At 63.2% G+C, this 53,245-nt stretch carries 64 protein-coding genes, 1 tRNA gene and 2 riboswitches (2 of these 67 only partly in view); of the genes, 40 read left to right on the top strand and 25 right to left on the bottom strand.

Translation table 11 applies throughout. The features are described from left to right. The 26 genes from rplC to rplQ form a co-directional block, all read left to right on the top strand. On the top strand, positions 1 to 517 hold the 3' portion of the coding sequence (gene rplC, locus GB927_RS08140) for a 50S ribosomal protein L3 (protein ID WP_256116162.1). 167 nt of this gene lie to the left of the window's left edge; only the last 517 of its 684 coding nucleotides appear in the window; the start codon falls outside the window, past its left edge; its stop codon occupies positions 515 to 517. Positions 518 to 529: 12 nt separating this feature from the next. Next, complete coding sequence (gene rplD, locus GB927_RS08135) at positions 530 to 1,150, top strand: 50S ribosomal protein L4 (protein WP_256116161.1); 621 nt, start codon at positions 530 to 532, stop codon at positions 1,148 to 1,150. Further along, positions 1,147 to 1,440 carry a 50S ribosomal protein L23 gene (locus GB927_RS08130; protein ID WP_256116160.1) on the top strand — a complete coding sequence of 98 codons (294 nt, stop codon included), beginning with the start codon at positions 1,147 to 1,149 and terminating at the stop codon, positions 1,438 to 1,440. The genes rplD and GB927_RS08130 overlap by 4 nt, the downstream gene beginning before the upstream one ends. A 31-nt stretch (positions 1,441 to 1,471) precedes the next feature. Then, the gene (gene rplB / locus GB927_RS08125; RefSeq protein ID WP_256116159.1) at positions 1,472 to 2,308 is read left to right on the top strand and encodes a 50S ribosomal protein L2; all 837 of its coding nucleotides are present in this window, start codon (positions 1,472 to 1,474) and stop codon (positions 2,306 to 2,308) included. Between the two features lie 15 nt (positions 2,309 to 2,323). After that, positions 2,324 to 2,602: a 30S ribosomal protein S19 gene (rpsS, locus tag GB927_RS08120; protein ID WP_023517272.1), complete on the top strand. Its 279-nt coding sequence runs from the start codon at positions 2,324 to 2,326 to the stop codon at positions 2,600 to 2,602. A 2-nt stretch (positions 2,603 to 2,604) separates the two neighbouring features. Beyond that, a complete protein-coding gene (gene rplV / locus GB927_RS08115) occupies positions 2,605 to 2,994 on the top strand; it encodes a 50S ribosomal protein L22 (protein WP_117372288.1) in 390 nt (129 codons plus the stop codon). Further along, entirely contained in the window at positions 2,994 to 3,725 is a 732-nt protein-coding gene (gene rpsC / locus GB927_RS08110; protein WP_256116157.1) for a 30S ribosomal protein S3, read from the top strand. Before rplV ends, rpsC begins: the two co-directional genes overlap by 1 nt. A gap of 38 nt (positions 3,726 to 3,763) precedes the next feature. Beyond that, positions 3,764 to 4,177 (top strand): 50S ribosomal protein L16, encoded by a 414-nt coding sequence (rplP, locus tag GB927_RS08105; protein WP_117372290.1) that lies wholly within the window; start codon positions 3,764 to 3,766, stop codon positions 4,175 to 4,177. Positions 4,178 to 4,189: 12 nt separating this feature from the next. Beyond that, the gene (gene rpmC, locus GB927_RS08100) at positions 4,190 to 4,390 is read left to right on the top strand and encodes a 50S ribosomal protein L29 (RefSeq protein ID WP_069059028.1); all 201 of its coding nucleotides are present in this window, start codon (positions 4,190 to 4,192) and stop codon (positions 4,388 to 4,390) included. Between the two features lie 12 nt (positions 4,391 to 4,402). Then, positions 4,403 to 4,639: a 30S ribosomal protein S17 gene (rpsQ, locus tag GB927_RS08095; protein ID WP_256116156.1), complete on the top strand. Its 237-nt coding sequence runs from the start codon at positions 4,403 to 4,405 to the stop codon at positions 4,637 to 4,639. Between the two features lie 238 nt (positions 4,640 to 4,877). Continuing rightward, positions 4,878 to 5,246, top strand: coding sequence for a 50S ribosomal protein L14 (rplN, locus tag GB927_RS08090; RefSeq protein WP_018328276.1), 369 nt, complete (start codon positions 4,878 to 4,880; stop codon positions 5,244 to 5,246). 12 nt (positions 5,247 to 5,258) lie between these two features. Next, on the top strand, positions 5,259 to 5,570 hold the full coding sequence (gene rplX, locus GB927_RS08085; RefSeq protein ID WP_069059026.1) for a 50S ribosomal protein L24: 312 nt from the start codon (positions 5,259 to 5,261) through the stop codon (positions 5,568 to 5,570). Beyond that, positions 5,563 to 6,120, top strand: a complete 558-nt coding sequence (gene rplE, locus GB927_RS08080) for a 50S ribosomal protein L5 (RefSeq protein ID WP_256116155.1) — start codon at positions 5,563 to 5,565, stop codon at positions 6,118 to 6,120. Before rplX ends, rplE begins: the two co-directional genes overlap by 8 nt. Positions 6,121 to 6,154: 34 nt before the next feature. Continuing rightward, a complete protein-coding gene (gene rpsN / locus GB927_RS08075) occupies positions 6,155 to 6,460 on the top strand; it encodes a 30S ribosomal protein S14 (protein WP_256116154.1) in 306 nt (101 codons plus the stop codon). A gap of 12 nt (positions 6,461 to 6,472) precedes the next feature. Further along, positions 6,473 to 6,871, top strand: a complete 399-nt coding sequence (gene rpsH / locus GB927_RS08070) for a 30S ribosomal protein S8 (protein ID WP_256116153.1) — start codon at positions 6,473 to 6,475, stop codon at positions 6,869 to 6,871. A gap of 42 nt (positions 6,872 to 6,913) precedes the next feature. Further along, positions 6,914 to 7,447 (top strand): 50S ribosomal protein L6, encoded by a 534-nt coding sequence (gene rplF / locus GB927_RS08065; protein ID WP_256116152.1) that lies wholly within the window; start codon positions 6,914 to 6,916, stop codon positions 7,445 to 7,447. Between the two features lie 12 nt (positions 7,448 to 7,459). Beyond that, positions 7,460 to 7,822 carry a 50S ribosomal protein L18 gene (gene rplR, locus GB927_RS08060; RefSeq protein ID WP_256116151.1) on the top strand — a complete coding sequence of 121 codons (363 nt, stop codon included), beginning with the start codon at positions 7,460 to 7,462 and terminating at the stop codon, positions 7,820 to 7,822. Positions 7,823 to 7,950: 128 nt separating this feature from the next. After that, on the top strand, positions 7,951 to 8,517 hold the full coding sequence (rpsE, locus tag GB927_RS08055) for a 30S ribosomal protein S5 (protein WP_023515494.1): 567 nt from the start codon (positions 7,951 to 7,953) through the stop codon (positions 8,515 to 8,517). Positions 8,518 to 8,530: 13 nt separating this feature from the next. Continuing rightward, complete coding sequence (gene rpmD / locus GB927_RS08050; RefSeq protein ID WP_256116149.1) at positions 8,531 to 8,734, top strand: 50S ribosomal protein L30; 204 nt, start codon at positions 8,531 to 8,533, stop codon at positions 8,732 to 8,734. An 11-nt stretch (positions 8,735 to 8,745) separates the two neighbouring features. Then, positions 8,746 to 9,225, top strand: coding sequence for a 50S ribosomal protein L15 (gene rplO / locus GB927_RS08045; protein WP_256116148.1), 480 nt, complete (start codon positions 8,746 to 8,748; stop codon positions 9,223 to 9,225). 315 nt (positions 9,226 to 9,540) lie between these two features. Continuing rightward, on the top strand, positions 9,541 to 10,881 hold the full coding sequence (secY, locus tag GB927_RS08040; RefSeq protein WP_256116147.1) for a preprotein translocase subunit SecY: 1,341 nt from the start codon (positions 9,541 to 9,543) through the stop codon (positions 10,879 to 10,881). Further along, positions 10,878 to 11,462 carry an adenylate kinase gene (locus GB927_RS08035; protein ID WP_256116146.1) on the top strand — a complete coding sequence of 195 codons (585 nt, stop codon included), beginning with the start codon at positions 10,878 to 10,880 and terminating at the stop codon, positions 11,460 to 11,462. Before secY ends, GB927_RS08035 begins: the two co-directional genes overlap by 4 nt. A gap of 273 nt (positions 11,463 to 11,735) precedes the next feature. Continuing rightward, positions 11,736 to 12,104 (top strand): 30S ribosomal protein S13, encoded by a 369-nt coding sequence (gene rpsM, locus GB927_RS08030; protein WP_064329867.1) that lies wholly within the window; start codon positions 11,736 to 11,738, stop codon positions 12,102 to 12,104. Positions 12,105 to 12,346: 242 nt separating this feature from the next. Next, complete coding sequence (gene rpsK, locus GB927_RS08025) at positions 12,347 to 12,736, top strand: 30S ribosomal protein S11 (protein ID WP_023513823.1); 390 nt, start codon at positions 12,347 to 12,349, stop codon at positions 12,734 to 12,736. Positions 12,737 to 12,839: 103 nt separating this feature from the next. Then, positions 12,840 to 13,850 carry a DNA-directed RNA polymerase subunit alpha gene (locus GB927_RS08020; RefSeq protein WP_256116145.1) on the top strand — a complete coding sequence of 337 codons (1,011 nt, stop codon included), beginning with the start codon at positions 12,840 to 12,842 and terminating at the stop codon, positions 13,848 to 13,850. Between the two features lie 45 nt (positions 13,851 to 13,895). Then, positions 13,896 to 14,318, top strand: coding sequence for a 50S ribosomal protein L17 (rplQ, locus tag GB927_RS08015; RefSeq protein WP_256116144.1), 423 nt, complete (start codon positions 13,896 to 13,898; stop codon positions 14,316 to 14,318). Between the two features lie 62 nt (positions 14,319 to 14,380). Here rplQ and GB927_RS08010 read toward each other — a convergent pair whose 3' ends face one another. Next, positions 14,381 to 15,091 (bottom strand): class I SAM-dependent methyltransferase, encoded by a 711-nt coding sequence (locus GB927_RS08010; RefSeq protein WP_256116143.1) that lies wholly within the window; start codon positions 15,089 to 15,091, stop codon positions 14,381 to 14,383. 206 nt (positions 15,092 to 15,297) lie between these two features. On the opposite strand from GB927_RS08010, the gene GB927_RS08005 reads away from it, so the two are divergent. Further along, on the top strand, positions 15,298 to 16,467 hold the full coding sequence (locus GB927_RS08005; protein ID WP_256116142.1) for a GGDEF domain-containing protein: 1,170 nt from the start codon (positions 15,298 to 15,300) through the stop codon (positions 16,465 to 16,467). A 13-nt stretch (positions 16,468 to 16,480) separates the two neighbouring features. Here GB927_RS08005 and msrQ read toward each other — a convergent pair whose 3' ends face one another. Both msrQ and msrP read right to left on the bottom strand, forming a co-directional pair. Beyond that, positions 16,481 to 17,137 (bottom strand): protein-methionine-sulfoxide reductase heme-binding subunit MsrQ, encoded by a 657-nt coding sequence (msrQ, locus tag GB927_RS08000; protein ID WP_256116141.1) that lies wholly within the window; start codon positions 17,135 to 17,137, stop codon positions 16,481 to 16,483. After that, on the bottom strand, positions 17,137 to 18,078 hold the full coding sequence (gene msrP / locus GB927_RS07995) for a protein-methionine-sulfoxide reductase catalytic subunit MsrP (protein ID WP_256116140.1): 942 nt from the start codon (positions 18,076 to 18,078) through the stop codon (positions 17,137 to 17,139). Before msrP ends, msrQ begins: the two co-directional genes overlap by 1 nt. Before the next feature lie 204 nt (positions 18,079 to 18,282). Between msrP and GB927_RS07990 the strand changes: the two genes are divergently transcribed. After that, complete coding sequence (locus GB927_RS07990; protein ID WP_256116139.1) at positions 18,283 to 19,686, top strand: DegQ family serine endoprotease; 1,404 nt, start codon at positions 18,283 to 18,285, stop codon at positions 19,684 to 19,686. Next, positions 19,683 to 20,990, top strand: coding sequence for a replication-associated recombination protein A (locus tag GB927_RS07985; protein ID WP_256116138.1), 1,308 nt, complete (start codon positions 19,683 to 19,685; stop codon positions 20,988 to 20,990). Before GB927_RS07990 ends, GB927_RS07985 begins: the two co-directional genes overlap by 4 nt. Here GB927_RS07985 and GB927_RS07980 read toward each other — a convergent pair. Continuing rightward, positions 20,987 to 21,304, bottom strand: a complete 318-nt coding sequence (locus GB927_RS07980; protein WP_256116137.1) for a DUF1883 domain-containing protein — start codon at positions 21,302 to 21,304, stop codon at positions 20,987 to 20,989. The genes GB927_RS07985 and GB927_RS07980 overlap by 4 nt on opposite strands. Positions 21,305 to 21,573: 269 nt before the next feature. On the opposite strand from GB927_RS07980, the gene GB927_RS07975 reads away from it, so the two are divergent. Then, complete coding sequence (locus tag GB927_RS07975; RefSeq protein ID WP_256116136.1) at positions 21,574 to 22,521, top strand: alpha/beta fold hydrolase; 948 nt, start codon at positions 21,574 to 21,576, stop codon at positions 22,519 to 22,521. 106 nt (positions 22,522 to 22,627) lie between these two features. On the opposite strand, the gene GB927_RS07970 is transcribed toward GB927_RS07975, so the two are convergent. The 4 genes from GB927_RS07970 to GB927_RS07955 form a co-directional block, all read right to left on the bottom strand. Further along, complete coding sequence (locus GB927_RS07970) at positions 22,628 to 22,804, bottom strand: hypothetical protein (RefSeq protein ID WP_256116135.1); 177 nt, start codon at positions 22,802 to 22,804, stop codon at positions 22,628 to 22,630. 99 nt (positions 22,805 to 22,903) lie between these two features. Continuing rightward, positions 22,904 to 23,542: an alpha/beta hydrolase family protein gene (locus GB927_RS07965; RefSeq protein WP_256116134.1), complete on the bottom strand. Its 639-nt coding sequence runs from the start codon at positions 23,540 to 23,542 to the stop codon at positions 22,904 to 22,906. A gap of 7 nt (positions 23,543 to 23,549) precedes the next feature. Next, positions 23,550 to 23,720 (bottom strand): hypothetical protein, encoded by a 171-nt coding sequence (locus tag GB927_RS07960; protein ID WP_256116133.1) that lies wholly within the window; start codon positions 23,718 to 23,720, stop codon positions 23,550 to 23,552. A gap of 61 nt (positions 23,721 to 23,781) precedes the next feature. Next, positions 23,782 to 24,774, bottom strand: coding sequence for an endonuclease/exonuclease/phosphatase family protein (locus GB927_RS07955; protein ID WP_256116132.1), 993 nt, complete (start codon positions 24,772 to 24,774; stop codon positions 23,782 to 23,784). A gap of 185 nt (positions 24,775 to 24,959) precedes the next feature. Then, a riboswitch (cobalamin riboswitch) is annotated at positions 24,960 to 25,173 on the top strand. Between the two features lie 100 nt (positions 25,174 to 25,273). Between GB927_RS07955 and metE the strand changes: the two genes are divergently transcribed. The 3 genes from metE to GB927_RS07940 all read left to right on the top strand — a co-directional run bounded on the left by metE (position 25,274) and on the right by GB927_RS07940 (position 30,425). Then, positions 25,274 to 27,607, top strand: coding sequence for a 5-methyltetrahydropteroyltriglutamate--homocysteine S-methyltransferase (gene metE, locus GB927_RS07950; RefSeq protein ID WP_256116131.1), 2,334 nt, complete (start codon positions 25,274 to 25,276; stop codon positions 27,605 to 27,607). A gap of 89 nt (positions 27,608 to 27,696) precedes the next feature. Beyond that, a riboswitch (cobalamin riboswitch) is annotated at positions 27,697 to 27,899 on the top strand. Between the two features lie 189 nt (positions 27,900 to 28,088). Continuing rightward, positions 28,089 to 29,279 (top strand): formaldehyde dehydrogenase, glutathione-independent, encoded by a 1,191-nt coding sequence (gene fdhA / locus GB927_RS07945; RefSeq protein WP_256116130.1) that lies wholly within the window; start codon positions 28,089 to 28,091, stop codon positions 29,277 to 29,279. A 66-nt stretch (positions 29,280 to 29,345) separates the two neighbouring features. After that, positions 29,346 to 30,425: a DUF6925 family protein gene (locus GB927_RS07940; RefSeq protein WP_256116129.1), complete on the top strand. Its 1,080-nt coding sequence runs from the start codon at positions 29,346 to 29,348 to the stop codon at positions 30,423 to 30,425. Positions 30,426 to 30,428: 3 nt separating this feature from the next. On the opposite strand, the gene GB927_RS07935 is transcribed toward GB927_RS07940, so the two are convergent. From GB927_RS07935 to GB927_RS07910, 6 genes are all read right to left on the bottom strand, one after another. Further along, positions 30,429 to 31,010 carry a histidine phosphatase family protein gene (locus GB927_RS07935; RefSeq protein WP_256116128.1) on the bottom strand — a complete coding sequence of 194 codons (582 nt, stop codon included), beginning with the start codon at positions 31,008 to 31,010 and terminating at the stop codon, positions 30,429 to 30,431. A gap of 100 nt (positions 31,011 to 31,110) precedes the next feature. Then, complete coding sequence (locus tag GB927_RS07930; protein ID WP_256116127.1) at positions 31,111 to 34,929, bottom strand: vitamin B12-dependent ribonucleotide reductase; 3,819 nt, start codon at positions 34,927 to 34,929, stop codon at positions 31,111 to 31,113. A gap of 626 nt (positions 34,930 to 35,555) precedes the next feature. Beyond that, on the bottom strand, positions 35,556 to 36,047 hold the full coding sequence (locus GB927_RS07925; protein ID WP_256116126.1) for a hypothetical protein: 492 nt from the start codon (positions 36,045 to 36,047) through the stop codon (positions 35,556 to 35,558). A 290-nt stretch (positions 36,048 to 36,337) separates the two neighbouring features. Next, complete coding sequence (gpt, locus tag GB927_RS07920) at positions 36,338 to 36,835, bottom strand: xanthine phosphoribosyltransferase (RefSeq protein WP_256116125.1); 498 nt, start codon at positions 36,833 to 36,835, stop codon at positions 36,338 to 36,340. A 112-nt stretch (positions 36,836 to 36,947) separates the two neighbouring features. Then, positions 36,948 to 37,790, bottom strand: a complete 843-nt coding sequence (locus GB927_RS07915; protein ID WP_256116124.1) for a universal stress protein — start codon at positions 37,788 to 37,790, stop codon at positions 36,948 to 36,950. A gap of 64 nt (positions 37,791 to 37,854) precedes the next feature. Continuing rightward, positions 37,855 to 38,610, bottom strand: coding sequence for a competence/damage-inducible protein A (locus GB927_RS07910; RefSeq protein ID WP_256116123.1), 756 nt, complete (start codon positions 38,608 to 38,610; stop codon positions 37,855 to 37,857). 169 nt (positions 38,611 to 38,779) lie between these two features. Here GB927_RS07910 and wrbA point away from each other — a divergent pair, with 169 nt between their 5' ends. The 3 genes from wrbA to GB927_RS07895 all read left to right on the top strand — a co-directional run bounded on the left by wrbA (position 38,780) and on the right by GB927_RS07895 (position 40,669). Continuing rightward, a complete protein-coding gene (gene wrbA / locus GB927_RS07905; RefSeq protein WP_256116122.1) occupies positions 38,780 to 39,379 on the top strand; it encodes an NAD(P)H:quinone oxidoreductase in 600 nt (199 codons plus the stop codon). A gap of 132 nt (positions 39,380 to 39,511) precedes the next feature. Continuing rightward, positions 39,512 to 39,596, top strand: a tRNA-Leu gene (locus GB927_RS07900). A gap of 272 nt (positions 39,597 to 39,868) precedes the next feature. Then, positions 39,869 to 40,669, top strand: coding sequence for a hypothetical protein (locus GB927_RS07895; RefSeq protein ID WP_256116121.1), 801 nt, complete (start codon positions 39,869 to 39,871; stop codon positions 40,667 to 40,669). Between the two features lie 51 nt (positions 40,670 to 40,720). Here GB927_RS07895 and GB927_RS07890 read toward each other — a convergent pair whose 3' ends face one another. The 5 genes from GB927_RS07890 to GB927_RS07870 all read right to left on the bottom strand — a co-directional run bounded on the left by GB927_RS07890 (position 40,721) and on the right by GB927_RS07870 (position 45,012). Then, positions 40,721 to 41,026: a hypothetical protein gene (locus GB927_RS07890; protein WP_256116120.1), complete on the bottom strand. Its 306-nt coding sequence runs from the start codon at positions 41,024 to 41,026 to the stop codon at positions 40,721 to 40,723. A 107-nt stretch (positions 41,027 to 41,133) separates the two neighbouring features. Next, the gene (locus GB927_RS07885; RefSeq protein WP_256116119.1) at positions 41,134 to 42,141 is read right to left on the bottom strand and encodes an inorganic phosphate transporter; all 1,008 of its coding nucleotides are present in this window, start codon (positions 42,139 to 42,141) and stop codon (positions 41,134 to 41,136) included. Next, positions 42,141 to 42,785 (bottom strand): DUF47 domain-containing protein, encoded by a 645-nt coding sequence (locus tag GB927_RS07880; RefSeq protein ID WP_256116118.1) that lies wholly within the window; start codon positions 42,783 to 42,785, stop codon positions 42,141 to 42,143. Before GB927_RS07880 ends, GB927_RS07885 begins: the two co-directional genes overlap by 1 nt. A 115-nt stretch (positions 42,786 to 42,900) precedes the next feature. After that, entirely contained in the window at positions 42,901 to 43,479 is a 579-nt protein-coding gene (locus tag GB927_RS07875; protein ID WP_256116117.1) for a hypothetical protein, read from the bottom strand. A gap of 78 nt (positions 43,480 to 43,557) precedes the next feature. Then, positions 43,558 to 45,012 (bottom strand): TrkH family potassium uptake protein, encoded by a 1,455-nt coding sequence (locus tag GB927_RS07870; RefSeq protein ID WP_256116116.1) that lies wholly within the window; start codon positions 45,010 to 45,012, stop codon positions 43,558 to 43,560. Positions 45,013 to 45,291: 279 nt separating this feature from the next. Between GB927_RS07870 and ilvA the strand changes: the two genes are divergently transcribed. From ilvA to GB927_RS07855, 3 genes are all read left to right on the top strand, one after another. After that, positions 45,292 to 46,539: a threonine ammonia-lyase gene (gene ilvA / locus GB927_RS07865; protein WP_256116114.1), complete on the top strand. Its 1,248-nt coding sequence runs from the start codon at positions 45,292 to 45,294 to the stop codon at positions 46,537 to 46,539. A gap of 61 nt (positions 46,540 to 46,600) precedes the next feature. After that, on the top strand, positions 46,601 to 46,915 hold the full coding sequence (locus GB927_RS07860; protein WP_256116112.1) for an HlyU family transcriptional regulator: 315 nt from the start codon (positions 46,601 to 46,603) through the stop codon (positions 46,913 to 46,915). 163 nt (positions 46,916 to 47,078) lie between these two features. After that, positions 47,079 to 48,326, top strand: a complete 1,248-nt coding sequence (locus GB927_RS07855) for a GGDEF domain-containing protein (protein WP_256116111.1) — start codon at positions 47,079 to 47,081, stop codon at positions 48,324 to 48,326. Here the strand turns inward: GB927_RS07855 and GB927_RS07850 are convergent. Next, on the bottom strand, positions 48,323 to 48,784 hold the full coding sequence (locus GB927_RS07850; protein WP_256116110.1) for an Lrp/AsnC family transcriptional regulator: 462 nt from the start codon (positions 48,782 to 48,784) through the stop codon (positions 48,323 to 48,325). The genes GB927_RS07855 and GB927_RS07850 overlap by 4 nt on opposite strands. A gap of 164 nt (positions 48,785 to 48,948) precedes the next feature. On the opposite strand from GB927_RS07850, the gene ald reads away from it, so the two are divergent. Continuing rightward, positions 48,949 to 50,067, top strand: coding sequence for an alanine dehydrogenase (gene ald, locus GB927_RS07845; protein WP_256116109.1), 1,119 nt, complete (start codon positions 48,949 to 48,951; stop codon positions 50,065 to 50,067). A gap of 48 nt (positions 50,068 to 50,115) precedes the next feature. Here the strand turns inward: ald and GB927_RS07840 are convergent, their stop codons facing one another. The 5 genes from GB927_RS07840 to sseA form a co-directional block, all read right to left on the bottom strand. Continuing rightward, positions 50,116 to 50,583, bottom strand: coding sequence for a DUF1203 domain-containing protein (locus tag GB927_RS07840; protein WP_256116108.1), 468 nt, complete (start codon positions 50,581 to 50,583; stop codon positions 50,116 to 50,118). A gap of 71 nt (positions 50,584 to 50,654) precedes the next feature. Next, positions 50,655 to 51,689 (bottom strand): phosphotransferase enzyme family protein, encoded by a 1,035-nt coding sequence (locus tag GB927_RS07835; RefSeq protein ID WP_256116107.1) that lies wholly within the window; start codon positions 51,687 to 51,689, stop codon positions 50,655 to 50,657. A 182-nt stretch (positions 51,690 to 51,871) separates the two neighbouring features. Beyond that, entirely contained in the window at positions 51,872 to 52,432 is a 561-nt protein-coding gene (locus GB927_RS07830; protein ID WP_256116106.1) for an OmpA family protein, read from the bottom strand. A gap of 98 nt (positions 52,433 to 52,530) precedes the next feature. Beyond that, complete coding sequence (locus GB927_RS07825; RefSeq protein ID WP_256116105.1) at positions 52,531 to 53,121, bottom strand: GNAT family N-acetyltransferase; 591 nt, start codon at positions 53,119 to 53,121, stop codon at positions 52,531 to 52,533. Further along, a protein-coding gene (sseA, locus tag GB927_RS07820) for a 3-mercaptopyruvate sulfurtransferase (RefSeq protein ID WP_256116104.1) crosses the window boundary here: on the bottom strand, positions 53,121 to 53,245 show its 3' end. It continues 730 nt past the right edge of the window; 125 of the gene's 855 nt are visible here — the last part of the coding sequence; its start codon lies off the right edge, out of view; its stop codon occupies positions 53,121 to 53,123. The genes GB927_RS07825 and sseA overlap by 1 nt, the downstream gene beginning before the upstream one ends.

The following is a 53,245-nucleotide window of genomic DNA, read 5'->3' as shown; positions in this document are numbered from 1 at the left end:
CAAGGTGAAGAACACGGCAAAGGCACTGCGCGGCCAGTTCGCCGCTGCAAGCGTCGAGCCGAAGGCCAAGCTCGTCGAGTTCCGCGTTTCGGAAGACAACCTCATCGACATCGGCGCGGAACTGACCGCGAGCCACTTTGTCGCAGGTCAGCTCGTCGACGTTACCGGCACCACGATCGGTAAGGGTTTCGCCGGTGCCATGAAGCGCCACAACTTCGGTGGTCTTCGTGCAACGCACGGCGTGTCCGTCTCGCACCGTTCGCACGGTTCGACGGGTAACAACCAGGACCCGGGCAAGGTCTGGAAGGGCAAGCGCATGGCTGGTCACATGGGCCAGACGCGCGTCACCACCCAGAACCTCGAAGTCGTCTCGACCGACGAAGAGCGTGGTCTCATCCTCGTTAAGGGCGCAGTCCCGGGCTCCAAGGGTGCCTGGATCGTCGTTCGTGACGCCGTCAAGTCCGGCACCCCGTCCGACGCGCCGCGTCCGGCCGCCGTGCGCGCCGCAGTCAAGTAAGGGAGCCTGATCATGGATCTCAAAGTCACGACCCTCGAGGGGAAGGACGCCGGCAAGGTCTCCCTCTCCGACGCGATTTTCGGCCTCGAGCCGCGCGAAGACATCATTGCCCGCGTCGTCCGCTGGCAGCTCGCCAAGAAGCAGCAGGGCAGCCACAAGTCGCTGACCCGCGCCGAGGTTTCCCGCACGGGCGCCAAGATGTACAAGCAGAAGGGTACGGGCCGCGCTCGTCACCATTCGGCTCGTGCACCGCAGTTCCGCGGCGGCGGCAAGGCCCACGGCCCGGTTGTTCGCAGCCATGCCCACGACCTGCCCAAGCAGGTTCGCGCGCTCGGCCTGCGCCATGCGCTCTCGGCAAAGCTGAAGGCTGAAAACCTGATCATCATCGACGATCTGGTTGCTGCCGAAGCAAAGACGAAGGCTCTCGCCGGCGTATTCGCCTCGCTCGGCCTCACCAATGCCCTCATCATCGGCGGCTCGGAACTTGACGGCAACTTCAAGCTCGCAGCCCGCAACATCCCGAACGTGGATGTTCTTCCGATCCAGGGTATCAATGTTTACGACATCCTGCGCCGCGGCAAGCTCGTGCTCTCCAAGGCTGCTGTAGAAGCCCTCGAGGAGCGGTTCAAATGACGGATCTTCGCCACTACGATGTGATCGTATCTCCTTCGATCACCGAAAAGTCGACGCTGGTATCCGAAAACAACCAGGTCGTCTTCAACGTTGCCAAGCGCGCTTCCAAGCCTGAAATCAAGGCTGCAGTGGAAGCACTCTTCGGCGTCAAGGTCACGGCTGTGAACACGCTCGTCCGCAAGGGCAAGATCAAGCGTTTCCGCGGCTTCGCCGGCCGGCAGGGAGATGTCAAGAAGGCTATCGTCACGCTCGCTGACGGTCAGTCCATCGACGTCTCCACCGGGCTCTAATCGGGCACTCGGCTAAAGAGGAAACAGAAAAATGGCATTGAAAAGCTACAACCCGACCACTCCGAGCCAGCGCCAGCTGGTCATCGTCGACCGGTCGGGCCTTTACAAGGGCAAGCCCGTAAAGGCTCTGACCGAAGGTCTCTCCAAGAGCGGTGGCCGTAACAACCTGGGTCGCATCACTGCCCGCTTCATCGGCGGCGGTCACAAGCGTACCTACCGTCTCGTCGACTTCAAGCGTCGCAAGTTCGACGTCGAAGGCACGGTCGCGCGTCTGGAATACGACCCGAACCGCACCGCGTTCATCGCGCTGATCGACTACGCTGACGGCGAGCAGGCCTATATCCTGGCACCGCAGCGCCTGGCAGCCGGCGACAAGGTCATCGCGTCCGACAAGGCCGTTGACGTCAAGCCCGGCAACACCATGCCGCTGCAGTACATCCCGGTTGGCTCGATCGTTCACAACGTCGAGATGAAGCCGGGCAAGGGCGGCCAGATCGCCCGCTCCGCCGGCACCTTCGTCCAGCTGGTCGGCCGCGACCAGGGCATGGCGATCCTTCGCCTGAACTCGGGCGAACAGCGCCTGGTTCACTCGTCCTGCCTCGCCACGATTGGCGCCGTATCCAACCCGGACCACGGCAACATCAACGACGGCAAGGCTGGTCGCACGCGTTGGCGCGGCAAGACCCCGCACAACCGCGGCGTCGTCATGAACCCGGTCGACCACCCGCACGGCGGTGGTGAAGGTCGCACCTCCGGTGGTCGTCACCCGGTATCCCCGTGGGGCAAGCCCACCAAGGGCAAGCGTACCCGCTCGAACAAGTCGACCGACAAGTTCATCATGCGCTCGCGCCACTTGAAGAAGAAGTAAGAGAGGTAGTCAGGAATGGCTCGTTCAGTATGGAAAGGCCCGTTTGTTGACGGCTATCTTCTCAAGAAGGCTGAGAAGGTTCGTGAAGGCGGTCGCAGCGAAGTGATCAAGATCTGGAGCCGTCGCTCCACGATCCTGCCGCAGTTCGTCGGTCTCACCTTCGGCGTCTACAACGGCAGCAAGCATATCCCGGTGGCCGTCAACGAAGACATGGTTGGCCACAAGTTTGGTGAATTCGCTCCGACCCGGACCTATTACGGTCACGGCGCGGACAAGAAGGCGAAGAGGAAGTAACGATGGGCAAGGCTAAAGCCGAACGTCGGCTGAAGGATAACGAGGCGCAGGCCATCGCGCGCACGATCCGCGTCAGCCCCCAGAAGCTCAACCTGCTTGCTGCGCTGATCCGCGGCAAGAAGGTCGACCGGGCGCTCGCCGAACTTGAATTCTCGCGCAAGCGTAGCGCCGAGACCGTCAAGAAGACGCTGGAATCCGCTATCGCCAACGCAGAAAACAACCACGACCTCGACGTGGACTCGCTGATCGTCGCGGAAGCGTATGTCGGCAAGTCCATTGTCATGAAGCGTTTCCACGCTCGTGGCCGCGGCCGCGCATCGCGGATCGAGAAGCCTTTCTCGCATCTCACGATCGTCGTCCGTGAAGTCGAAGCCAAAGGGGAGGCCGCATAATGGGCCAGAAGATTAATCCAATCGGTTTCCGCCTCGGCATCAACCGTACCTGGGACAGCCGTTGGTTCGCCGACAATGCCGAATACGGCCAGCTGCTCCACGAAGACCTTAAGATCCGCGCTTTCGTCATGGAAGAGCTGAAGCAGGCCGGTATCGCCAAGGTCGTCATCGAGCGTCCGCACAAGAAGTGCCGCGTCACGATCCACTCGGCTCGCCCGGGTCTGATCATCGGCAAGAAGGGTGCAGACATCGAGAAGCTTCGCAAGAAGCTTGCCGCGATGACGAACTCGGAAACGCACCTCAACATCGTTGAAGTGCGCAAGCCGGAAGTCGACGCAACCCTCGTTGCCCAGTCGATCGCCCAGCAGCTCGAGCGCCGCGTGGCTTTCCGCCGTGCGATGAAGCGCGCTGTTCAGTCCGCGATGCGTCTTGGCGCCGAAGGCATCAAGATCACCTGCGCAGGCCGTCTCGGCGGCGCGGAAATCGCCCGTACGGAATGGTACCGCGAAGGTCGCGTTCCGCTTCACACGCTGCGTGCGGACATCGATTACGGTACGGCTGAAGCCGAAACCGCATTCGGCATCTGCGGCATCAAGGTCTGGATCTTCAAGGGCGAAATCCTTGAACACGACCCGATGGCTTCGGAGCGTCGCGCAAGCGAAAGTGACAGCCAGGGTCCCGCCAGCCGCGAACGCGGCGATCGTGGCGACCGTCGTCGTGAAAACGCGTAACAGTCGCGTTTGGCAGCCAATATCGGAGAAGTAAAAAAATGTTGCAGCCAAAGCGTACCAAGTATCGCAAGCAGTTCAAGGGCCGCATCAAGGGTGTCGCCAAGGGCGGCTCCGACCTCGCTTTCGGCGAGTTCGGCTTGAAGGCTCAGGAACCGAATCGCGTTAACGCTCGCGAGATCGAAGCGGCCCGCCGCGCGATCACGCGTTACATGAAGCGTGCCGGCCGTGTGTGGATCCGTGTGTTCCCCGACGTGCCGGTCACCGCCAAGCCTACCGAAGTCCGCATGGGTAAGGGTAAGGGCTCGGTCGAATACTGGGCGGCCAAGGTCAAGCCTGGTCGTATGATGTTCGAGATCGACGGTGTCTCCGAGGAGATCGCCCGCGAGGCGCTTCGTCTCGGCTCGGCCAAGCTCTCGGTCAAGACGCGCTTCGTACAGCGCATTGCAGAGTAAGGAGCGAGTAGGATGAAAGCCGTAGACGTTCGCGCGCTTAGCGCCGACCAGCTCAACGATGAGCTTGCCAAGCTGAAGAAAGAGCAGTTCAACCTGCGCTTCCAGAAGGCGACTGGCCAGCTCGAGAAGACCTCGCGCATCAACGAAGTCCGCAAGGACATCGCGCGCGTCAAGACCATTGCCCGCCAGAAGGCGGCAGAAGCCAAGGCCTAAGGACCGAAAACGATGCCGAAACGCATTCTGCAGGGCACTGTAGTCAGTGACAAGAACGAAAAGACCGTTGTCGTTCGCGTCGAGCGCCGCTTTGCCCACCCGCTGCTTCAGAAGACCGTTCGCCGGTCCAAGAAGTACAAGGCGCATGACGAAAACAACCAGTACAAGGTCGGTGACGTCGTTTCCATCGAGGAATGCGCACCCATCTCCAAGGACAAGCGCTGGACCGTCGTATCGGCCCACGCCTAAAAACATCGGAATTTGCGCCGGGCCCTTGTGTTCGGCGCGAAAACCTGTATGAAGCAGCGCAAGGACGCTCGGAATCACGAGCGTCTTTTGCTTTGAGCGCACGGAAGGTCCCATCGGCTCGCCGATCAGTGGAAACCACCCTGACAAAAGACCATCCCGCGCGAAAACACGTATTTCCATAAGCTGGAACAGGGGGCTAACACCCAACCGGTCCGGTAAAACAAGAAGGCGACCTGACATGATTCAGATGCAGACTAACCTCGACGTCGCGGATAATTCCGGCGCACGTCGTGTCATGTGCATCAAGGTGCTGGGCGGCTCCAAGCGTAAGTACGCTTCGGTCGGCGACATTATCGTCGTCTCGATCAAGGAAGCCATCCCGCGCGGCCGCGTGAAGAAGGGTGACGTGATGAAGGCGGTTGTCGTTCGCACCGCCAAGGACATCCGCCGCCCCGATGGTAGCGTTATCCGTTTCGACAACAACGCAGCCGTCCTGATCGACAATAAGAAAGAGCCCATCGGCACCCGTATCTTCGGACCGGTTCCGCGCGAACTTCGCGCAAAGAACCACATGAAGATCATCTCGCTGGCTCCGGAAGTACTCTAAGGAGCGATGGCTATGCAGAAGATTCGTAAGGGCGACAAGGTCGTCGTACTCACCGGCAAGGACAAGGGCCGTACCGGTGAAGTTGTTCAGGTCATGCCGAAGGAAGACCGCGCGGTCGTCAAGGGTATCAACCTGGTGAAGCGTCACCAGCGTCAGTCCCAGACCCAGGAAGCCGGCATCATCACCAAGGAAGCTTCGATCCACCTGTCGAACATCGCGATCGCCGACCCCAAGGACGGCAAGCCGACCCGCGTCGGTTTCAAGGTCGAGGGCGACAAGAAGGTTCGTGTAGCAAAGCGTTCGGGAGTGTCGATCGATGGCTGACACCAAGTATGAGCCGCGCCTCAAGAAGGAATACGTCGAGCGTATCCGCAAGGCGCTTCAGGAGCAGTTCTCCTTCGCCAACGAGATGCAGATCCCGCGTCTCGACAAGGTCGTCATCAACATGGGTGTTGGTGAATCGACGGGCGATTCGAAGAAGCCGTCCGTAGCGGCTGGCGACCTCGCAGCGATTGCCGGCCAGAAGCCGGTCATCACGCGCGCCCGCAACTCCATCGCCGGCTTCAAGCTGCGCGAAGGCATGCCGATCGGCGCGAAGGTTACGCTGCGCGGCGCCCGCATGTATGAATTTCTGGATCGCCTCGTGAACATCGCGCTGCCCCGCGTACGCGACTTCCGTGGTCTGAACCCGAAGTCCTTCGATGGCCGTGGCAACTTCGCCATGGGTATCAAGGAGCACATTGTGTTCCCGGAGATCAACTACGACAAGGTTGATCAGATGTGGGGCATGGACATCATCGTTTGCACGACGGCAAAGACGGACGACGAAGCACGGGCTCTTCTGAAAGAGTTCAACTTCCCGTTCCGCGCCTGATCCGTAACGACAAGCGTAAAGAAGGATAACTGTTATGGCGAAAACGAGCGCAGTTGAAAAGAACAAGCGCCGCCGCAAACTGGTTGCCAGCCAGGCCGCTAAGCGTGCCCGCCTGAAGGCCATCATCCAGAACCAGGCTCTTCCGATCGAAGAGCGCTTCAAGGCGACCTTGAAGCTTGCCGAACTTCCGCGCAATGGTTCCAAGACCCGCATCCGCAACCGCTGCGAAGTAACGGGCCGTCCGCGCGCCTTTTATCGCAAACTCGGAATGTCGCGTATTGCGCTTCGTGAACTGGGCAATTCCGGCAAGGTGCCGGGCATTGTCAAGTCGAGCTGGTAAGGAGACGGGCACATGTCTATGACTGATCCTCTGGGCGATATGCTCACCCGCATCCGCAACGGCGCCGCACGCCGCAAGTCCAGCGTTTCGACGCCGGCTTCCAAGCTGCGCGCCCGCGTTCTGGACGTCCTTCAGTCCGAAGGTTACATCCGCGGATATTCGGAAGTCGAATTCGGCAACGGCAAGGCCGAGCTGAACATCGAACTCAAGTACTACGAAGGCGCGTCCGTGATCCGCAAGATCGACCGCGTCTCCAAGCCGGGCCGCCGGGTCTATGTCTCGGTCAAGTCCATTCCGCAGGTCGCGAACGGCCTCGGCATCACCATCCTTTCGACCCCGAAGGGTGTGATGGCCGATCACCAGGCACGCGAACAGAACGTTGGTGGCGAGATTCTTTGCTCGGTCTTCTAAGACTGAGCAAGGATCTCCATAACGAACAGACAGGATAAAACAATGTCTCGTATCGGTAAGAAGCCCGTTCCGGTTCCCGCTGGTGTCACCGCGACCGTCGATGGTCAGACGGTCACCGCGAAGGGCCCGAAGGGCGAACTGTTCTTCGTCGCAAACGACGAAGTTTCGGTGAAGCTCGAAGACAACGCAGTTGTCGTTCAGCCGATCAACACGTCCAAGGATGCTCGTTCCAAGTGGGGCATGTCCCGCACGATGGTCGAGAACATCTTCAAGGGTGTGAAGGACGGCTACGAGCGCAAGCTCGAAATCAACGGCGTCGGCTACCGCGCGTCGCTGCAGGGCAAGAACCTGCAGCTCGCACTCGGCTTCAGCCACGACGTGGTCTACCAGACGCCGGAAGGCATCTCGATCGCTGTACCGAAGCCGACGGAAATCATCATCTCCGGCATCAACAAGCAGCAGGTCGGCCAGGTCGCAGCGGAAATCCGCGAATACCGTGGCCCCGAGCCCTACAAGGGCAAGGGCGTCAAGTATGCCGAAGAGCGGATCGTCCGCAAAGAAGGCAAGAAGAAGTAAGGATCACGCGAAATGGCTAGCAGGAAAGAAGCTCTCGTGCGCCGCGCCAACCGCGTGCGCCGTTCCATCAAGGCGGTCGCCAACGGCCGTCCGCGCCTGTCGGTTCATCGCTCGTCGAAGAACATCTACGTACAGGTTATCGATGACGTGGCCGGCACGACGCTTGCGTCCGCCTCCACGCTCGACACCGATCTGCGCTCGTCTCTGAAGACGGGCGCCGACACGGCAGCAGCCGCTGCCGTCGGCAAGCTCATCGCTGAGCGTGCCGCCAAGGCCGGCGTCAAGGAGGTCGTTTTCGACCGTGGCGCCTTCATCTATCACGGCCGCATCAAGGCTCTTGCCGAAGCTGCGCGTGAAGGTGGTCTTAGCTTCTGATCTTTCGGCTGGGCGCGTAAAGCGCCTGCCGGTCAGCTCAGTTGGGTATTGGTCGCTTCCATTCCCTGAATGGGGGCGACTTTCGTCAATCTGCCGATTGCACCCGGAAAAGAAAAAGGAAAAGGACAATGGCACAGGAAAAGCGCGGTCGCGATGACCGCCAGAACCGCGAAGAGCGCGACAGCGAGTTTGTCGACAAGCTCGTCGCGATCAACCGCGTCGCGAAGGTCGTCAAGGGCGGCCGTCGTTTCGGTTTCGCAGCTCTCGTCGTCGTCGGCGACCAGAAGGGCCGCGTCGGCTTCGGCCACGGCAAGGCTCGTGAAGTTCCGGAAGCAATCCGGAAGGCCACCGAAGCCGCCAAGCGCGACCTCATCTTCGTACCGCTGCGCTCGGGCCGCACGCTGCACCACGACGTGCACGGCCGCCACGGCGCCGGCAAGGTTCTGCTTCGCTCGGCCAAGGCCGGTACCGGCATCATCGCCGGTGGCCCGATGCGCGCCGTCTTTGAAACGCTCGGCGTTCATGACGTCGTCGCCAAGTCGACCGGTTCGTCGAACCCGTACAACATGATCCGTGCGACCTTCGACGCCCTCAAGAGCCAGATGCACCCGAAGGACATCGCGGCACAGCGCGGCATGAAGTACGCCACGCTGCAGGCCCGTCGTGCGTCCGCCGGCGTCGCTTCCGAAGAATAAGGGAGTTTGAACAATGGCTAAGAAAGAAACCGCAACGAAGACGGTGACTGTCGAGCAGATCGGCAGCCCCATCCGCCGTCCGGCCGTACAGCGTGCAACGCTCGTCGGCCTGGGCCTTAACAAGATGCATCGGGTTCGCACGCTGGAAGACACTCCGTCTGTCCGCGGCATGATCCGTGCCGTCCAGCACCTCGTCCGCGTCGTCGACGAGAAGTGAGGGGATAGATCATGAAGCTCAATGAAATCAAGGACAACGAAGGCTCTACCAAGAACCGTAAGCGCGTAGGTCGCGGTATCGGTTCGGGCTCCGGCAAGACCGGCGGCCGCGGTGTGAAGGGTCAGAAGGCACGTTCGGGTGTGGCCATCAACGGCTTCGAAGGCGGTCAGATGCCCATCTACCGTCGCCTGCCGAAGCGCGGCTTCAACAACATCTTCTCGTCCGACTTCGCCATCGTGTCGCTGGGCCGCATCCAGGTCGCCATCGACGCCGGCAAGCTTGACGGCAAGGCAACGGTTGACGCAGCCGCTCTCAAGGCCGCTGGCGTTATCCGCCGCGTCAAGGACGGCGTTCGCATCCTCGCTGACGGCGAACTGACGGCCAAGGTGACCTTCGAAGTCGCCGGCGCCTCCAAGCCCGCCATCGAGAAGATCGAAAAGGCCGGCGGCTCGATCAAGCTGCTTCTTGCAGCTGCGGAAGCCGCTGAATAATTCGACGAAATCTTCGCCCGGTGTGCTTCACACCGGGCGATTTTGCTCCCATATGTGAGCCTCACAGCGACGGCCGGGAACCCCATCCCGCTGTTGTCCGGAATTTAAAACCAGGGTGAGGCCGGGATTGCTTGACAATCCGCGTTTCAACCGGTTTAGGCTCCATCCGCCGAGTTTGCCGCAACGGCAGACGGGCACGACGAATTTCAGCATGAGCAAACGGTCCGAGGAGGGCCGGGCGCCTATGCCAAACGGATCAGCCATTCCGGACCTGGCCGGGCTCCCCGCCGCCGGATCGGCTTCGCGGAGAAATGCATGGCTTCGGCAGCGGAACAACTTGCCTCTAATCTCAACTTCTCGACTTTCGCCAAGGCGGAAGATCTGAAGAAGCGTCTCTGGTTCACGCTGGGCGCGCTGCTCGTCTATCGCCTCGGCACCTATATCCCGTTGCCGGGCCTCAATCCCGATGCCTTCGCCCAGGCCTTCCAGGGCCAGTCCAGCGGCATTCTCGGCCTCTTCAACATGTTCTCCGGCGGCGCCGTCGAGCGCATGGCGATCTTCGCACTCGGCATCATGCCGTACATTTCCGCGTCGATCATCGTGCAGCTGATGACCTCGGTCGTTCCCTCGCTGGAACAGCTGAAGAAGGAAGGCGAACAGGGCCGCAAGATCATCAACCAGTACACCCGCTACGGCACGGTGCTGCTCGGCACGCTGCAGGCCTATGGCATCGCGGTGGGCCTCGAAAGCGGGGCAGGGCTGGTCAACGATCCGGGCTGGTTCTTCCGCATCTCCACCGTCATCTCGCTGCTCGGCGGCACGATGTTCCTGATGTGGCTGGGTGAACAGATCACCTCGCGCGGCATCGGCAACGGTATTTCGCTGATCATCTTCGCCGGCATCGTCGCCGCCCTTCCGGGCGCACTCGCCGGAACCCTCGAACTCGGCCGCACCGGCGCTCTGTCGATCGGCGTGATTCTCGCCGTCGTCGTCATGGCTGTCGTCGTCATCGCGCTCATCGTCTTCGTGGAACGCGCCCAGCGCCGGCTTCTGATCCAGTATCCGAAGCGACAGGTGGGCAACCGAATGTTCCAGGGCGATACGTCGCACCTGCCGCTGAAGCTCAACACCGCAGGCGTCATCCCGGCGATCTTCGCATCCTCGCTGCTGCTGCTGCCGGCAACGCTCGCAGGCTTCTCGAACACCGCCGAGCTGCCGACCTGGGCGACCGCCATCATCGCCGCCCTTGGCCATGGCCAGCCGCTCTACATGCTGCTCTATGCGGGCATGATCGCCTTCTTCGCCTTCTTCTACACGGCCATCGTCTTCAATCCGAAGGATACGGCCGACAATCTGAAGAAGCATGGCGGCTTCATTCCGGGCATCCGTCCGGGCGAACGCACCGCGGAATACATCGACTACGTGCTGACCCGCATTACGGTGATCGGCGCGGCCTACCTGATGTTCGTCTGCATTCTTCCCGAAATTCTCATCGCTCAGACAGGTGTGCCGTTCTACCTTGGTGGTACGTCGCTTTTGATTGTTGTCAGCGTGACCCTTGATACTGTAGCACAGATTCAGGGTCACCTGATTGCTCAGCAGTATGAGGGGCTGATCAAGAAGTCGAAGCTGCGTGGAGGAAAGAGGGGACGATGAGACTGATTTTTCTGGGGCCGCCGGGCGCTGGCAAGGGAACGCAAGCCAAGCTCCTGACGGAGAGGCACGGTATTCCGCAGCTTTCCACGGGTGACATGCTGCGGGCGGCCGTTGCCGCCGGCACGGATGTCGGCAAACGCGCGAAGGCCGTCATGGACGCCGGCCAGCTCGTTTCCGACGCCATCGTCAACGAGATCGTGTCCGACCGAATCGATTCGGCCGACTGTGCCAAGGGCTTCATCCTCGACGGGTACCCGCGCACGGTTCCGCAGGCCGAAGCCCTCGACCGGATCCTCGCCGGCAAGGGCATCGCGCTCGACGCCGTCATCGAGCTGAAGGTCGATGAGGATGCGCTGGTCAAGCGCATGGAGAATCGCGTGGCCGAAACGGTCGCCGCCGGCGGCACGGTTCGCTCCGACGACAATCCGGAAGCCTTCAAGCGCCGCTTGACGGAATACCGCGAAAAGACCGCGCCGCTGTCGAGCTACTACGCATCGACCGGCAAGCTCCAGACGGTCGACGGCATGGCCAATGTCGACGTGGTGACGGCAGAGATTGCCGGAATCCTGGAGAACGCCTGATAGGAGCAATTCCGGGAAAAGTGTGAAGCGGTTGCTTTGCAGCCCGGAATCCGAAAAAGGATCTGCCGGGGAGTTGACTTTTTAGCCGATTCCCCCTTATGACAGCGCCAACTCGCGACATACCATTGCGATCGGCGCGGACTTCCAAGAACGAAGTCCGGGTGCGGTCGCTTTCGACGTGTCACGGACATCAACTGAGCGACGCGGCTTTGGAGCCGCTTCAAATGAAGAAGACCACTTGCCGGATGGCAACTGGAAGCAAGGAGAACAGGCGTGGCACGTATCGCTGGCGTCAACATCCCGACTGCGAAGCGCGTTGTCATCGCGCTGCGTTACATTCACGGGATCGGCCCGAAGTTTGCACAGGAAATCATCGAGAAGGTCGGTATCCCGGCTGATCGTCGCGTTCACCAGCTGACGGACGCAGAAATCCTGCAGATCCGCGAAGCCATCGACCGCGACTACCAGGTCGAAGGCGACCTGCGTCGCGAGACCTCGATGAACATCAAGCGTCTCATGGACCTCGGTTGCTACCGTGGTCTGCGTCACCGTCGTGGCCTTCCGGTCCGCGGTCAGCGCACGCACACCAACGCCCGTACCCGCAAGGGCCCGGCGAAGGCCATTGCAGGCAAGAAGAAGTAATTTCCCGGAAACGGGGAACGGGAGGCTGGCGCGTCGCGCCGGCCTCTTTTGAGTTTCGAGCGGGGCTTGGCGCCAAGCCTTTGTCCCGGTCGGTGGAGCTGCTGGCACTACGGCAGTGACGATATCGCCGCACGCGACGCCCTAGGGCCGGTGTGCAAATTTTATTCAGGGCAGGGGCCAAGCCTCCGCCCGGTGGAGCCGCTGGAACTACGGCGGTGTCGAGATCAACGAAAGGACTATCCATGGCCAAGGAAGCCGCACGCGTCCGCCGTCGCGAACGCAAGAACATCACCTCGGGTGTTGCTCACGTCAATTCTTCGTTCAACAACACGATGATCACCATCACCGATGCACAGGGCAACGCCATTGCCTGGTCGTCGGCCGGTGCAAAGGGCTTCAAGGGTTCGCGCAAGTCGACCCCGTTTGCTGCCCAGATCGCTGCCGAAGACTGCGCCAAGAAGGCCCAGGAACACGGCATGAAGTCGCTGGAAGTCGAAGTCTGCGGTCCGGGTTCCGGCCGTGAATCGGCTCTGCGCGCCCTCCAGGCTGCCGGCTTCATGATCACGTCGATCCGCGACGTGACCCCGATCCCGCACAACGGTTGCCGCCCGCGCAAGAAGCGCCGCGTCTGATCATCGCATTCGAATTGCTGCGGAAGCCGGTTTCCGGCTTTCGCGGATCTTCAGGGCTCGGCCGTCACGATTGGATGGTGGCGGCGAACGGAAGGCAAAACATATGATCCAGAAAAACTGGCAGGAACTGATCAAGCCGAACAAGGTGGAGTTCTCCTCCTCCGGCCGCACCAAGGCAAGCCTTGTTGCCGAGCCGCTGGAGCGGGGCTTTGGCCTGACGCTCGGCAACGCGCTGCGTCGCGTTCTCCTGTCGTCGCTGCGCGGTGCGGCTGTTACCGCCGTGCAGATCGACGGCGTGCTACACGAGTTCTCGTCGATCCCGGGTGTCCGCGAAGACGTGACCGACATCGTGCTTAACATCAAGGAAATCGCCATCAAGATGGATGGCGACGATTCCAAGCGTATGGTCGTGCGCAAGCAGGGTCCGGGCGTCGTAACGGCTGGTGACATCCAGACGGTCGGCGACATCGAGATCCTGAACCCCAACCATGTGATCTGCACCCTCGACGAGGGCGCCGAAATCCGCATGGAGTTCACGGTCAACAACGGCAAGGGCTATGTGCCCGCCGACCGCAACCGTTCCGAAGACGCGCCGATCGGCCTCATCCCGGTCGACAGCCTCTACTCGCCTGTCAAGAAAGTGTCCTACAAGGTGGAAAACACCCGCGAAGGCCAGGTTCTCGACTATGACAAGCTGACGATGTCCATCGAGACCGACGGCTCCGTCACCGGCGAAGATGCGATCGCGTTCGCGGCCCGCATTCTTCAGGACCAGCTCTCGGTCTTCGTCAACTTCGACGAACCGCAGAAGGAAGCCGAAGAAGAGTCGGTCACCGAGCTCGCCTTTAACCCGGCGCTCCTCAAGAAGGTCGACGAACTGGAACTTTCCGTCCGTTCGGCGAACTGCCTGAAGAACGACAACATCGTCTACATTGGCGATCTCATTCAGAAGACCGAAGCCGAAATGCTTCGCACCCCGAATTTTGGTCGCAAGTCGCTGAACGAAATCAAGGAAGTTCTCGCTTCCATGGGCCTGCACCTCGGCATGGAAGTGCCGGCATGGCCGCCTGAGAACATCGAAGATCTCGCAAAGCGTTACGAAGACCAATATTAACCATCAAACGGCAGGTTTTCAGCCTGCATGTGAAGGAGAACCGAGATGCGCCACCAGAATTCGGGCCGCAAACTCAACCGTACTGCCAGCCACCGCAAGGCGATGTTCGCCAACATGGCTGCCTCGCTCATCGAACATGAGCAGATCGTCACCACGCTGCCGAAGGCGAAGGAAATTCGCCCGATCGTCGAGAAGCTCGTCACCCTCGGCAAGCGCGGCGACCTGCACGCTCGCCGCCAGGCGATCTCGCAGATCCGTGACGTTGCCGTCGTCGCCAAGCTGTTCGACGCCATCGCAACCCGTTACGCCACCCGCAATGGCGGCTACCTTCGCATCATGAAGGCCGGCTACCGTCGTGGCGACAACGCTCCGCTCGCCGTCATCGAATTCGTTGACCGCGACGCTTCCGCAAAGGGCGCGAAGGACCTCGCCCGCACGGAAGCCGAAGCGCAGGCCGAAGCAGCCTGATCGCCGGTTTACGGGATTGAATAAAAAAGGCCGGGGCATGTCCCCGGCCTTTTTCTTTGCGGCTATTTCGGCTTTCGCGCCCGCGCCATCAGCGTCCAGCCCCAGTCGCGCCGTTCCATGATGGTGCGCCATGCGTGGCCGACGGCCGGCCCGAGAAGGGCATTCAGCCTCCGGCCGGCGAGGATGTGGCGAACCCCCTTGTGGGCAATGGGCGTGACCGAGACGAGGTTTTCGACGTTGAAATGCGGCCGGAGCAACGCGTCGAGCTGCCACCGGTCCACCCAGTTCCGTAGCTGTCCGGGGGCAGGCGGCGGTATCTTGCAATGGGTGCTGAGCACGGTCCTGTTCTGGGTGGCAAGCAGCAGCAGGCCGCCGGGGCGCAGAAGCTGGGCGATGCGGGCGACGAAGGCCTCCTGGTCGGCGACATGGGAGAGCACTTCCAGGCTGACGATGACGTCGAAGCTGGCGTCCGCAAACGGCATCGTCGCGAAATCGCCGGCGATGAAGCCGACACCGGGCCAGCGCGCCTGCGCCCGTCGCAGCACGTCGTCGGAAAGGTCCGTGCCGATGACCCGGCCATACCGGGAGAGTTGCGGGCAGAACCAGCCCGTGCCGCAGCCCACTTCCAGGATATCGAGGTTGCGGCCCGGCTGCTCGTCGAGCCAGCCGGTGACGACTTCCGCCTGGCGTCGCGAGACCTCGCTGATCCGGTCTTCCCGGTTGTCGGCGTTCCAGGTGTTCCAGAAGGTGCGCTGGTTTTCGAGCGTTTCCATCGCGGCAGGATGGATCGCTCGTTTCTTTCGCGCCAGCTATCCATCCGTCGTCCGGAATATCTCATTGGTGGTAGGCGCGTGGGGGTGGCGGTTAACGCCTGGCGCGCCGTCAAAATCCGCAGGAAAGATTTTGGAAAGCATATTCCTACGGATTGTCTTTAGCCCCGGGATTTAAAGTTCTGGCGGAGTTTAATCGAGTTTGAGTGATGGCCGAGAATTTCGCATATCTGCTGCCGATGGTTCTCACCCTGTTTGGCGTCGCATTTCTCGTCGTGGCGCGCTTCGGCAATCGCGCCGCCTTGTTCTGGGGCGCGGGTTACCTCTGCGCCGCGATCGGCTTCCTCGCGCCGCTTCTGCAAGCCGTCGCGCCGGTCTTCGTGGTGGCGATGACGGCGGATGCCGCTTTCCTTTGCGCTTTCCTCCTCTACGGCCACGCGCTCGTCACCCACTTCGACGCGCCCCGCCTTGTGGCCGCGCGTCTTGCCATGGCCGCGCTAGCCTATGCCGGCATCGGCTACGCGGTTCTCGCCGCAGAGAGCCTGCGCTTCGAGCTCTTCATCAGCGATGTCGCCTGCTGCGCCCTGCTGCTGGTCGCGATGGCATCCTCGTGGCGCCGTTCGAGCAGCTGGATCGATCGCGCGCTGTTCGGTGCAGTGGGGTTCGTGGTGCTGGAGACGTCCGTGCGCACGGTGATCTTCTTCATCATGGCCGGCACGCTGGCGATGGACGAATTCATCGGTTCGTCCTACGCGTTCGTCATGCAGATCACGGCGACCATCGGCGCGCTGCTGACGGCCCTGACGGCGCTTGCATCGGTCGCGCTGCGCATTGTCGAGGGGCACCGCAAGGCGGCGGAGGAAGATCCGCTGACCGGCCTTCTCAATCGCCGGGGCTTCGAGCAGTTCATCGGCCAGAATGCACGCACCGCAAAGGGCGAGGCCGCCATCATCGTTGCCGACATCGACTGGTTCAAGTCGATCAATGACCGCTTCGGCCATGCCGCAGGCGACGAGGCCATCCGGGAGGTGGCCGCCCTGCTGCGCACGCTCTCCTGGCCGGGTGTTGCCGTGGCCCGCTTCGGCGGCGAGGAGTTCATTGCCCACCTGCCGAACTGCCGCTTGCAGGACGCCCATACGCTCGCCAACACCGTCCGCATCGCGCTGTCCGAGCGTGACCTGAGCGGCATCGGCATCGACCACTCGATTACCGCCAGCTTCGGCGTGGCCGTGACGGCTGCTGGCGATCACAGCATCCATGATGCGATCAGCCGCGCCGACAGGCTGCTCTACCTCGCCAAAAGCAACGGCCGCAACCGGGTCGTCAGCAGCGTCGCGGAGGGATCGCCGCAGGCAGGGCCGAAGCTCTTCGTCGTATAATGAATGGCTTCGGCTAGGCCGAGCGTTCCTGCCCGCGAACGCTGGTCGCCTGCGGCCTTGCCCGCTTCTTCCCGCGCAGCATCGGCCGTATCAATCGATAGGCGAGAAGCAGGAGCACGAGGACGATATAGAGCCATTGCTCCGGCCCCACGACCTTCACCGCCATGGCGAAGTGCAGCGCGCCGCAGGCTGCGATGATGTAGACGAGCTTATGCAGCCTGACCCAGCGCGGCCCGAGCTTTCGGATGGACCAGTTGTTCGAGGTCAGCGCCAGCGGGATCAGCATCACGAAAGCTGCCATGCCGATGGTGATGAACGGCCGTTTGGCGATGTCGGTGATGATGGCCGCGAAATTCAGGTACTGGTCGAGCACCATATACGTCAGGAAGTGCATCAGCACGTACCAGAAGGCGAGCAATCCGAGTGCGCGCCGGTAACGCACCCAGTTGATTCCGAAGAGATCGCGGATCGGCGAGATGGCGAGCGCTAAGACGAGGAAACGCAGCGCCCACAGGCCGAGCAGGTGTTCGAACTCCTTGACCGGATTGCCGGGCAGGCGGCCTGTCGCGCCGAGATAGAAGCCATAGGCCGCCGGCAGGAGGCCTACAGCATAAAGCAGCCAGATCGACGCCGCGTGATATTTACGGGGCAGGGCGGGCAGGCCGGCCATCAGAAATTCGCCCGAAGGTCCATGCCGGAATAGAGGCCTGCGACCTCCTCGGCATAGCCGTTGAAGGGCAGCGTCGGGCGGCGGTTCGCGCCGAAGAAGCCGCCTTCGCCGATGCGGTTCTCGCTTGCCTGGCTCCAGCGCGGGTGGTCCACCTCCGGATTGACGTTGGCGTAGAAGCCGTATTCGTTCGAGGCGGAGAGGTTCCAGGTGGAGGGCGGCTGCTTGTCGGTGAGGGTGATCCGGACGATCGACTTGATGCCCTTGAAGCCATATTTCCACGGCACGACGAGGCGGATCGGCGCACCGTTCTGGTTGGGCAGCGTCTTGCCATAGACGCCGACGGCGAGGATCGCCAGCGGATGGCGGGCCTCATCGAGCCGCAGGCCCTCGACATAGGGCCAGGGAAGCGGCTGGAAGAAGCCGGACTGGCCCGGCATTTCCTCCGGCCGCACGACCGTTTCGAAGGCGACGTATTTCGCGTCACCCAGCGGCTCCACCTTGTCGAGGAGGGCCGCAAGCGGAAAGCCGATCCAGGGGATCACCATCGACCAGGCTTCGACGCAGCGCATGCGGTAGACGCGCTCTTCGAGCGGCAGGGCCAGCAGCTCTTCCAGCCCGAATTCCTTCGGCTTGCCGACGAGGCCGTCGACCTTCACCGTCCAGGGCGTCGCCTTGAAGTCCGTGGCGTTGGCCACCGGGTCGCCCTTGCCCGTGCCGAATTCGTAGAAATTGTTATAGCTGGTCACGTCCTTTTCGGGCGTCAGCGTCTCATCGACCATATATTGGCTTTTGGACGCGGTCAGCGGCGCTGCGAAAGCGGCCGAACCTGCCGCCGCCAGTGCCCCACCCGCCGCTGCGGCGAGAAAGGAGCGGCGGCTGAGGAAACAGTGTTCCGGCGTGATCTGCGAGGCGGGGACGCGGGGCGGACGGTAGAAGGACATGGTGGGGGCTCGATCTGTTGGTTGCTTTCCCTGGTTCCTACGTAAACAAGGCTCGTGTTGTTTCAACGGCCGCAAAAGATTTCCGGCGACCACTTTTTCGTGCGTTGCGCGTGACGCCCATCATTCGGTCCGGCGCGGCGCAGTTTGCCTTTTTTCCTGCGAAATCCTATCTGATCGTGGCGCAGACACGAAGGAGACTCGTCCATGCCGAAAGTCCGCATCCTGCTTGCCGCCCCGCTCGTCGTTGCGCTCGCGTTGGTCACGCCCGCAACCGCTGAGGAGCGCACCGTGCCGCAGTCGCGCACGGAAATGCAACTCTCCTTCGCGCCGCTCGTCAAGCAGGTCGAGAACGCCGTCGTGAACGTCTATGCCGAGCGCGTCGTCGAGCGCCGCTCGATCTTCGAAGGCGATCCCTTCTTCGAGGAGTTCTTCGGCCAGCGCATGCCGAACCGCAGCGAAAAGCAGTCGTCGCTCGGCTCGGGCGTCATCGTCGGCTCCAAGGGCATCGTGGTGACGAACAACCACGTGATCGAGGGTGCAAGCGACATCAAGATCGCGCTGGCGGATGGCCGCGAATATGAAAGCACGGTGGTGCTCAAGGACGAGCGCGTCGACCTCGCGGTGCTGAAGATCAAGGCGGATGCCGATTTCACGGCGCTGCCGCTCGGCGACAGCGACGCGGTGCAGGTCGGCGACCTGGTGCTCGCCATCGGCAACCCGTTCGGCGTCGGCCAGACGGTGACGAGCGGCATCGTCTCGGCGCTCGCGCGCAACCAGGTCCGCTCGGGCGATTTCGGCTTCTTCATCCAGACGGATGCCGCGATCAATCCCGGCAATTCCGGCGGCGGCCTCATCAACATGAACGGCGAGCTGATCGGCATCAACACCGCGATCTTCTCGCGCGGTGGCGGCTCGAACGGCGTCGGCTTCGCCATCCCGGCCAATCTGGTAAAAACCTTCGTCGCCAGCGCCGAAAACGGCAGCGCCAGCTTCGACCGTCCGTTCATCGGCGCGACCTTCGAGGCGGTCACCTCGGAAGTCGCCGAGGCGCTCGGGCTGGAGCGGGCGCGGGGCGCGCTGATTTCGCAGGTGCAGGCCGGCAGCCCGGCGGAAAAGGCCGGCATGAAGGCGGGCGAGGTCGTCACCGCCGTCAACGGCGTGTCCGTCGAGCACCCCGATGCGCTCGGCTATCGCCTCACCACCGTCGGCATCGGCGGCACGGCGCGCATCACGGTCGTCAACAACGGCAAGGAAGAGGAGCTAACGCTCTCGCTCGACCGCGCGCCGGAAACGACGCCGCGCGACGAACGGCTGATCGAAGGCCGCAATCCCTTCTCCGGCGCCGTGGTCGCCAACCTGTCGCCGCGGGTCGCCGAGGAGCTGCGCATGCCGACCAACCGGGCGACGACCGGCGTCGTCGTGACGGAAATCAATCGCGGCTCGCCGGCCGCGCGCATCGGCCTGCAGCCGCGCGATATCATCATCGAGCTGAACGGCACGCAGGTCGCCTCCACCGAGAATCTCGCCTCCCTCGTCAACGAGGACCCGTCCATCTGGCGCGTCGAAATCGAGCGTGACGGCCAGCGCATCCGCCAGTTCTTCCGATGAGCGACCTCTTCGCCCCACGTGAACCGGAGGACATGGCGGCGAAGCGGCCTCTTGCCGATCGCCTGCGCCCCCGCACGCTCGGCGAAGTCTCCGGCCAGGAGCACCTGACCGGCCCGGATGGCGTGCTCTCGCGCATGATCGAGGCGGGCTCGCTCGGCTCGATGATCTTCTGGGGGCCGCCCGGCACCGGCAAGACGACGGTGGCGCGGCTTCTCTCCGGCGAAACCGGTCTCGCCTTCGAGCAGACGTCGGCGATCTTTTCCGGCGTCGCCGAGCTCAAGAAGCTTTTCGATGCCGCCCGCGCGCGCCGCATGGGCGGGCGCCAGACGCTGCTCTTCGTCGACGAGATCCACCGCTTCAACCGCGCCCAGCAGGACAGTTTTCTGCCGGTCATGGAGGACGGCACGATCGTGCTCGTCGGCGCCACCACGGAAAACCCGTCCTTCGAGCTCAACGCCGCTCTTCTCTCGCGCGCCCGGGTGCTGACCTTCAAGCCGCATGACGAAACCAGCCTGGAGGAGCTTCTGAAGCGCGCGGAGGCGAGCGAGGGCAAGCCGCTGCCGCTCGACGAGGAGGCGCGCATGTCGCTGCTGCGCATGGCGGATGGCGACGGGCGGGCGGTGCTGACGCTGGCGGAAGAAGTCTGGCGCGCGGCGCGGGCGGACGAAACCTTCGGCCAGGACGATCTCTTTCGCATCGTGCAGCGCCGGGCACCGGTCTATGACAAGTCGCAGGACGGCCACTACAATCTCATCTCCGCCCTGCACAAGGCGGTGCGCGGCTCGGACCCGGATGCCTCGCTCTATTATCTGACACGCATGCTGGATGCCGGCGAGGACCCTCTGTTCCTCTGCCGCCGCATGGTGCGCATGGCCGTCGAGGATATAGGCTTGGCCGATCCGCAGGCGCTCGTCGTCTGCAATGCGGCGAAGGACGCCTATGATTTCCTCGGCTCGCCGGAAGGGGAACTGGCGCTGGCGCAGGCCTGCATCTACATCGCGACGGCGCCGAAATCCAACGCCGTCTATACCGCCTACAAATCGGCGATGCGCGCGGCGAAGGAGAACGGTTCGCTGCTGCCGCCCAAACACATCCTCAACGCGCCGACCAAGCTGATGAAGGGCGAGGGCTACGGCGACGGCTATCGTTACGACCACGACGAGCCCGACGCCTTTTCCGGCCAGGACTATTTTCCGGAAAAGATGGGCCGCCGGACCTTCTACGACCCGCCGGAGCGCGGCTTCGAGCGGGAGCTGCGCAAGCGGCTGGAATGGTGGGCGAAGCTGCGCAAGGAACGAGGCTAGGACGCTGCGTTGAAGCGCGGCGCCGGCTTCTGCGGTGCCAGCGGCACGATCTTGATCGACGATTCCGCCTTGCCCGTATGACCCTCCATGTCGACCACCACATGCCAGTGGCCGTTTTCCGGTATCTTCAGCCGGATCGGCGATTGTTTGGCGACGCCGCCCAAAAATTTGTGCTGGCGGGCATTCTTGAACAGGTCGAAATTGGCGTGGCTCATCAGGCGCACATTGGCGACCGCCGAGAGCGTGATCTCGATCGTCGTGCCGCCGCGCTGCATGTCGAGATCGTAATGCGTGTAGGAAAAGCTGTGTGCCATGGCCTGCCCGGATGTATCTGGTTTTGCGCTAATGTTCGCATGCGCCGGTTAATGTTCCCTTCCGTGCCGGCGGTGGCGTGCACTTCTTGATAGCCTATTCTTTTCAATTGATTGCGGGCGAAACCGGATTCAATCCGGCAGCCGCTTGATTCCGTTTATCAGGCTCTGTGCAAAAAATTTCACGCCGCCCTGTCGGCGCGGGCATGGGGCCGTCGTCCTTGAGGCATGGAACCGGCGGACCTGCCGGTCAGAACCCCGAGGAGAGAGACATGCCGAAAATGACCATCATCACCCTGGTGACCGCCGCCCTCGCCGCCTTCGTGCCGGCGGCCGCCGTCGTGGCGGAGGAGATCAAGGAAAACCCGTTGCAGGGCGAGGCCGGCGTGCCGGACAAGGCGGGCCATCTGGAGGTGAACGGCATCAACTATTACTACGAGATCCGCGGCGAGGGCGAGCCGCTGTTGCTGCTGCATGGCGGCCTCGGCCAGATCGAGATGTTCGGCGCCAACCTGAAAACCTTGCAGGACAAGCGCCAGGTGATCGGCGTCGATCTCCAGGGCCACGGGCGCACGCCGCTCGGCAGCCGGCCGATCGATATCCCGGCCATTGGCGCGGACATGGCCGAGCTGGTGGAAAAGCTCGGTTACGACAAGGTCGACGTCCTTGGTTATTCCTTCGGCGGCGGCGTCGCGTTGCAGATGGCGGCGCAGGCGCCGGACAAGGTGCGCCGCCTCGTCATCGCCTCCGCGCCCTTCGCCCGGAACGGCTTCTTCCCGGAAATGCTGCCGCAGCAGGCGGCGGTTTCCGGCGCCATGGCGGAGATGATGAAGGAAACGCCGATGTACAAATCCTACGCCGCCGTCGCGCCGGATGTCTCCGAATTCCCGAAATTGCTCGACGCCATGGGTGCGGCGATGCGCGGCGACTACGACGCCTCCGATGCGGTGGCGAAACTTTCCATGCCGGTCATGCTGATCTTCGGTGACAGCGACATGATCCGCCCGGAGCACATCGTCGAATTCTACCAGAAGCTCGGCGGGGGATTGCGCGATGCCGGCTGGATGCGGGAGAACATGGCGAAGAACCGCCTCGCCATCCTGCCGGGCCTGACCCACTACGAGACGTTCGCGGCCCCGGCGCTCGTCAGCACCGCCTTGCCGTTCCTGAATGGCGAGACCAACACACAGAGCTGGGCTGGTCAGGTCGATAATAACTAAAAAGAGAGAAGCCCGGATGCGAGGATCGCATCCGGGCTTCATCACGTCCGTGAGGCCGTCTGCCGGCGGCAGCCGCACTCCAATCGACCCCAGATCGGGGCAGCGCTCAGTGGCAGACGCGGACGCGTTTGATGATCAGGTTGCCGTAATAGTCGTAGCTCTTGATCTTCTTGATCACGCAATAGGGCTGGTAGTCGTAGCTGTAATAGCCGGCCTGCGAGGGGGCGGCGAAAGAAGCGACGGCGGTAAGAGCGACAGCGGCGGCGAGAATGAAGTTGCGCATGGTGGGGTCCCTTCTGGTTCGGTTGGGATGGTTCGTTCCATCCAGTGACTGAACAATCGCATGGGACCGTGTTGTGCGCTGTTCCGCATGGAACAGGGGTTAGCCAAGTGTCTCCGTCCAGGCCTTCACCGTCTTCGCCATGGTGGCGAGGTGGTCCGCGGCGGAGAAGCCGGAGAGGCTCTTGCGCGGCTTGAGGTCGTGGTCGCCGTCTTCCAGCCAGAGCACGCGGATGGTGTCCGGCAGGCCGTAACCCGGCACCTCCTCCTTCGTGCCGAAGGGGTCGCGGGTGCCCTGGCAGATCAGGGCCGGCGTCTTCTGGCCCATCAGATGGGCGGTGCGCAGTTGCGCAGGCTTTTCCGGCGGATGGAACGGATAGCCGAGGCAGAGCAGGCCGGCGATGCGGCCTTCGGCAAAAAGATCGTCCGCCACCATGCTGGCGACGCGCCCGCCCATCGACTTGCCGCCGATGACGAGCCGCCCCTTCGCCGCGAGCTCTGCGATAGCGTCGAGAAATTCCGGATTCAGCGTCTCGGCCTTCGGCGGCGGCCGGCGGCTACCCTCGTTGCGCCGGGCGGCCATGTAGGAAAACTCGAAGCGTGCGACGCGCAGGCCTTCCGCCGCAAGGGCAGTGGCCGCGGCCGTCATCGCCGGCGAATCCATCGGCGCGCCGCTGCCATGCGCAAGAAGCAGGGTGGTGGAGGCGTCTTCCGGGCCGGTAAACAGGAAGCGGGCGCTCATCGCTGCCTCACTTCGCATGGTCCTTCACGTCGCCGGGCGCGATCGGGTCGCTTGCCGGAAAGGTCTCTTCGAGCGACTCTTCCAGATAATCGTCCTGCTCGGTCTTGGCGTCCTTCTCCTTCTGCCGGGCGCGCTCGGCTTCCAGCGAGGTCTTCGGGCTGTCCTTCTCGGTCGGCATCGTCATCTCCCGTGTTGCTTTCTTCCAAGATAGGGCATTTTCCCGTCGAGACGAGAGGCCATCAAGTCTCCGGCAGGGTGAGTTCGGCAATGACGGGCAGGTGGTTCGAGCCGAAAGACGGGCCGACGCGGCGCGCGCGCACGGAAATATCCGGCGAGACGGCGACATGGTCGATCGAGGCGCCGATATAGGCAAGCGCATCGAGTTTCAGGCTGAAGCGCGTCACCGGCTGTAACCAGCCGCCCGCCGTGGAGGCAAGGCCGGCCTGCTTTAAAAAATTGCGGAAGAAGGGCGACCAGGTCGGCGTGTTCCAGTCGCCGGCGACGATGACCGGCGCCTTTTCGAGATCACCCTTCACGGCGTCGGCGGCGGCCGAGAGATAGTCGTTGCGGTCGCGCCACTGCCACAGCCGGCGCGGCGTCTCCGGGTGGAAGGCATAGAGGAAGATCGGCTTGCCGCCCATGTCGAGCTCGAGACGGAGCGGCTGCTTGTAGGCGCGTTCCTCGGTGAAGGCGCGCTTCAGCTCGGTCTCGGCCCGGATCGGCAATGTGGAAAAAACCTTCAGGCTGTCGCGGATGCGGGTGTCGACGCTGCTTTCATAGGCGAACAGGCCGGAGGCGGACAACGCCTGCTCCCAGCGTGCCGTGGTCTCCTCCAGCACGACGATATCGGGCTTTTCCCGGCTCAGCAGGTCGATGAAGACGGCGGGGTCCTCGCGGTTGCGCACGTAGAGATTGGCCGTCAGCACCTTCAGGCCGCTGGTTGCGACGGAGGCGCGGGCGGTCGGCACGTCGGCCGCCGGTATGAGGGCGATGGCAAGCCCGGCAAGCGCGATCACGATCGCCTTCAGGCGCCGCGTCACGACGGCCGCAACGACGAGCAGCGCGCCGGTCGCGACGATATAGGGCCAGGCGAAGGTGAGCAGGTCGACAAGCCAGAACCGGTCCCCGGCAAGCACGACGATGCTGACGGCGAAGAGATAGGCGATAACGCCCGGCAGGACGAGGACACGGTAGGCGAGGGCGATCGGTCCCCGGCGCGGCACTATCGGCATCGACTGTTCCTTCTGCATCACGGGATTCGCGGGAGGCCGATTCCCGTAACGGGAGGTTTGCATGTACCCCGCACATCCCGACGCTGCAATGACATATGGGCGAGGACTGCACGCTGCGTTAAGTCGGGCGATAAATAAAGACATAAAGATTTCTTTATATAACTTGACATCGTCGGTGATATCACGCCAAGTCGCGTCGTCGTGGTTCCCTGGGGTGGTCTTCCGTCCCAGGGCTAAGAGGGAATCCGGTGCGTCGATCCGTCGGCAAAGCCGGGGCTGCCCCCGCAACTGTGAGCGGCGAGTTGCTGTCCAACAATGTCACTGAGGCGAAAGCCTTGGGAAGACGGACAGCGGCGACGACCCGTGAGCCAGGAGACCTGCCAAGGCAACAGAACGTCCACGGGCGGGGTGTCCCGGTGGTTGCTGCATCTCTCCGGCAACGGCAGAGCCTGCACGCGTCCGCTCAACCCATGCCCCCACAAACCAATGGGGTATGACAATGTCCAAACAAACTCTCCCGGTCGCCTCCCTCGGCTTCCCGCGCATCGGCCGCCATCGTGAACTGAAGTTCGCGCTCGAAGGCTTCTGGTCCGGCAAGCTTGCGGAGACCGATCTTCTCGAAACGGCGAAAAAACTGCGCGCCGAAAACTGGGCGCTTCAGCGCGACCAGGGCATCACGCGGATTCCCTCCAACGATTTCTCCTTCTACGACCATGTGCTGGATACGGCCGCGATGGTCGGCGCCATTCCCGCCGCCTATGGCTGGGACGGCGGCGACGTGCCGCTTTCGCTGTATTTCGCCATGGCACGCGGCAGCCAGGGCGACGGTCCTGCCGATTGCGGCCATGCGCATCACGGCCACGGCGTTCCCGCGCTCGAAATGACCAAATGGTTCGATACGAACTACCACTACATGGTGCCTGAGGTCTCCGAGGACCAGGTCTTCCGCCTCACCACGCAGAAGCCGGTCGCCCACTTCCTGGAGGCCAAGGCGCTCGGCATCCACACGCGCCCGGTCGTGCTCGGCCCGGTGACCTTCCTCAAGCTCGCGAAGGCCCGTCCGTCGACGTTCAAGCCGCTCGACCTGTTGGCGAAGCTGCTGCCGGTCTACGAGGAACTGTTCCGCCGTTTGGCCGAGGCAGGCGCGGACTGGGTTCAGGTCGACGAACCGATCCTCGCGCTCGACCTCACCGAGGGCGAGCGCCATGCCTTCAAGGTTGCCTATGAAGGCTTCGCCAGGGCCGCGCCCGGCCTGAAGCTGATGCTGACGACCTATTTTGGTGCGCTGGCGGACAACCTTTCCGCAGTCGCTGCACTGCCGGTCGCCGGGCTTCATGTGGATCTGGCGCGCGCGCCGGACCAGCTCGACGCGGTCGCTCAGGCCGTGCGTGCGGACCAGGTTCTCTCGCTCGGCGTGATCGACGGACGCAACATCTGGCGGGCGGACCTCGCGTCCATCCTCGATCGGCTGGCCCCGGTCGTCTCCGCACGCGGCGCCGGGGCGGTCGAAATCGCCGCCTCGTGCTCGCTGCTGCATGTGCCGATCGACCTCGATCTCGAAGCGGCGCTCGACGCCGACCTCAAGACCTGGCTTGCCTTCGCGACGCAGAAGCTCGGCGAGCTTGCGACGCTCGGCAAGGGCCTGGCGCAGGGCAGGGAAGCCGTTCGGCAAACCTTGGACGACGCCTCGCAGGCCATCGCCGCCCGCGCCACTTCGCCGAAGGTGACCGATCCGCTGGTGCAGGGCCGCATTGCCGGCATCGACGCAAGCATGAAGACGCGCACAAGCGCCTTCGAAGCACGTCGCCGGATCCAGTCGGCGGCGATCAGGCTGCCGCTGTTCCCGACGACGACGATCGGCTCGTTCCCGCAGACGAGCGACGTGCGCAAGGCACGCTCCGCCCATGCGAAGGGCACCCTCAGCTATGCGGACTACGAAACCTTCCTGCAAAAGGAAACGGAAACCGCCATCCGCTGGCAGGAGGAGATCGGCCTCGACGTGCTCGTGCACGGCGAATTCGAGCGCAACGACATGGTGCAGTATTTCGGCGAGCAATTGTCCGGATTCGCTTTCACGCAGCATGCCTGGGTGCAGAGCTACGGCTCGCGCTATGTCCGCCCGCCGATCATCTTCGGCGACGTCTCGCGGCCGAACCCGATGACGGTGCGCTGGTGGCAATATTCGCAGTCCCTCACCGACAAGCCGGTGAAGGGCATGCTGACCGGCCCCGTGACGATCCTCAACTGGTCCTTCGTGCGTGACGACATCGCCCGCAGCGCAACATGCCGCCAGATCGCGCTCGCCATCCGCGACGAGGTCGTCGATCTCGAAAAGGCCGGGGCGAAGCTGATCCAGATCGACGAAGCGGCCCTTCGCGAAGGTCTGCCGCTGCGCCACGAGGACTGGCAGCCCTATCTCGACTGGGCCGTCGAATGCTTCCGCCTTTGCGCAAGCGGTGTGGCGGATGGCACCCAGATCCACACCCACATGTGCTATTCGGAGTTCAACGACATCATCTCCGCGATCGCCGCCATGGATGCGGACGTCATCTCTATCGAGACGTCGCGTTCGAAGATGGAGCTGCTCGATGCCTTCCGGAACTTCGAATATCCGAACGAGATCGGCCCGGGCGTCTACGACATCCACTCGCCGCGGGTGCCGGAGGTGAGAGAGATGACCGATCTCCTGTCGCTCGCCCGCGAGCGCCTTCAGGACCGCCAGCTCTGGATCAACCCGGATTGCGGCCTGAAGACCCGCAAATGGGAGGAGGTCAAGCCCGCCCTCGTCAATATGGTGGCAGCCGCCGCCGAACTGCGCCGGGTTGCGCAGTAACAACGCGTGGCCCGGCCGCAAGGCCGGGCCGTGTCGTTGCTTCTATCGAGGATGTCGTATTCCCGAAGGTCATTTCGTCCCGCGCGTGGTTTGTTGGGCCTGTTCAGGGTGCTATCCCGGCTTTGTCGGGATGGATAATTGGGAAGCCGGTCTAACACCGGCGCTGCCCCCGCAACGGTAGCGGAACCAAAATCTCGGCAAATGCCACTGGCCAAGCAGGCTGGGAAGGCGCCGAGAGTGTCCGGAAGGACGGTTCTGGAGCCCGGAAACCAGCCTTGAACCCAAGACTCGACTGATTGCGGTGGGCGATCGAGAGGCGAATAGGCGTCTCGTTCGGGTCGCCCTGTTCCTCCTCTTTTCCATCCTTTCGTCGAAAGACTCGGTCCGCATCCGCCCATTGGCGATGCGCGTCGGCGTTCTGAGCAAATCCTGTCCGCGCAGTAGCGGGCCGGAAAGGCGTTCAACTGAGGAGGAGACGGATATGAGCAGGAACAGAGGCGTCGTCTACATGCGCCCCGGCAAGGTGGAAGTGCGCGACATCGACGACCCGAAGCTGGAGGCGCCGGATGGCCGGCGCATCGAGCACGGTGTGATACTCAAGGTGATTTCCACCAATATCTGCGGCTCCGACCAGCACATGGTGCGCGGCCGCACCACGGCCATGCCCGGCCTCGTGCTGGGCCACGAGATCACCGGCGAGGTCATCGAGAAGGGCATCGACGTCGAGATGCTGCAGGTCGGCGATATCGTGTCCGTGCCGTTCAATGTCGCCTGCGGGCGCTGCCGCTGCTGCAAGTCGCAGGATACCGGCGTCTGCCTGACGGTGAACCCGTCGCGCGCCGGCGGCGCCTATGGCTATGTCGACATGGGCGGCTGGATCGGCGGCCAGGCGCGTTACGTCACCATCCCCTATGCGGATTTCAACCTCCTGAAATTTCCCGATCGCGACAAGGCGATGGTGAAGATCCGCGACCTCACCATGCTGTCCGATATCCTGCCGACGGGCTTCCACGGTGCGGTGCGCGCAGGCGTCGGCGTCGGCTCCACGGTCTATGTGGCGGGCGCCGGCCCGGTCGGGCTTGCCGCTGCCGCCTCCGCCCGCATCCTCGGTGCTGCGGTCGTGATGATCGGTGATTTCAACAAGGATCGCCTGGCGCATGCCGCAAGGGTCGGCTTCGAGCCGATCGACCTCTCCAAGAGCGACCGGCTGGGCGACATGATCGCCGAGGTGGTCGGCACCGACGAGGTCGACAGCGCCATCGACGCCGTGGGCTTCGAGGCGCGCGGCCATGCGGGCGGCGAGCAGCCGGCCATCGTGCTGAACCAGATGATGGAGATCACCCGCGCGGCCGGCTCCATCGGCATTCCCGGCCTCTATGTCACCGAGGATCCGGGCGCGGTCGATAGTGCTGCAAAGGTCGGCAGTCTGTCGCTGCGCTTCGGCCTCGGCTGGGCCAAGGCGCAGTCCTTCCACACGGGCCAGACGCCGGTGCTGAAGTACAACCGGCAGCTCATGCAGGCGATCCTGCACGACCGGCTGCCGATCGCCGACATCGTCAACGCGAAGATCATTGCGCTCGACGACGCCGTGCAGGGCTACGAGAGTTTCGACCAGGGCGCGGCCACGAAATTCGTGCTCGACCCGCATGGGGACCTGTTGAAGGCCGCTTGACGGCCGGGTGCGCCGGCGGGCGTTTCCGCCGGCGCATGCAAATCACGGATGAAGGATGAAACGACCATGGCGGATCTCCGGGATGTCTTGATAGACCACCTCGTCGACGCGAGGGCAGGGTGGAGCATGGGCTCCTTCGGGGCCGTCGCCGAGTTCCACCAGGATTGGGGCGAATATCTGGAGGCCGACGCGCCAACGATGTTTGTGCGCGCGACGCCGCGCGGCGCCATGCGGTTGAACGCCGACATGGTCGAGCAGGTCGTTCCGGTCGCCTATGAGACGCTCAGCGCCAAGCCGCAGCGCTGGAGCCACGGCGTGGCGCTCTGCCTGCCCGAAAGGGATTCGGCGATGGAGGCGCGCAAGGTTCTGACGGAGCTTGGGGCCGACGCGGAGGCGGTGCGCCCTGCCGACCGCAAGGCGGTGCTGTACGATATCGGGCTGGCGCTGCCGCAATGCGACTTCTGCATCCGCACGGGGGATGCGGACCTGATCGCCCTCCTGCGCGCCCATGCCGGGCGCAGCCTCTTCGAGCCCGGCAATCCGGTGAGCGCCGCGCTCATGGCGGCCCATCCCCACCGGGTCACGCTGACCCGAATCGGCCGCATCGAGGTCTTCCAGAAGATCGGCGGGCCGGAGACCGGCGGCGTCTCGCCCGCCGGGCCGCACACGCACCTGCTGCCGCATCTGCTGCGGTCGGGCCGCACCCATTCGGCCAACACCCCGATCCCGAAATATCACGTCCCGCTCGGTTATCTGCACCCTGCCAATCCCGTGATGGATACGCTCGGCCGGGACCTGAAATTCGACATCGACGCCCATGCCCGGTTCCAGGCGCTGTTCGAGCGCTTCGCCCGCCCGGACCTGCCGCTCCTGCGCAAGGCGGTGCTGGACGCATTGGCAAGGCGGATGGAGCCCGATGACTTCCCCGCCCAATCCGACCGCTTCAGCCGCGCGACGGTGCGCATAACGCTGCGCCAGCAATATCGGCTTGCCGAACGGTTCGGAAGCCACACCTATTTTGGCCTAGTGTCGCAATGGCGTGAGGTTCTGGACCGTGTCTCGGACGGAGCCGAGACGGACGCGGATATACCGGGCCACGCCGCCGCCGAATGGCAGGATCCCGCAACCTTGGCCGCAGCGGGCTGACGGCTACGCGGCCGACCCGAAATGCCGCAAGGCCCAGCGCCGGCCATCGCTCGTCAGGGAGAGCAAGCCAAGCGGCTCGACGTCGACACGCCAGACCGACGTCGGAGGTGCACTGAGAACATGCGCGAGAACGATCTTCAGAACGATGCCATGCGTGACGGCGAGCCGCCGTCCTCCGGTCCCATGCAACCCATCCAGCCAGGCGGCCACGCGCTCGCGCACCTGCTCGAAACTCTCGCCGCCATGCGGCGCCGCCAACGGGTCCGCCATCCAGCGCTGGAGATCGTCGGCCGCGACATCGGCAACCGCCACCCCGTTCCAGCGCCCATAATCGACATCCCGAAGCGCCTCACAAAGCGTCGGCTTCGATGAGAAGGCCGCTGCCGTCTCGGCGGCGCTGGCCTCGGGGGCATGCAGCACGTCTTCGAAGGCGGGAAGGGCACGCGCGAGCCGTGTTGCGCGTTCAAGCTCTTTGGCAAGGAGCGGCTCGTCGGAGGAAAAACGCGGCTGCTGGTTGGACGCGGTCGCGCCGCGGCTGAGCAGAGTCAGGCGGGTCGCCCGGATGCGGTTTGTTTTTCCGCTCACGTCTTGCTCGGCTTCCCTGTCGTCGAACGTTTGTACTTTTTTCCGAAAACCCCTTCCGGGCAGTTGTCTGCCCGGAAGGAAATGTCATGGGGTGCCGTGATCAGCTGCAGCCGCTCGTCGCGCCGCAGGTGTCGCACTTCTCGCAGGTGCCGTTGCGGACCATCGTGAAGTTCTGGCACTCGGAGCACATGTTGCCGGTGTAGCCCTGGGCGATCGAGCGCATGCGGCGTTCGGCTTCGAGCTTCTTGGCGTCGGCCTTGGCGCTGGCGGCTTCGGCGGCGGCCTTGTCGGAGAAGAGGGCGGTGACGCTCTCGACTGCGCCGTCCGCGGCCTCCTCGGCGACCTCGTCCGCGACTTCGGCGGCACGCTCCTCGTAATCGCGCTTGAAGGCGACGATTTCCGAGGTGGAGATGGCAACGGCCGGCTCCAGCTTGCGCGCGGCATTGCCGGCAAACGAGGTGACGTTGCTGCCGGAGGACGCCTTGGCGGGAGCCGCGGTTGCCGCACCCTTCGGCTCGCCGAGCGCACGCTCGCCGGCCTGGCCGCCCTGGACGAGCGTCGGCTTGTGGCCGCGGGTCCAGCCGGTGGAGATCAGGTTGGTCTTGCCTTCCTGGATGCCCTTGCCGAGTGCGGTGTTGGAGAAGTCCGACGTATCGACATGGGCGAGGTCGTGGCGGCCGAGATAGGAGACGGCGAGTTCGCGGAACACGTAGTCGAGGATCGACGTGGCGTTCTTGATCGCATCGTTGCCCTGCACCATGCCGGCCGGCTCGAACTTGGTGAAGGTGAAGGCCTCCACATATTCTTCGAGCGGCACGCCATACTGGAGACCCAGCGAGATGGCGATGGCGAAGTTGTTCATCATGGCACGGAAGGCGGCACCTTCCTTGTGCATGTCGATGAAGATCTCGCCGAGGCGGCCGTCGCCGAATTCGCCGGTGCGCAGATAGACCTTGTGCCCGCCAACGACGGCCTTCTGGGTGTAGCCCTGACGGCGGTTCGGCAGCTTTTCGCGGTCGCGGATGAGGCGCTCGACGATGCGCTCGACGATCTTTTCCGTGACGGTAACGGCCTGGGCGGCAGCGGGTGCCGCGATCAGGGCCTCGATGGCATCATCCTCGTCGTCCTCGTCCTCGATCAGCGAAGAGTTGAGCGGCTGCGACAGCTTGGAACCGTCGCGGTAGAGGGCATTGGCCTTCAGCGCGAGCTTCCAGGAGAGCATGTAGGCGTTCTTGCAGTCCTCGACGGTCGCCTCGTTCGGCATGTTGATCGTCTTGGAGATGGCGCCCGAAATGAACGGCTGGGCGGCCGCCATCATGCGGATGTGGCTTTCGACCGAGAGGTAGCGCTTGCCGATCTTGCCGCAGGGATTGGCGCAATCGAAAACGGCGAGGTGCTCGTTCTTCAGGAACGGCGCGCCTTCCAGCGTCATCGCACCGCAAACGTGGATGTTGGCGGCTTCGATGTCCTTCTTCGAGAAGCCGATATGCTCCAGCAGGTTGAAGGACATGTCGGAGAGCTGCTCGTCAGAAACCTTCAGCGTTTCCTTCAGGAAGTCGGCGCCGAGCGTCCACTGGTTGAAGGCGAACTTGATGTCGAAGGCTGCCTTCAGGCCGGCGCTGACCGCTTCGATCTTCTCGTCGGTGAAGCCCTTGGCCTTCAGCGAGCCGGGGTTGACGGCCGGCGCCTGGTTCAGGTTGCCGTGGCCGACGGCATAGGCCTCGATCTCGGCGATCTGGCTTTCCGAATAGCCGAGCGTGCGCAGGGCTTCGGGAACGGCGCGGTTGATGATCTTGAAGTAGCCGCCGCCGGCGAGCTTCTTGAACTTCACCAGCGCGAAGTCGGGCTCGATGCCGGTCGTGTCGCAGTCCATGACGAGGCCGATCGTGCCGGTCGGCGCGATCACGGTCGTCTGGGCGTTGCGGTAGCCGTGCTTCTCGCCGAGTGCAACGGCCTTGTCCCAGGCAGCCTTGGCGTGGACGACGAGGGTTTGGTCCGGGCAATCGCCATGGATGAGGGCGACCGGGTTGACGGAGAGCTGCTCGTAGCCGGTGGTTTCACCGTAAGCCGCGCGGCGGTGGTTGCGCATGACGCGCAGCATGTTGTCGCGGTTCGGCGCGAAATTCGGGAACGGACCGAGCTCGCTCGCCATTTCGGCGGAGGTCGCATAGGAGACGCCCGTCATGATGGCGGTGAGCGCACCTGCAATGGCGCGGCCTTCCGTCGAGTCGTACGGGATGCCGGAGGACATCAGCAGGCCGCCGATATTGGCATAGCCGAGGCCGAGCGTGCGGTATTCATAGGAGCGTTCGGCGATCTGGCGCGACGGGAACTGCGCCATCATCACCGAGACTTCGAGCACGATGGTCCAGAGGCGGACGGCGTGTTCGTAGTCGGCGATGTTGATGTTCTTGGTGGCCGCATCCTTGAACTGAAGCAGGTTCAGCGAGGCGAGATTGCAGGCCGTGTCGTCGAGGAACATGTATTCCGAGCACGGGTTCGAGGCGCGGATCGGGCCTGCGGCCGGCGAGGTGTGCCAGTCGTTCATCGTCGTGTTGAAGTGCAGGCCCGGATCGGCCGATGCCCAGGCGGCATGCGAGATCTGTTCCCACAGGTCGCGCGCCTTCAGCGTCTTCATCACGCGGCCGTCCTTGCGGGCGGTCAGGTTCCAGTCGCCGTCGTTCTCGACAGCGCGAAGGAAGTCGTCCTTCAGCGAGACGGAGTTGTTGGAGTTCTGGCCCGAAACGGTGAGATAGGCTTCCGAATCCCAGTCCGTGTCGTAGGTCTTGAACTCGATGTCCTTGTAGCCCTGCTTGGCGAACTGGATGACGCGCTTGACGTAGTTTTCCGGAACCTGGTCCTTCTTGGCGGCGCGGATTTCGCGCTTGAGGGCCGGGTTTGCCGCCGGGTCATAGCACTGGTCGCCATCGGCCGAGCAATTGATGCAGGCCTTCATGATGGCCTTGAGGTGCTTGGCGACGATCTTCGAGCCGGTGACGAGGGCCGCCACCTTCTGCTCTTCCTTGACCTTCCAGTTGATGTAGGCCTCGATATCCGGATGGTCGATGTCAACCACGACCATCTTGGCCGCGCGGCGCGTCGTGCCGCCGGACTTGATGGCGCCAGCCGCGCGGTCGCCGATCTTGAGGAAGCTCATGAGGCCGGACGACTTGCCGCCGCCCGAAAGCTTTTCGCCTTCGCCGCGCAGGTACGAGAAGTTGGAGCCGGTGCCGGAGCCGTACTTGAAGAGGCGGGCTTCACGCACCCAAAGGTCCATGATGCCGTTCTCATTGACGAGATCGTCTTCCACGGACTGGATGAAGCAGGCATGCGGCTGGGGATGCTCGTATGCCGACTTCGACTTCACCAGCTTGCCGGTGAAGGGGTCGACATAGAAATGGCCCTGGCCGGGACCGTCGATGCCATAGGCCCAATGGAGGCCGGTGTTGAACCATTGCGGGCTGTTCGGCGCGACGCGCTGCGTGGCGAGCATATAGGCAAGCTCATCCTTGAAGGCGCTCGCGTCTTCCTCGGAGGCGAAATATTTGCCCTTCCAGCCCCAGTAGGTCCATGTGCCGGCGAGGCGGTCGAAGACCTGGCGCGCGTCGGTTTCCGAGCCGTAGCGCTCACCCTCGGGGAGCAGCTTCAGGGCGTCGGTATCGGCAACGGAACGCCACAGGAAGGACGGAACGTCATTTTCCTCGACCTTCTTCAGGCGCGCGGGTACGCCGGCCTTGCGGAAATATTTCTGGGCCAGGATGTCGGCAGCGACCTGGGAGAACTGCGCGGGCACGTCGATATCGGCGAGCCGGAAGACGATGGAACCGTCCGGGTTCTTGATCTCGCTGATGGCCTTGCGGAATTCGATCTCCGCATAGGCCGATTGGCCGGGTTTGGTGAAACGACGTTCTATGCGCATTGTCCGTTGTCCTCTGCTGCCGCATCCTGCCTCAAAAACAGGGCGCAATTATCCCCGTCCGGCCGCAATGCTCTTGCAGCCAGCCCAAATCTTCCAGTCCGTGCGGGAAACCCGATGATCTCGAGTGTCCTGTATCTTGTGCTGAGTATGGCTGCAAATACTAAATATAGTATCAACAGGTTCTTTTTTCCAGCCCCATCTGCTGCAATGGCGCGTCAGGAAATCGGGCGCAAAAGCCCTTATGCGGCGAGCGGATCATCCACCCGGCCACATGCGCAGAAAACGCGATTTCGTGATGAGAACCGACCTCGTAACAATACGGTCCAGCCGCCGCCGCAACTTGGATTTCATTAACCTCATCCGGGCGATTCCCGTCAAGGGCTGGTTTGTGACGGAAGTTTGAACCCTATATCTTGTGCCTGCCCCTGTGGAAAATGGGGACATCCTGCGAAGCCTGCAAAACCAGCAGGTTCACCCCGAACGGCGGTGCGGCGGCATGCGTAACTGTGGACAAGTGAAAAAAATAATAGGTAAAATTCAGGGGTGTTTAAGGTCTCCCGACTTCAGGGAATAGCGATCCCCGCCGAGTTGTGATCCGTGGATAAAGTGATTCTCTGCCGTGCGCGTCAAAGCGCGTCGAGGTTCACGCCAACGGTAATCGTGCCGATAATGGCGCCGGTATGCGGGTCGGTGATCGGCAGGCTCGCCTGCGCCTGCATGAGCTGCGTGGACTCGTCGCGCTCCGCGTCCTCGATATAGAGCGCGCCCGTGCCGAAACTCTTCAGCCACTTGGCCTCGTCGCCCTGCCAGTAGTCGGAGGTGATGTCGCTCTGGCCGACATTGAGGCCGCGATTGTCCATCACGAAGATTTCGGTGATCAGCCCTTCGGCCGCGCGCTGCCGGCCCTTCAGCGTGAGCGAGAGCGCATTGGACAGCTGGGCCTCGATCATCGGCCGCTCCGCGTTGAAGAGTTCGGCGCGCCAGCGCGCATCGAGCGCGTCGATCCCCGCCTGGTCGATCGCCGCATGCGCGGCGTTCTGCGCGATGACGGCATTGAGGATGGCCGGCTCGGTCAGCCAGGGCCGCACATTATTCTCGACGAACTCCGTGACGGCCATGGTGCGGATATCCTCCGCTACCGCCTGGCCCGGGGAGAAGAGGGCCGCGAGGAGAAGGGTCGCCGATGCGGATGTGGGAATTCGCAGACCGCGCATCTACCGCCTGAAGGGATCGAAAGGGCACGCGCCACGCCGGCGGGCCATATCAGCACTATCTGTTGGAGGCATTGCGGAAAGATTAAGCCGGCGGGCAGGCCTGGCCCATCCGCCGGCTTTTTGCGAAAAAAATCGTCAAATCAGTCTGTTGCGGCGCAGCATTGAATCAATTTCAAGCCGTTTTCGCAAAAATGTCAGCCGCGCGCGCCCTTGGCGATCGGCTCTTGGTAGGTGAAGCCCATGTCCCAGGGGAAATAGATCCAGGTGTCCTGGCTGACCTCGGTGACGAAGGTGTCGACCAGCGGGCGGCCCTTCGGCTTGGCGTAGACGGCGGCGAAATGCGCCTTCGGCAGCATGGCGCGCACTTCGGCGGCCGTCTTGCCGGTATCCGTCAGGTCGTCGACGATGAGGATGCCTTCGCCGCCCTGCTGCGACAATTCCGGCGAGATGCCTTTCAGCACATGCATTTCACCCTGCGAGACATAGTCATGGTAGGAGGCGACGCAGACCGTCTCGATGACGCGGATGTTGAGCTCGCGCGAGACGATGGCCGCCGGCACCAGGCCGCCGCGGGTGATACAGACGATCGCCTTCCATTCGCGGTCGCCATCCGCTAGCCGCCAGGCGAGCGCGCGCGCATCGCGGTGGAACTGGTCCCAGGAAACGGGGAAGGCTTTGTCGGGCAACGACATGGGAGTGGCTCCTGATGGCAGAAAAACAGAGATTCCCTCTGTTTAAAGCACTTCGCCGCCCAAAGAAATCACCGCCCGGCCTTGGCGCCGGGCGATCCACAACGAAGTCGAGCTACCTCGACATCAGCGTGGGCACGCGCGCGCCGCGCATCATGGCGCTGGTAACGCCGCCGAACAGGCGCTGGCGCAGCCGCGAATGGCTGTAGGCGCCCATGACGATGAGACCGGCATCGATTTCCGTCGCCCGGCGGTTGATCGCATCCGCCACCGAATGGCCGTCGGACGAGCCGGAGGCGACCGTCGTCTTGATGCCGTGGCGGGCGAGCGTCGCCGCAAGCTCGGCACCGCAGAAATCGCGCGACTGCATGGAATTTTCCGGCGGATCGATGGTGAAGATCTCGACCTCTTTCGCCGCCGTCAGGAAGGGCAGGGCATCGAAGGCGGCGCGGGCCGCTTCGCGCGAGCCGTTCCAGGCCAGAAGCACGCGCTCGATGGTTTCCGGGCCGGCCGGCGCATTGGCGACGAGATAGACCGGGCGGCCGCTCTCGTAGAGCAGGTCCTCGATGTCTTCGCGCGAGGGGCCGTCGATATCCGGATCGAACTGGCCGGCGAGCACGATGTCGGCGCCGCGGGCGCTATCGATGATGCCGGCGGAGGCATAACCGGCGGTGCCGGTGAAAAGACGCCATTCATAGGAAATGTCGTCGCGCTCGCAGCGTGACCGGAAGGCCTGCTCGACCTCGCGCGACTGGCGCTGGGCGCGCTCCTGCAGGTCCAGCACGGCATTCGGATCGGGATATTCCATGGGCGCGATCAGCGTCACGACGACCGGCGCTTCGGCGTGGATGCCGATGACGTGACCGCCGGTCTTGCGCGCGAGCGCAAGCGCGTGGTCCGTCACCTTGCCGGCGTCATCGGCAGCGCTCAGCACTGCCACGATGGTCTTGTAGGTCATTTCGGCCTCCTGTCTGGTTCGTCGGAAACCTGCGCCTGTCGCCGCGGCAAAACCTTGATCCGGATCAAGAGGCGGCCTTGGCCACGGCGATTTCGGCGATCATCTGGAGTATATCACGTTCGGCGGCTTCCGCCGGTGCTTCTTCGCGGCTGCGGATGACGATCTCCGTCGAGAAGCGGTTTTCGGAAAAGCGCGGATAGGAGCCGATGCTGGTTTCCGGATGGTTCTTCTGGATCGCGGCGAGCGCGCTGCCGATATCGCCTTCGCCGAAGGGTGAGGCGACGGAGCGCGACAGCATCGGCACGCCGCCCGCAAGCGTCGGCACGACGGCGCTCAGCATGGCGGTAAAGACCTGCGGCACGCCGGCCATCACATAGACATTGCCGATGTTGAAGCCCGGCGCGGTGGAAACCGGATTTTCGATATGCACGGCGCCCTCCGGCATGCGGGCCATGCGCTTGCGGGCCTCGTTGAACTCCACGCCACGCCGCTCGTACATGGCGCCGAGCAGCTGCATGGCAAGCGGATCGTGCAGGCAGGGCACGCCGAAAGCCTTGGAGATCGCATCCGCCGTGATGTCGTCATGGGTCGGGCCGATGCCGCCGGAAGTGAAGATATAGGTGTAGCGTGCGCGCAGCGCATTCAGCGCCTCGACGATCGCCTCCTCGTCGTCGCCGACGATGCGCACTTCCTTCAGGTCGATGCCGACGAGGAAAAGCACGTCGGCGAGCTGGCCGATATTCTTGTCCTTGGTGCGCCCGGAGAGAAGCTCGTCGCCGATGGCGAGCATGGCGGCGGTGGCGATGGGGCTGGAACTCATGGGCGCTCTCTGGATTTCGTCTAGCAATGGCGACCGTGCCGGGCGACATTGTCAATGGCGGGTGAACAGTCTGTCGACTGTGCGGCTTCTGTCGCCGATCCCTCAAAGTGCTACATCCAAGCTGACGCCGCGATCAAGCGGAAAGCAACTTCGACCTGAGGAGACGACGATGGCGAAAGTACTGGTTCTTTACTACTCGGCCTACGGCCATATCGAGACCATGGCCTATGCCGTGGCCGAAGGCGCAAAATCGGCCGGTGCCGAGGTGACCGTCAAGCGCGTTCCGGAACTGGTGTCGGACGAGGTCGCCAAGGCCTCCCACTACAAGACGGACCAGAAGGCCGAAATCGCCACCGTTGCCGAACTCGGCGACTATGACGCGATCATCGTCGGCGCCGGCACGCGCTACGGCACGGTCGCCTCGCAGATGCGCAATTTCTGGGACCAGACGGGCGGCCTGTGGATGGCCGGCAAGCTGGTCGGCAAGGTCGGCTCGGTCTTCACCTCGACGGCCACCCAGCACGGCGGCCAGGAATCGACCATCCTCGGCTTCATCCCGACGCTCCTCCACCACGGCCTCGTGGTCGTCGGCCTGCCCTATGCCTTCCAGGGCCAGATGGGCGTGGAAGAAGTCAAGGGCGGCTCGCCCTACGGCGCCTCCACGATCACCGGCGGCGACGGCTCGCGCCAGCCCTCCGAAATCGAACTCGAAGCCGCCCGCTACCAGGGCGCCCACGTCGCCAAGATCGCAGCCAAGCTTTCGGCCTGACGTTTTCCTGAAGCGTCACCGAAAAACGGGGGTGCGGTCCTGCACAAGGGCCGCGCCCTTTTTGCGTCCGATGCAAGCCTTTGCAAAACGCCCTATTGACGAAGCGTGCTGACTCTTCGAAAAGCAGGCTATGCGGGCGTGGCGAAACTGGTAGACGCAAGAGACTTAAAATCTCTCGGCCTTGGCTGTGCGGGTTCGATCCCCGCCGCCCGCACCAGACGCTTCCCGATGCAAGTATACGATTTCATCGCTGCGTGATTCGCCTGCCGACTCAGATGCCGTGGCGGGCGGTTGGACTTTTACGGGTGGAGTTCTGCGCTTTGTGATCCTGCCACCATTGCTGGCATTCGAAAATGTGCCAGCCGCGCAACACTTGCTCTTCTTGGTGGCCAGAACGCAAGCAAAGTAGAGAAGCTCCCTTGCCAGCTAAAAGTGCTTTCGCTTTTTTAGCGCCCGATGTTTCAACGTGGAATACCATTGGGGGCGTGAATGAAATTTCCAAAATATTTGACCAAGGCCTATTTCCAGAAGACCTATGGGTCCATCGGCGTCGGTGATTTTACGGTCAAGGTGACGAAGTACAGCCAGACCTCGACCACGCTGAAGGCGACCGTCGAGGTCGACAGCAGCTTCGGCGACAGCACCACCGACATTCTGATGAAGGTAGGCAAGACCACGACGAGCCTGACGCTGAAAATCAAGGCGGAGGGCTATAACAGCACCTTGGCCTATTCCACCGCGCAGACGAAGAATGGCATCGCCATCAATGCCACCTATACCGACAGCTTCAAGACGAAGTTCAACTACAGCCTGAACCTCGAAAAGGACGGCGATTTCAGCAAGTTCAAGATGGTCTATGCCCTCGGCACGGAGAAGATGACCATCACCTCGACCAAGATCGCCGGCGACGTGGTGACGTTCAAGGCCGTGGATGGCAGCGGCGACGTGATCGGCACGGCCAAGTTCAACCTCAAGGCCTTCGGCGATTATTACGACAAGTCCGACAAGTATTTCTTCGAATCCGGCAAGACGGCCGAACTCTTCAACAAGCTGCAGGTCAAGTTCACCAGCCTTAACAAGAAGGCAGGCGAGCACGCTGACGGCGACACCTTCGTGTTCAAGAAGCTCGCGGCCCCCGATGCCGGCCACCACGATGCCGGTCTTGCCGCGCGTGCCGCCGCCTTTGACGATGCGTCGAAAGCCACGCATTCCGACAGCTTCGATTTCCTGGCGACGCAGGATTTCGTCCAGCCGGTCCACGCGATCAAGCACGTGCCGGACCTGTTCTAAGCGACTGAAACGGAGGAACGGCGGGAGCGGAAACGCTTCCGCCGCTGGAGCCTACTTGGTAGGCTTTACCAGCGAGATGACGCGCGGCTTGGAGGGGGCATCGAGCCATTCGATCCAGGCGTCCCGCTCTTCTATCGTGTTGAAGAACCGCCAGAGCTTGAACTCTTCGTCGGTGGTCTCCAGCATCTCGCCGATGGAGGCGAGTTCTAGGGGCAACGTCACTTCGTTGCCGTCGAAGCGTACGAAATAGACTCCCTCGGCCGCAAGACGGATGACCTGACCGGTGCCATAGCTGCCATCGGGGTCGTCGACCGTGAAGTACATGCCGGTCAGGGTGTCAAAAACCTTGTCGTTCATAGCTTTCCAATGCCAGTTCTGAGAAAACCGCGCGGGTTCCATCAGTCTCATTTAATGGACCGTGCCGGAACGTCAATCGCTGGTCTCTTATCGCCGCAGCGAAACGCCTAGCCTCCGATAGCACTGAACGTCAGGTAGAACAGCGCCGAAATCGCGGCCGCCGAGGGCAGCGTGACGATCCAGGCGATGACGATGTTGCCGGCGAGGCCCCAGCGCACCGCCGAGACGCGGCGCGCGGCGCCAACGCCGATGATGGCGCCGGTGATCGTGTGCGTCGTCGAGACCGGGATGCCGAGCCAGGTGGCGGCGAAGAGGGTGATCGCCCCGCCGGTTTCGGCGCAGAAGCCCTGCATCGGGTTGAGGCGCGTGATCTTCGAGCCCATCGTGTGCACGATGCGCCAGCCGCCCATCAGGGTGCCGAGCGCCATCGCCGCCTGGCAACTGATGACGACCCAGAAGGGGACGTGGAATTCGCTGCCGAGATAGCCTTGCGAGAAGAGCAGCACGGCGATGATGCCCATGGTCTTCTGCGCATCGTTGCCGCCATGGCCGAGGGAATAGAGCGAGGCCGAGATGAACTGCATGACGCGGAACGTGCGGTCGACGGCAAAGGGCGTCTGGCGCACGAAGAGCCAGGAAACGATGAGCACGAGGACGAGGGCCAGGAAGAAGCCGATCGCCGGCGACAGGAAGATGGCGCTCGCCGTCTTGATGAGGCCGCTCCAGACGACGGCGTCGAAGCCGGTCTTGGCAAGGCCCGCACCGACGAGCCCGCCGATTAGCGCATGCGACGAACTCGACGGAATGCCGAAGATCCAGGTGACGACATTCCAGATGATCGCGCCCATCAGCGCCGCGAAGATGACGAGCGGGCTGACGATGCCGGGATCGATGATGCCCTTGCCGAGCGTTTCGGCGACATGCAGGCCGAAGAACAGGAAGGCGATGAAGTTGAAGAAGGCCGCCCACATCACGGCATATTGCGGGCGCAGCACGCGCGTCGAGACGATGGTGGCGATGGAGTTCGCCGCATCGTGCAGGCCGTTCAGGAAGTCGAAGAGCAGCGCGATGCCGACGAGCGCGACCAGCAGGGGTAAGGCGAGGGTGGCCTCCATCAGACGTTCTCGATCACGATACCGCTGATCTCGTTCGCGACGTCCTCGAAGCGGTCGACCACCTTTTCCAGTTCGCCATAGATCTCGCTGCCGATGATATAGGCCATCGGGTCGGTCTTGCCGTATTGCTTGAAGAGGTTCTTCAGGCCCTGGTCGTGCAGCTCGTCCGAGCGGCCCTCGACGCGGGTGACCTCTTCGGCGATCGCGCTGAGGCGGGTGGCGTGTACGCCGACCTTGTCGAGCAGCGGAATGGCCTCGGCGATGAGATGCGCGGCCTTCACGACGGTCTCGCCCATCTCCTGCATGCCGGGCTCGAACTGCGTCTGCTCGTAGAGGCGGATGGTTTTCACCGTCTTGTGCATCATGTCGATGGCGTCGTCCATCGACTGGATCAGGTCCTTGATGTCGCCGCGGTCGAAGGGGGTGATGAAGCTGCGGCGCACGGCGAGCAGCACCTCGCGGGTAATGTCGTCGGCTTGGTTTTCCAGTTCGACGATGCGGTCGCAATGTTTTTCCAGATCCGGCCCGCCCGCGAGCACCGAACGGAGGGCTTCGGCAGCGCCGACGACGGTGCGGGAATGCTGCTCGAAATAATCGAAGAAGCGGTCTTCGCGCGGCATGAGTTTGCGAAACAGCGAAAGCATGGATGCCCCTTACCTGGCTGGGGTTGTCATGTCGCTGTCATAATTGACCGTCAAGCCGCTGGAAAGCTTGGATTCCGGCTTGTCACAATTCTCTGCCTGCCTGTGGAAAACCTCGTTACGGCACGATCTTGAACGGCTGCTCGCTGATCGCCACGGCGCCGCTTGCCGCATCACGGAAGCGGTAGCGCAGCACGTAGTCGCCGGCCGGCGGGCCGCTGAGATTGAGAGTCAGCTTGGCGAAGACTTCCTGGTTGCGCACGCTGCCCTTGAAGTCGAAGGAGCCGAAGGCCTTCTGCTCGGCAAGCACCGTGCCCTTGGGGTCGAGGAGTTCGAGGTCGACGGTGAAATGCGATTCGAGCAGGCCGCCGTCGCTCGGGCGCCAGGTGAGGCCGACGGGCTCGACATAAGAGATCAGCGCCTCGCCGACCTTGAAGTCGGAGGCGGGGCGGACCGCATACATGCCGTAGCCTTCCGGCGGGGCGGAAACGAAGACGGCCTTGCCGATCGTGAAGGGCAGGGTGGCGGCGAAGGTGCCGAAGGCATCGCGGATCGTGTTGTGCGCGCCCACCGTGTCGCCGGCGGCGGCCTGTTCCTCCGCCTTCTTGGCCGCATCCGCAAGCGGCCCGGCAAAGGCGAAGGCCGGCGCGAGCGCGGCGATAAAGGTTAAACGCAACAGGGACTTCGACGCAAACATTCAGTCTTCCTCCAGCCGGATGGCGGCAGGATGCGGAGAAGCGTGACAACAGTCAAGAACGCCAAAGGCGGTACGCGGTCAGCTCTTCCAGAACAGTGGTGTCAGGATGACGAGCACAGTCAGGATTTCGAGACGGCCGAGCAACATCAGGAAGGAGAGCAGGTAGAGAGCGGCATCATGAAAGCCGGCAAAACTGCCGGCCGGACCGATCGCTTGGGTAACGCCCGGGCCGACGTTGGACAGCGACGTCGCGGCGGCCGATACCGCCGTCAGAACGTCATAGCCCATCAGGCCGAGCACAATGGCGCCGATAGCGGAAATGGCCACATACGTGATGAAGAAAAGGAAGACGCCGCGCTGCAGATCGATGTCGACGGTCATGCTGCCGTAGCGCACGGCATGGATTCCGTCGGGATAGATGAGACGGTAGAGGCCAGTGCGGATGAAATTGAAGAGAATGATCAGGCGGTAGGCCTTGAGCCCACCCGACGTCGAACCGGAACAGCCGCCCATGAAGGTCGCGACGAAGGCCAGTGCGACGATGAAGTGACCCCATTGCGTGAAGTCGTCGCTGGCAAAGCCTGTGGTGGAGAGAATCGAGGAGACGGTAAAGAAGGAATGCGCCAGCGCCTCATGGAAGGGGACACCGTTCTCGATCCGTTGGAAGATGCTGGCCGCGATCGCGAAGAGCGCGAGATAGGCGAGGAAGACGCGGATCTGCGGGTCGCGCCAGGCATCGATGCGCCCGCGCACCACGAACAGGATGAGCACCGAGAATGGCAGGCTGGAGAGTGTCATGAAGAACGTGGCGGCCCAGAGCAGCGGCAGGCTCTTGAAATAGCCGAAGGAGGCGTCGTGCGTCGAAAGCCCGCCGGTCGCGACCGTCGACATGGCGTGGTTCAGTGCATCGAAGCGGCTCATGCCGAGCGCGGCATAGGTAATGGCGCAAATGAGGGTGATCGCCACGTAGATGGCGAGGAAGGCGCGGGTATAGCTCGCGATTCGGGCGAAGGGCTTGTCGGCCGTATCGGACGATTCGAGCTTGAAGAAGGACATGCCGCCAACGCGCAGATACGGCATGATGAAGAGGCCGAGGGCAAGAATCCCGACGCCACCGAGCCAGTGCAGCAGCGAGCGCCACATCAAGACGCCGGGCGGCGCGTCGTCGAGGCCGACGATAACGGTGGAGCCGGTCGTGCTGATCGCCGAGACCGATTCGAAGAAGGCCTGCGCGAAGGTGAGGTTCAGAGACGACAGCCACAGCGGTATCGCGCCGATGATGCTGCCCGAAAGCCACAGCATGTTGACGACGAGGAAGCCCATGCGCTTGTTGAAAGGCGGCGGGCCGGCGCGGGTCGCAGCGGCCGTCGCGAGCGACAGGCCGCCGGTCATGAAGGCGGAGAGGAAAAAGACCTCCGAATCGGGATGGCCGTAATAGACGTCGATGAAGGCCGGAACGAGCATCGCCACGGACAGGTAGATGCCGCTGATGGCGGCAATGTTGATGGCGGATCGGAAGATGGTGGCGTTCAAGTTCTGGTCTCTGGAAGAGGCCATGGCGGCCAGGGCGGGTGGTATCCGTCGCGTCGATATGCCATAGCCTTTGCATTGTCCAAACTCAAGGATGGCTTCCGACGCGGTCCTCCTTGGTTTCGACCGGTTCTACTGCGCGGCGTCGGAAAGGTTTGAAGAATGATCGGCTTCCCCTGCATCTGTCCTTCCTGAAGGCAAGAGTTGTCCTGACGGCGAGACACGCAGCTTTTTGAACCCAATCCTATCGAACCCAGATCCCTATCGAATATGGACCAGAGCATGACATCCGACGTCGACGCGGCCATGGAGGCCTTGCGCGGGTTGTTTCCCGAAACGCCGCTCCAGCTGAACGAACATCTCTCCGCCCGCTACGGCGCGGAGATCTATCTCAAGCGCGAGGACCTCTCGCCGGTACGCTCCTACAAGATCCGGGGGGCGTTCAACTTCTTCCGCAAGGTTCTCGCCGACGAGAACGGCGCGCGCAGCTTCGTCTGCGCCTCGGCCGGCAACCACGCGCAGGGGTTCGCCTTCGTCTGCCGCCATTTCGGCGTGCCGGGCGTGGTCTTCATGCCGGTGACGACGCCGCAGCAGAAGATCGACAAGACCCGCATTTTCGGCGGCGAGTTCGTCACGATCAAGCTCGTCGGCGACTTCTTCGACCAGTGCTACAAGGCGGCCCGCGAGCACGCGGAGGCGACCGGCGCGCTGATGGTGCCGCCCTTCGACCATGCTGATATCATCGAGGGCCAGGCGACGGTGGCCGCCGAAATCGTCGCGCAGCTGCCCGATGGCAAGCTGCCGGATCTCGTGGTGCTGCCCGTCGGCGGTGGTGGCCTTGCCTCGGGCGTGACCGGCTATCTTGCCGACAGGATCGGCCCGTCGAGCTTCCTGTTCTGCGAGCCGGCGGGTGCGCCGAGCCTCAAGCGCAGCCTCGAAAGCGGTGCCGTGGTGACGCTCGACCAGGTCGATAATTTTGTCGACGGTGCCGCGGTCGGGCAGATCGGCGCCCTCAATTTTGCAGCCCTCAGCCGGTTTTCGGCCGATCAGGTCATGCTGCTGTCGGAAAACGCGATCTGCGTGACGATGATCGACATGCTGAATGTCGAGGGCGTGGTGCTGGAGCCGGCGGGTGCGCTGTCGCTGACGGCGCTGGATGCGCTCGGCCGCGAGGCGCTGGAGGGCAAGACGGTCGTCGCCGTCGTCTCCGGCGGCAATTTCGATTTCGAGCGCCTGCCGGATGTCAAGGAACGCGCCATGCGCCATGCCGGGCTGAAGAAATACTTCATCCTGCGCCTGGCCCAGCGCCCAGGCGCGCTCAAGGATTTTCTCAACATGCTCGGCCCGGACGACGACATCGCCCGCTTCGAATACCTGAAGAAATCCGCCCGCAACTTCGGCTCCATCCTCATCGGCATCGAAACCAAGGCGCCGGAGAATTTTGCGGCGCTGAAAAAGGCCTTCGACGCTGCCGGCATGCGTTACCAGGACATCACGGAAAACGAAATTCTCGCAAACCTCATCATCTAGGGGCAGGGGCTGGCCGCGCTCTCCCCTTGGAGGGCGCGGCGGCCTGTGTTAGCAATCGGCCATGGCATCGTTCTTTTCAAAACTCTTCGGTCGCGGCGGCGACTCGGCAGCCCCCGCGAAGGTCGCGGAGGAAACCGAGGCCTACAACGACCTCACCCTCGTCGCGGCTCCCATTCCGGAAGGCGGCCAGTATCGCCTGGCCGGGCGGATCGAGAAGCGGGACGGCGACCGGGTCTTCACCCGCAGCTTCATCCGCGCCGATCTCTTCTCCTCGCGGGACGATACGGTCGCCTCGACCTTTCGCAAGGCGAAGCAGATCGTCGACCAGCACGGACCTTCGTTGTTCAACGACGGCGTGGACAGCCGGCAGGTCTGACCGCACCGGGGCGATTTCCCGCCTCGTTCTGTGAAAAGTCAAACAAAAGAACGTAAACGCGCTGGAGAACCGGCGCGATTGCCTGTATCCGCAGGAAAAGACTTGTTGCGACTCTTGCCCTGTATTTAGCTGCCGGGCGAAGCGAAGAAACTGCGGATCGCCCATGGGTACTGAAAATCTGATCCTGCTTCTCGTCGAGGCCGGATTCTATTTCGTCTTCATGGTGGGCATCCTGCATCTGCGCCATCAGATCGGCATCGGCGTCTTCATTGCCGCACTTGGCGTGATGCACTTCCTCGAAACCTATCTCGCGGCCGTCTTTTACATCGAGCTGCCCTTCGGCGTCATCTCGCCTGGCTCCTCCGTGCTGTTTTCCGGCAAGCTGATGATGATTCTCCTTCTCTATGTGAAGGAGGACGCCGCCGTCGTGCGCGCGCCGATCTACGGCCTGCTCGCCGGCAATTTCCTGACGGTCGGCCTCGGGTTCTTCCTGCGCCATCACCAGACGATCGGTGCTGTGCCGGGCCGCATCGCGGACCTCGCCTTCATCGACGAAATGGGCTGGCTGATGCTCTGGGGCACGACGCTGCTCTATATCGATGCGCTGGCGATCATCCTGCTCTACGAACGGCTCGGGCGGGTGTTCAAGAAGAGCACGGCCATGCGCTTCTTCGTATCCGGCGTCGTGGTGCTGACCTTCGACCAGATCGGCTTCTTCGCAGCCCTGCATTTCCTCAACGGCGCGCCGGTTGAAGTCTTCTGGGGCGGGTGGATCGCCAAGATGATGGCGGCCTGCGCCTATGCGGTGCTGATCACCATCTATCTCTCCTATTCGCGCATTTCGGCCATTCCCGTCTCGCCGCGGCCGATCTCGGATATCTTTGCCGATCTCACCTTCCGCGAGCGTTACGAGGACCTGCTGGACCGTTCCGGCCGCGATGCGCTGACCGGCGTCTACGACCGCAGCCGTCTGGAATTCGAGGCGCCGCGCCTGCTTTCCGCGATGCTGGCGGCGGGCAAGCCGATGGCGCTGATGATCATCGATGCCGACCATTTCAAGGACGTCAACGACCGCTTCGGCCACCTTGCCGGCGACGGCGTGCTGAAGGAGACGGCCGCCTGCCTGCAGCGCGCACTGCGCGGCACCGACCGCGTCTTCCGCTTCGGTGGCGAGGAATTCGTGGTGATCTGCGAGGATGTCTCGCCGCAGGCCGGCGCCGAGCGCGCGGAGGCCCTGCGCCGCACCGTGGAGACGGAAATCCGCCGGCCGGACGGCGTGCCGGTAACAGTCAGCATCGGCATCGCCAACAGCTACAACGACGGCACGACGCTGAACGCCCTGCTTTCGGCGGCCGACGCCCGGCTCTATGCCGCAAAGAATGCCGGCCGAAACCGGGTCATCGCGAGCTAGATGCCGACATTCGGCCGGTCGATGATCTCGCGCAGCGCAAAGCTCGAATTGATCTTCACCACATGGGGCAGCGCCGACAGCCAGTCGCGGTGGATGCGCTCGTAGTCCTCCAGATCCTTGGCGGCGACGCGCAGGATATAATCGTATTCGCCGGACATCAGGTAGCAGACGAGCACGTTGGGGCAGAGTTTCACGGCGGATTCGAACTCGTTCAGCGTCTTGGCGAACTGGCCGGAAAGCGAGATGTGCACGATGGCGATCATCTTGTAGTCGAGCGCCTTGGGCGAGACGCGGGCGTGATAGCCGTTGATGACGCCGGATTTTTCCAGAATGTCCAGCCGGCGCGAGCAGGCCGACGGCGACAGGCCGACGCGCTCCGCAAGCTCCGCATTGGAGATCCGGCCGTTCTGTTGAATCACCCTCAGGATCGCAGTATCGATTGCATCCAGATGTGCCATTCGAATTTCCTTCGAAATTTCTGCTGATATTCGCAGAATATTCGACAATGGTGCGTTTCGCAAACCCGCTTTGCAAGGACATTGCACGCATCCTCTGCTTCCATAGTGGTCCCCGCCGGCAAGCGGCGGCAATGAACGGGAACAGCACTGGGAGAGGAACGCGCATGCGTATCGGTTGTCCGAAGGAAATCAAGAATCACGAATATCGGGTGGGCCTGACGCCCGGGGCCGTGCGCGAATATGTGGCCCACGGCCATGAGGTTCTCGTCGAGACGAAGGCTGGCGCCGGCATCGGCGCAGACGACGACACCTACCGCGCCGCCGGCGCGAAGATCGTGGCCACCGCCGCGGATATCTTCCAGAAGTCCGACATGGTGGTGAAGGTCAAGGAGCCGCAGCCCTCCGAATGGGCGCAGCTTCGCGACGGACAGATTCTCTACACCTACCTGCATCTCGCCCCCGATCCGGAACAGACCCAGGGCCTGCTCGCCTCCGGCGTCACCGCCATCGCCTATGAAACGGTGACGGACGAGCGCGGCGGCCTGCCGCTGCTGGCACCCATGTCCGAGGTTGCCGGTCGTCTCTCCATCCAGGCCGGCGCCACCGCGCTGCAGAAGGCCAATGGCGGCCGCGGCATCCTGCTCGGCGGCGTGCCGGGCGTGCTGCCGGCCAAGGTCGCGATCATCGGTGGCGGCGTCGTCGGCCTGCATGCGGCGAAGATGGCGGCCGGCCTCGGCGCGGACGTCTCGATCGTCGACCGCTCGATCCCGCGCCTGCGCCAGCTCGACGACATTTTCGGCGGCCGTATCCACACGCGCTATTCGACGATCGATGCGCTGGAAGAGGAAGTCTTCTCCGCCGATCTCGTCATCGGCGCCGTGCTGATCCCCGGTGCCGCGGCACCAAAACTCGTCACCCGCGAAATGCTGTCGGGCATGAAGAGGGGCGCGGTCATCGTCGACGTCGCCATCGACCAGGGCGGCTGCTTCGAGACCTCGCACGCCACCACCCATTCCGACCCGACCTACGAGGTCGACGGCGTGGTGCACTATTGCGTCGCCAACATGCCGGGCGCGGTGCCGGTCACCTCCGCCCATGCGCTGAACAATGCGACGCTGCATTACGGCCTGCAACTCGCGGACAAGGGCCTGAAGGCGATTGCCGAGGATCGGCACCTGCGCGCCGGCCTCAACGTGCACAGGGGCCGCGTCACCAACCGCCCGGTCGCCGAGGCGCTCGGCTACGAGGCCTATGCCCCGGAAGCGGTGCTGAACGTCGCCTGATCAGGCATGGATTTAAGGAAAGAAGGCTCGGAGCGATCCGGGCCTTTTTCATGCGCGCTCGATGCGGCACTGGTAGCAATTGTTGCGCGCCGAGCGGATGTGGAGATAGGCGACGTCCGCGCGCGCCAGCAGTGCGGCCGCATAGTCGGGAATGTCGCCGGTCGGCACCACGGCGCCGGTGCCGTAGAGGATGCGGCCTCTCGCCGAATAGCCGCGCACGATATAGTCGCGGCTGGTCAGAATCGGCGGCAAGTCTTCAGACGGAACATGGGCGGCGCAGGGCTCGGCATGCAGGAAGATCGGGCCGGTTTCCGCATAGGGCTGGACGGCCGGGAAGGGGCGGTGCGCCAGGACGAGATAGGCCTCGCCGGCACCAACGAGCCGCAGGCAATGGCGGCAGGGCACGCCATCGCCGTCGGAGATATACCGCTCCGGCACCATGCCATAGGCATCCTTGCCGCCGCTCCAGTAGGCGGTCGCGGTTTCGGTCGGCATGGGCAGGAAACGAAGGGACATCTTTTGGCGGCTCCGGTTGCAAGGTGCCGCAATCCTTCATCATTGGCCGCGACCGCGACACCCGATTCCTGTCAGGCCGTCTTACGAAACGCCTTGTCGCATTGCCGCAGGAGTTCGACAGGATCGATCGCCGGATCGGCGAGGCAGAGGCCGACCATGGTTTTGGCGATGTGCTGGTAATAGGCCTCGTTCGCCTCGGCGGACACGATGTTCCTGGCAATGGCCTCGCGCCGGTCTTTCAGCCGCTTGCGCAGCGATGCCAGCGGGAGCGCTTCAGCGATGGAGAGAAGCCGGTCGCGGATCTTCAGGTGACGGATACGCTGCCGCCGTGCGGCGAGCAAGCGGGTGGCGGCGGTGAAGACGAGGTCCGGCGCGTGCGCCAGCCAGGTCGCGCGCAGGTCGGCAGCGCAGGTGCCGAGATAGCCGTCGAGCAGGCTGCGCCGCTGCGCGGTCTGCCGACAGAACGGGCGCATCATCGTTGCGGCAAGCTCGATGCCGGACACGTCATAGGTCATCAGCTCATAGTCGATCAGGCCGATCGCATGTTCGTCCTGCTCGATGATATTGCTGCCGTAGAGGTCGCCATGGGTGAGCTGGGTGGCCGGCAGGCGCCGCATGCGCGTGAGGCTTTGTTCGATCCAGCGCCGCTCTTCCGGGCTGTGAAGGGCGCCGGACTGGGCGAGATAACCCTCATGCGGCAGGACCGGCCGGCGGCGTTCGAAGAGCGCGCCCGTGGCGGCGCCTTCGATCGTGTTGAGCTTGGCGAGCGTGCGGCCAAGCGCCGCGAGCGCTGCCGGATGCGCCTTCTGGGTCAGAGGCTTTCCGGGCAGGTAGGAGAGCGCCAGCCAGTGGCCGCCGGCCTTGATGGCATCGCCCCACGAGGCGGTGCCGGCGCAGACATGCTGGGCGGAAATGCCGGCCGCCTCCAGCCGCCCGACGGCGTCCTCGAAACGGTCCTTGGTCGATTTCAGCACGAAGAAATGCAGCACATAGGTCTGCTGCTCGAAGACGACGATGCGCTTCTGGATGCTGAGGCGCCGCTTGGTGTGCAGGATGCGCACCCGCTTGCCAAGCAAATCGCGAAGATCAGGGGTGGGGCTGTCCATGCGAGCGAAAGATTCCGTTTGTATGCCGATCGATCCGTCCACGGCTCCATCGCCTTCGGGAAATGCTCGTGACAGTCATATGACATAGTTGCCCGGTCGTTTCCAGCACCGAAGTAGGCCGCAAAAACAACATCACCGCGGATGCCGGCCGGCACCCGCGGTGATGCATCTGGAGCGTTGAATTAGCGCACGAATTCGTCGATGCGGCGCAGCGTCACGCGGCGGTTGCGCCATTCCTCGTTCTGGGTCGGCACCAGCAGATAGTCCTCGCCGTAGCCGACCGTTTCGAGCGCGCGGTAGGGGATGCCGAATTCCTGCACGAGCAGCCGCTTCAACGATTCGGCGCGGCGCTCGGACAACACCTGGTTGGACGCGGCCGAGCCCACGGCATCCGTATGGCCTTCGATGAGGAAGACGGCGCGGCGGCGGCGCTTGAGGAGCTGTTCCATGGCGCGCGCGATCTGGCTGACCTTGCGGTATTCCGAGCGCGGAATATCCGAGGAAGCGAAGGCGAAGTTGATCGACTGGATGTTGATCGAGGGGGCGGCACCGCGCAGATCCGGACGGCGCTTGAATTCGCGCACGGTCACCCGTTCCTCTTCGCGCAGGCGGCGGGAGGGGGCCGCATCGAGGCGGCGCAGGATGATCTCCGAGGACGGGGTTTCCTGCGCGAGCGCGAGGCCCGAAAAGGCGGGGACGGCAAGGGCGGTGGCGAACGCGGTCAGAAAGGCGCGGCGTTGCATGGCAATGTTTCCTGTTCGTTTGATCGTCTGTTGAACGGAAATTGCCATAGGCGATCTGAAAGGGAGCTGAACCGGCTGTTAGCTCCCGTTCAGATTGATTAACGCGGCTCTGGCGGCAGCAGACAATCGCGCTTGGCAAGCGCCAGCAGCTCGACGTCGGCGAGCGGAACAAGCTCGGCATCCCGCGTGCCCACCGGCGAGAAGCCGAACATCTGGTAGAGCTGGAGGGCGCGCGGATGGTCGAGATTGTTGGTGGTAACCGTCACGCGCTTCGGCCCGAGCGACCAGGCGGCATAGAGCGTCTGGAGCAGGAACCACTTGCCGATGCCCAGCCCCAGCGCGCGCTCGAACAGGCCGAAATGCGACAGCTCGACCACGTCCTCATCGATCTGCAACAGCTCGAAGAACCCGGCCGGCGCGCCGTTGACATAGAGCACGGTGACGCTGTTGCGCTTGTCGTACAGCGTCTCGGCGAGTGTATCGTCCGTCATGCGCAGCCGGTCGACCCAGTGCCAGCGGCTGCCGACCTGCCGGTAGAGGAAGCGGTAGAAGGCGAGCGGGATTTCCGGCGCATTGAGGATCGCGGTGTGCACGTTGACCGGCACCGGCAGGCTCTGCTTCGGGGGCGAGGTCATTTCGAGCGCGGTGATGTGGACGGCGATCGGTGCCGTCTGTGCCTTCTTCGCCATCAGTCTTTTCCCGTCACGACCGGCGTATCGTCCCGGCCACCCCATTGCGACCAGGAGCCGTCATAGAGCGTGTTGTTGTCATGGCCGAGCGAGGTGAGCGCCAGCGTGATGATCGCCGCCGTGA

Source organism: Shinella lacus, from assembly GCF_010994755.1.
Lineage (GTDB): Bacteria > Pseudomonadota > Alphaproteobacteria > Rhizobiales > Rhizobiaceae > Shinella > Shinella lacus.
This window is presented reverse-complemented; position numbering and strand designations above follow the sequence as displayed.

Excerpts from the sequence above, each read along its gene's own strand:
- rplE (WP_256116155.1), top strand. The coding sequence starts at position 5,563 with ATGGCTGACACCAAGTATGAGCCGCGCCTCAAGAAGGAATACGTCGAG.
- GB927_RS07965 (WP_256116134.1), bottom strand. The coding sequence starts at position 23,542 with ATGAGCGCCCGCTTCCTGTTTACCGGCCCGGAAGACGCCTCCACCACC.
- msrQ (WP_256116141.1), bottom strand. The coding sequence starts at position 17,137 with ATGGCCGGCCTGCCCGCCCTGCCCCGTAAATATCACGCGGCGTCGATC.
- metE (WP_256116131.1), top strand. The coding sequence starts at position 25,274 with ATGTCCAAACAAACTCTCCCGGTCGCCTCCCTCGGCTTCCCGCGCATC.
- ald (WP_256116109.1), top strand. The coding sequence starts at position 48,949 with ATGCGTATCGGTTGTCCGAAGGAAATCAAGAATCACGAATATCGGGTG.
- rplO (WP_256116148.1), top strand. The coding sequence starts at position 8,746 with ATGAAGCTCAATGAAATCAAGGACAACGAAGGCTCTACCAAGAACCGT.
- GB927_RS07840 (WP_256116108.1), bottom strand. The coding sequence starts at position 50,583 with ATGTCCCTTCGTTTCCTGCCCATGCCGACCGAAACCGCGACCGCCTAC.
- GB927_RS07890 (WP_256116120.1), bottom strand. The coding sequence starts at position 41,026 with ATGAACGACAAGGTTTTTGACACCCTGACCGGCATGTACTTCACGGTC.
- GB927_RS08005 (WP_256116142.1), top strand. The coding sequence starts at position 15,298 with ATGGCCGAGAATTTCGCATATCTGCTGCCGATGGTTCTCACCCTGTTT.
- GB927_RS07880 (WP_256116118.1), bottom strand. The coding sequence starts at position 42,785 with ATGCTTTCGCTGTTTCGCAAACTCATGCCGCGCGAAGACCGCTTCTTC.
- rplQ (WP_256116144.1), top strand. The coding sequence starts at position 13,896 with ATGCGCCACCAGAATTCGGGCCGCAAACTCAACCGTACTGCCAGCCAC.
- secY (WP_256116147.1), top strand. The coding sequence starts at position 9,541 with ATGGCTTCGGCAGCGGAACAACTTGCCTCTAATCTCAACTTCTCGACT.
- rplB (WP_256116159.1), top strand. The coding sequence starts at position 1,472 with ATGGCATTGAAAAGCTACAACCCGACCACTCCGAGCCAGCGCCAGCTG.
- rplD (WP_256116161.1), top strand. The coding sequence starts at position 530 with ATGGATCTCAAAGTCACGACCCTCGAGGGGAAGGACGCCGGCAAGGTC.
- GB927_RS08130 (WP_256116160.1), top strand. The coding sequence starts at position 1,147 with ATGACGGATCTTCGCCACTACGATGTGATCGTATCTCCTTCGATCACC.
- rpmD (WP_256116149.1), top strand. The coding sequence starts at position 8,531 with ATGGCTAAGAAAGAAACCGCAACGAAGACGGTGACTGTCGAGCAGATC.
- GB927_RS07975 (WP_256116136.1), top strand. The coding sequence starts at position 21,574 with ATGCCGAAAATGACCATCATCACCCTGGTGACCGCCGCCCTCGCCGCC.
- wrbA (WP_256116122.1), top strand. The coding sequence starts at position 38,780 with ATGGCGAAAGTACTGGTTCTTTACTACTCGGCCTACGGCCATATCGAG.
- GB927_RS08020 (WP_256116145.1), top strand. The coding sequence starts at position 12,840 with ATGATCCAGAAAAACTGGCAGGAACTGATCAAGCCGAACAAGGTGGAG.
- GB927_RS07990 (WP_256116139.1), top strand. The coding sequence starts at position 18,283 with ATGCCGAAAGTCCGCATCCTGCTTGCCGCCCCGCTCGTCGTTGCGCTC.
- rpsC (WP_256116157.1), top strand. The coding sequence starts at position 2,994 with ATGGGCCAGAAGATTAATCCAATCGGTTTCCGCCTCGGCATCAACCGT.
- rplX (WP_069059026.1), top strand. The coding sequence starts at position 5,259 with ATGCAGAAGATTCGTAAGGGCGACAAGGTCGTCGTACTCACCGGCAAG.
- rpsE (WP_023515494.1), top strand. The coding sequence starts at position 7,951 with ATGGCACAGGAAAAGCGCGGTCGCGATGACCGCCAGAACCGCGAAGAG.
- GB927_RS07850 (WP_256116110.1), bottom strand. The coding sequence starts at position 48,784 with ATGGCACATCTGGATGCAATCGATACTGCGATCCTGAGGGTGATTCAA.
- rpsN (WP_256116154.1), top strand. The coding sequence starts at position 6,155 with ATGGCGAAAACGAGCGCAGTTGAAAAGAACAAGCGCCGCCGCAAACTG.
- rplR (WP_256116151.1), top strand. The coding sequence starts at position 7,460 with ATGGCTAGCAGGAAAGAAGCTCTCGTGCGCCGCGCCAACCGCGTGCGC.
- GB927_RS07955 (WP_256116132.1), bottom strand. The coding sequence starts at position 24,774 with ATGCCGATAGTGCCGCGCCGGGGACCGATCGCCCTCGCCTACCGTGTC.
- msrP (WP_256116140.1), bottom strand. The coding sequence starts at position 18,078 with ATGTCCTTCTACCGTCCGCCCCGCGTCCCCGCCTCGCAGATCACGCCG.
- GB927_RS07860 (WP_256116112.1), top strand. The coding sequence starts at position 46,601 with ATGGCATCGTTCTTTTCAAAACTCTTCGGTCGCGGCGGCGACTCGGCA.
- rpsK (WP_023513823.1), top strand. The coding sequence starts at position 12,347 with ATGGCCAAGGAAGCCGCACGCGTCCGCCGTCGCGAACGCAAGAACATC.
- rpsQ (WP_256116156.1), top strand. The coding sequence starts at position 4,403 with ATGCCGAAACGCATTCTGCAGGGCACTGTAGTCAGTGACAAGAACGAA.
- rpsS (WP_023517272.1), top strand. The coding sequence starts at position 2,324 with ATGGCTCGTTCAGTATGGAAAGGCCCGTTTGTTGACGGCTATCTTCTC.
- GB927_RS07985 (WP_256116138.1), top strand. The coding sequence starts at position 19,683 with ATGAGCGACCTCTTCGCCCCACGTGAACCGGAGGACATGGCGGCGAAG.
- GB927_RS07885 (WP_256116119.1), bottom strand. The coding sequence starts at position 42,141 with ATGGAGGCCACCCTCGCCTTACCCCTGCTGGTCGCGCTCGTCGGCATC.
- rplF (WP_256116152.1), top strand. The coding sequence starts at position 6,914 with ATGTCTCGTATCGGTAAGAAGCCCGTTCCGGTTCCCGCTGGTGTCACC.
- GB927_RS07960 (WP_256116133.1), bottom strand. The coding sequence starts at position 23,720 with ATGCCGACCGAGAAGGACAGCCCGAAGACCTCGCTGGAAGCCGAGCGC.
- GB927_RS07830 (WP_256116106.1), bottom strand. The coding sequence starts at position 52,432 with ATGCAACGCCGCGCCTTTCTGACCGCGTTCGCCACCGCCCTTGCCGTC.
- rplN (WP_018328276.1), top strand. The coding sequence starts at position 4,878 with ATGATTCAGATGCAGACTAACCTCGACGTCGCGGATAATTCCGGCGCA.
- GB927_RS07980 (WP_256116137.1), bottom strand. The coding sequence starts at position 21,304 with ATGGCACACAGCTTTTCCTACACGCATTACGATCTCGACATGCAGCGC.
- gpt (WP_256116125.1), bottom strand. The coding sequence starts at position 36,835 with ATGTCGTTGCCCGACAAAGCCTTCCCCGTTTCCTGGGACCAGTTCCAC.
- rplP (WP_117372290.1), top strand. The coding sequence starts at position 3,764 with ATGTTGCAGCCAAAGCGTACCAAGTATCGCAAGCAGTTCAAGGGCCGC.
- GB927_RS07825 (WP_256116105.1), bottom strand. The coding sequence starts at position 53,121 with ATGGCGAAGAAGGCACAGACGGCACCGATCGCCGTCCACATCACCGCG.
- GB927_RS07930 (WP_256116127.1), bottom strand. The coding sequence starts at position 34,929 with ATGCGCATAGAACGTCGTTTCACCAAACCCGGCCAATCGGCCTATGCG.
- GB927_RS07875 (WP_256116117.1), bottom strand. The coding sequence starts at position 43,479 with ATGTTTGCGTCGAAGTCCCTGTTGCGTTTAACCTTTATCGCCGCGCTC.
- fdhA (WP_256116130.1), top strand. The coding sequence starts at position 28,089 with ATGAGCAGGAACAGAGGCGTCGTCTACATGCGCCCCGGCAAGGTGGAA.
- GB927_RS07835 (WP_256116107.1), bottom strand. The coding sequence starts at position 51,689 with ATGGACAGCCCCACCCCTGATCTTCGCGATTTGCTTGGCAAGCGGGTG.
- rplV (WP_117372288.1), top strand. The coding sequence starts at position 2,605 with ATGGGCAAGGCTAAAGCCGAACGTCGGCTGAAGGATAACGAGGCGCAG.
- GB927_RS08010 (WP_256116143.1), bottom strand. The coding sequence starts at position 15,091 with ATGGAAACGCTCGAAAACCAGCGCACCTTCTGGAACACCTGGAACGCC.
- GB927_RS07915 (WP_256116124.1), bottom strand. The coding sequence starts at position 37,790 with ATGACCTACAAGACCATCGTGGCAGTGCTGAGCGCTGCCGATGACGCC.
- GB927_RS07970 (WP_256116135.1), bottom strand. The coding sequence starts at position 22,804 with ATGCGCAACTTCATTCTCGCCGCCGCTGTCGCTCTTACCGCCGTCGCT.
- GB927_RS07910 (WP_256116123.1), bottom strand. The coding sequence starts at position 38,610 with ATGAGTTCCAGCCCCATCGCCACCGCCGCCATGCTCGCCATCGGCGAC.
- GB927_RS07855 (WP_256116111.1), top strand. The coding sequence starts at position 47,079 with ATGGGTACTGAAAATCTGATCCTGCTTCTCGTCGAGGCCGGATTCTAT.
- rpsH (WP_256116153.1), top strand. The coding sequence starts at position 6,473 with ATGTCTATGACTGATCCTCTGGGCGATATGCTCACCCGCATCCGCAAC.
- ilvA (WP_256116114.1), top strand. The coding sequence starts at position 45,292 with ATGACATCCGACGTCGACGCGGCCATGGAGGCCTTGCGCGGGTTGTTT.
- rpmC (WP_069059028.1), top strand. The coding sequence starts at position 4,190 with ATGAAAGCCGTAGACGTTCGCGCGCTTAGCGCCGACCAGCTCAACGAT.
- GB927_RS07940 (WP_256116129.1), top strand. The coding sequence starts at position 29,346 with ATGGCGGATCTCCGGGATGTCTTGATAGACCACCTCGTCGACGCGAGG.
- GB927_RS07925 (WP_256116126.1), bottom strand. The coding sequence starts at position 36,047 with ATGGCCGTCACGGAGTTCGTCGAGAATAATGTGCGGCCCTGGCTGACC.
- GB927_RS07895 (WP_256116121.1), top strand. The coding sequence starts at position 39,869 with ATGAAATTTCCAAAATATTTGACCAAGGCCTATTTCCAGAAGACCTAT.
- GB927_RS08035 (WP_256116146.1), top strand. The coding sequence starts at position 10,878 with ATGAGACTGATTTTTCTGGGGCCGCCGGGCGCTGGCAAGGGAACGCAA.